The organism is Prosthecobacter sp. (assembly GCF_044232965.1).
In the GTDB taxonomy this organism is placed as follows: domain Bacteria; phylum Verrucomicrobiota; class Verrucomicrobiia; order Verrucomicrobiales; family Verrucomicrobiaceae; genus Prosthecobacter.
The window spans coordinates 1-52,551 of sequence record NZ_JBIIKX010000042.1; the positions used below are offsets into that span (position 1 = coordinate 1).

A 52,551-nucleotide genomic window follows, 5' to 3' on the forward strand; every position below is an offset into this window, starting at 1 on the left:
GGCTGGGTGCAGCATTCGCTCGATCTGCTCGCGGAGGCCAAATCCGGCGATCCGGGCCCCGTGACGATGCGCCGCCTCACGAATGCCGAGTATGACTACACCATTCGTGACCTCACAGGCCGCGATTATTCACTCGCGAAGGAATTTCAAACCGACGGCGGCGGCGGCGAGGGCTTCACCAATACCGGCGACGTGCTTTTCATGAGCCCGGCTGCCATCGACAAGTATTTCGCCGCAGCGCGAAAGCTCTCCGAGCATGCCACCATCATGCCGGGCACGGGCATCGTGTTTCATCCGCAGCGCATCGGCCTGCGCGGACCGGAGCAGGTCAAAGCGCAGGCGCAGCAGGGCCTGTATGTTTGGTATCAGCAGAAGGCCGCGCCGCACTTGCCGAAGGACTTCGATCCGATGCGTGAAGGCGATTACATGCTCGCGTGTTGGAAGCACAAGAACCAAAACGTGCCGCTCGACCAGCTCGCGAAGGACATGAAGCTCAGCATTCACTTCCTGAGCAACTGGTGGAACCTCGTGAACTCCACCGAGCCGAAAAGCCGCTACCTCGACCTCGTGCGCGTGCCTTGGCGCGAGCTGCCCGCCGATGAAAAAACTGCGCATGAGCGCATCAAGGCCATCGAGGCCGACATGCTGAGCTGGAACAACCCGAAGAAGCCCGGCAGCGGCGTGCAGCGCCAGCAGCAGGACAGCGACGGCATTCGTCCCTATGTGATGCAAGGTCCTGTGAATGGCAAAACGCATGTCCACCTCTGCTTTGGCGACACTGGCGATGGCAACAAAGGCGACATCGCCCTCGTGACGCAAATCGACTACCACATCGGCAAGCAGAAGCTCAATTACCTGACCTGGCTCGACAAGGCGCTCGCCGAAAAACGCCAGCAAGCCGCTGCGAACCCGCCGCCGCCGAATCTCGACGCCATCAAGGCCCGCCTCGCCGAATTGGAAAAGACGCGGGCGCTTTACGGCAAGCATCCGCAGCCCGGTCGCAGCATCGAGGCAAACGTCCTCGCCTTCGCTGCGCCGCAGGTCGTCACGCTGCCTTTGCCGGAAGGCGCGAACTGGCTCCTGGCTCACGCACGCCTCGATATGCAAAATCCCGAGGTCGATGAGGCCACCATGCAGTGGACGATGACCACCGAGACGCCACGCGACGTGACGAAGATCATCCCCGGCGTGCTCACCATCTGGAAACGCAGCACGAAGAAGTCCGGCGAGACGATGAACGACTTCAACAAGATGAAAGCCGCCTTTCCGGACATGTTTGAGCGACGCCTCGAAGAAGTCGCCAACAATCTCTACCGCGGCGGCAAGCCCAACTACACCGTTTACTACTTCAGTGATGATCAGCTCGGCTCACTCCTCGGCGAAAAGGATAAAAGGTTCCTCGACTACTTGAAGAAGGACTGGGGCTACACCGCCACCGGCGGCAAGCTCAACCCCCAGCAGCAACAAGAATACAACAGCCTGATGGTCGGCCACCTGCACTACTTCGCCAGCCTCGCCTGGCGTCGCCCGCTCACGGGTGAAGACAACAGCAAGCTCGACAGCCTCTACTACGCTGGCCTCAAGAAGGACCTCGACCGCGAGTCCGCTGCTCGTGAAGTCCTCGTCTTCATCCTCGTCTCGCCAAACTTCCTCTTCAAAGCCGAGACGCTGCCGCCCATCGCCGATGCGAAGACCACCGAGGTGCCGCTCAATGCCCACGAGCTTGCCTCACGCCTCAGCTACTTCCTCTGGGCCTCTTTGCCCGACTGGCAGCTCCGCAAAGCCGCCGATGACGGAAGCCTCCTGAAGCCCGAAGTGCTCGCCGCACACACTCAGCGCATGCTTCGCGATACGAAGGCCTCCGCACTCGCCAAAGAGTTCGCCGGGCAGTGGCTGAAGTTCAACGGCTTCGACGAAAAGAGCACTGTCGATGAGAAAAAGTTCCCGCAGTTCACCCCCGAGCTGCGAAACGACATGCTGCGCGAAGCCGTCGAGTTTTTCACCCATCTCGTCCGCGATGACCGCAACGTTTCCGACATCATCGGCGGCGACTACACCTTCCTCAACGAACGCCTCGCCAAGCACTACGGCATCCCCGGCGTCACTGGCGGCGACTTCCGCGAGGTCAAGGCCGCGCAGCAAAACCGCGGCGGCCTCCTCGGCATGGGTGCCATCTTGACGAAGACCTCCCGCCCCCACCGCACCAGCCCTGTTGTGCGCGGCGACTATCTGTATCAAGTCGTGCTCGGCTTCAGCAGCCCGCCACCGCCGCCAAACGTCCCCGAACTCAAAGAAACCAGCAAACCCTCCTCCCTGCGCGAGGCCCTCATGCAGCACCGCACCGACTCCGCCTGCGCCGTGTGCCACGAGCGCATCGACCCGCTCGGCTTCGCCCTCGAGAGCTACGACCCCATCGGCCGCTTCCGCCCCACCGACGAAGCCGGCGGCAAAATCGACGACACCGGCGAAATGATGGACGGCACCAAATTCCAAGGCCTCGCCGGCCTGCGCGACTACCTCAAAAAGAACGAGCCGCAATTTCTCACCCAATTCACCCGCAAACTCCTCGGCTACGCCCTCGGCCGCCAGACCTTGCCCAGCGACAAAAAGCTCCTCCAGCAGATGCAGGCCTCGTTGAAGGCCCAAAACGGCCATTTCTCCGCCGCCGTGCTCGAGATCGTGAAGAGCCGGCAGTTTCTGAATCGACGCGCTGAAGCAACCGTCGCCACCAATCCGTAATTCTTGAGAACCTTTCCCCCAAACATGATGAAAACCTCTCGTCGTCACTTCCTCCGTGGCACCGGCGTGGCCCTCGGCCTGCCGTGGCTGGAGTCGTTCTGCGCTTTCGGAGCTGAATCCGTCAAAAACAACACCGCGCCGCGTCGTCTCGCCGTGTGCTTCACCGGCAATGGCGTTAACCCGAATCACTGGGGTGCCGAAACCACGCCCGGCGGCATGGTTTTCAAAAAATCGCTCAGCCCGCTCGAAGGACTCAAGAAGCACGTGAACGTCTTCACCGGCCTGTGGAATCCCACCACCGTGGAAGGAGAAGGCGGCCACTACCCGAAGATGAACGTGCTTTGCGGCCTCAAGGTGAAAAAGACCACCACCGATGTCGAGGTCGGCACCACGATGGATCAGCTCATCGCGGCGCAAACGGGCAAATTCACGCCCGTTCCGAGCGTCGTGCTCGGCACCGAGCGCCCCAGCTACAGCACGGACAGCGGCTTCACCTCCATCTACTCCGCCTACATCTCCTGGAGCACGCCCACCACGCCCGCGCCGAAGGAAATCTTCCCCCAGCAGGCCTTTGACCAGCTCTTCGACGACGGCAGCAAGCGCAAGCGCGACAAAAGCATCCTCGACCTCGTGCTCGAAGACGCCAGCAGTCTCAAACCGAAGCTCAGCAGCCGCGACAAGCAGAAGCTCGACGAATACCTCACCTCCGTGCGCGAGATTGAGCAGCGCGTCGAACTCGCCGAAAAGATCAGTCAGGCCGAGACCAACGGCCAAGGCTGGCAGCCCAGCGTGAAAACCGTCACGCTCGGCCGACCCGCCGCTGGCATTCCCGCGAGCAGCGAGGACCACCTGCGCCTCATGTTCGACATCATGCTCCTCGCGTTCCAGATGGACCGCACGCGCGTCGCCACCTTCATGATGAACAACGACCTCTCGAACATGCGCTTCCCCAGCCTCGACGGCATCAGCGGCGGCATCCACGAGCTGTCGCATCACGCGGGCGATGAGCATCGCCTCAGCATGTATCAGCGCGTGAACGAGCATCAGGTCAAACTCTGGGCCGAGTTCCTCGCCAAGATGCAGGCCACGAACGAAGGCGAGCGCACGCTGCTCGAAAACAGCATGATCCTGCTCACCAGCAGCCTCATGGACGGCAACGCGCACGATTCGCGGCAGCTCCCCGTCGTCCTCGCCGGCGGTGGCGGCGGCACCATCCAAGGCGGCCGCTTCCACGACCTCAGCAAAGACGAAAACCGCAAACTCTGCCGCCTCCACATCGCCCTCATGGACCGCATGGGCGTGAAAACCAGCCACTTCGGCGACGCAGAGAACGCGCTGGCGATTTGAGACGGGACGACGTCTGAGTCCCCGCGAAAACAACAGGCATGGGTGTGTGATTCAAGCGTTAGAAGCAGTCTCTTCAGCGGGGGATCCGCCTATTCTGTTTATAGTAAATTCATGAAGTGATCACTTGCTCAAGCGGGCGAGATCATCAGAATGATCACTAGCCATGAGTGCTTCCGTGCGTGCTGAAGAAGCTCTTTTCCGGGCCGTTTTCAAACGCCCCATGGCTCAGCGCAATTCATACTTGAAGAGAGCATGTGGTGATGATCATGCCCTGCGGCGTCGCATTGAGGAGCGGCTTGCCGCCCGCGAGCAAAGCATGGCCTGCCAGGAAACGAGCACTGATGGCACCGAGGAGACCGTCAGCCTGAACGAAGAGGAAAAACAGCACGATCGCATCGACCGCTACAAGCTGCTGAAGGAGATCGGCGCGGGAGGTTTTGGCCAGGTGTGGCAGGCTGAGCAGGCAGGACCGATTCCACGACGCGTGGCGCTCAAGGTCGTGAAATTGGGGATGGACACTCGTGAAGTCATCGCGCAATTCGAGGCTGAGCGCCAACTGCTAGCCTTGATGGATCATCCTCATATCGCCAAGGTCTATGACGCGGGTGAGACGGGTGATGGTCTGCCATACTTCGTCATGGAACTGGTGGGAGGGGTTCCCATCACCCGCTTTTGTGAGGAGAACAGGCTTTCGACCGCAGAACGCCTGCTCCTTTTCATGGACGTGTGCAAAGCGCTGCAGCACGCTCACCAAAAGGGGGTCATTCATCGCGACATCAAGCCTAGCAACATTCTGGTTGGCAAGGCAGACGGCAAACCGCTGCCCAAGGTGATCGATTTTGGGATCGCCAGGGCCACACGGCCGATTCCAAACGGTGTCAAAGCACGGACGCTTTGCGAGCAGACCATCGGCACGCCAGTTTACATGAGCCCTGAGCAGGCGGCTGGCAGCATGGATGTGGACACGCGTTGTGATGTTTATGCGCTGGGCGTGCTCTTGTTTGAGCTGCTGACGGGACAAACGCCGTTCGACCAGGAAAAGCTGTGCTGCGATTCTCCCGAGGAGATGCGGCGCGTGATTTGCGAGGGAACTCACCCGAAGCCCTCCGAGGTGATCAGCAGGATGCCCAAGGAAGCAGCAGCGGAGCTGGCGCTGCGCCAGCAAAGCACGCCGACGGCCTTGATCTCAGCCCTGCGGGAGGATCTGGACTGGGTCGTCATGAAGGCCATGCAAAAAGATCGCAATCTGCGGTATGAAACAGCGAACGGCCTGGCCATGGACGTGAGGCGGTATCTGATGAGCGACCCGCTGGAGGCTCATCCCCGCAATCGAATCTACCGCCTGAGAAAGCTCGTGAACCGCAACCGGCTGGTTTACACGACCGGCACGCTGGTGGCCGTGGCGCTGCTCGTTGGCATCAGTGTCAGCGCCACACAGGCGTTTCGCGTCACGCATGCGGAACATGAGCAGGTGCGTCTGCGCCATCTTGCCGAACAAAGCGAGCAAAGGGCGCTGGGTGAAAAAGAGGCCACCAGGCGGGCGCTTGCCAGGGCCCAAATCGCCCTGGCGGACGCCGCCTACCGTGATCAGGATGCGAGCGCGATGCAGGCGGCCCTGCACGCAGTGCCGGCGGATTCGCGTGATTCAAACTGGCACTACTTGATGGAAAAATCCGACACTTCGCTGGCCACCATCGAAGTGCCGGGCGGTGCCACCATCGAACGTGTGCTCCCGCATCCAACCCAGCCAGGAGTGTTCATCATCGTCTCGGCGGACCATTGGGTGTCGATCACCCAACTCGGCGCGGAAACAACCCTGCGGCACTTTCAGCTCGACTTTGAAGATCGTTCCGCCTCCGAAGTTTGCCTCGCGGTGACACCGGATGGCGAGCGCCTCGCTGCGGCGAAGCCGGGTGGCGAGGGGATTGTCATTCATGACCTGCGGGATGGCAGTGTCGTCAGCCGCTGGGAAAGTTCCGGCGCCGAAGCGCTCCTTTACAGTCCTGATGGCCGCCGCCTGCTGGAAATCTCTCGCAACGGCCCTGCCCGCATGAGACGGGCGCTCACGGGCGAGGTGCTTTGGACTGCGGAAGGAACGGAATCGATTCTGCGCGCCGCCTTTGACCGCACCGGAAGGCAGATCATCTGCAACAAGCCGACGGGCGGCCAGCGACTCCAGATCATCAACGCTTTCACGGGAGACGTGCTTCGCGAGCTGAGCCCTCCGCGCACACGTCTCACCACACTGGTCATCAGCCCCGATGGCAGACAGGTTCTGACGGGCGATCAGCGGGGCTTTGTGCGCTGCATCGACGTGAAGACCGGCGGCATTCGCTATGAGTTTCACGCCAATGACCGCGCGGTGTCCGCCCTCGCCTATGCGCTGGATGGCAAGCGTTTCATCACCCTCTCCAATCTCTCGGGCGGTCGCCAGTCTGTTCAGGTCTGGGATGCGGCCACCGGCATTTTTCTGCAGCCGCTGCTCAATGCCGGCAGCACCGGGAGGTCGTTGTGCGTGCATCCACTTTCGGGAGAGATTCTCGCCACGGGCAGTGCCGCCAAGGCCTGGCGTCTGAAAGGCCTGAGTGAGGAATTTCGCCTGCCGGCGCGTGAGTTTGCCAACACGAGCTTCTGGATCAGCGACGATCTGATCTTTGCCCATGGCGTGAGCTCCGGTATTCATCTCCTCGAACTGGATGCCGGGGAGGCGCAGACCCGCCCTGTCTGGCAGGCATCCGACAAGGGGGCGCGTCTCGTCACTACCAGTGCGAATGGTGAGGCGGCGGCGGTGGCTTCCACCAGCAAGAGCGCGTCCGACATCCAGTTGTTGCGCCATGAAATGAATCGTGTGGTGGAGGGGCGGCGGCTCACTGCGCCAGGCGGACTGGTTTTCATGCGCTTCAATCCTTCGGGTGAGCGGCTTCTCGTTCGTGCCGCCAGCGCATTTTATGTGGTTGAAACGACGAGCGGGCAGAGCATCACGGCCTCATGGGACAAAGCCTATTCCATCCGCGAGGCGGAGTGGGTGGGGGCTTCGCCACGCATCATCGCCCTCCTTGCCGCCAAATCGGCCCGCGGCCTGCCCGGCTCGGAGGACCGGCTTTGGTTATACGATGCCTGCTCCGGGGAGTGCCTGCGTTCTGTCGCCCATGGCAGTGTCATCAATGCCATGGCGGTCTCTGCTGATGGAACGTTGCTCGCCGAAGGTGGCGCGGACCGCATGGTGCGGCTGCGTGACACGCAAAGCTTGGAAGTGAAACAAGAACTGCGCGCCCATGACAGCCCCATCATGGCGCTCGCCTTTCATCCGTCGCGCCTCATTCTTGCGAGCGCCTCCGAGGATCTCACCATCAAGCTTTGGAACTTGGCGGACGGCAAGCTCATGGAAGAACTGGGCGGCCCCGTTTGCCCGCCCAGGCAGCTTGTCTTCAGCCCGAACGGCCGACGTCTCGCGTGCCTGTCCGACGATCGCTCCATGCGCGTTTGGAATCTGGAGACCATCATCGCTCCCAGGCAGTCGGAGTGACGAGGCGGAGACTGGAGACGGCGGGAAAATCATCCGACGGTCAATAAAGGGAGCCACCCGGCGCGTCGTTCGTCAATATGACCGCAGATGAGCCTCTGCCTCATTCATGCACGCTGATTTGCCTCTGCGGGTCGGGCTTCGCGATGCCTTGCTTCTGCCAGATGACGCTTTGGTGAGTGGTGAGGATTTTGACTGCAAGATTCTGGGTGCGCTCGCCAAAGTCACCATCGGTGCGGTTCCAGAGCACGATGGATTCAATCGGCATGTCCTGCCCCAGATCGACCTGCCACCAGGGGTTGGTCTTGCGGCCGTCGGTATGGGTGACGCTGGCGGTTTTGGGCATGTCGCCATCGGTGTTTCCGTCAATGGCCAGCGCCGCGTCGCCTCCGGCTGAGGTGCTGCTCTGGCTGGCCTTGCCTTTGACGGCGATGTTGGCTCCCTCGCTGAAGACCTGTACCTCGGCGAGATTGAGCGCCGATTTGCCCGGCAGCTCGATGCGGACATAGCGCCCCTTCACGCCTGCGAGATCCGGTTTGGCGGGGGAGGCCAGGACGATGCTGGCGGGGAGGGATGCAGATGACGTGGTGGATGCCTCCTCACGCTTCAACCAGGATTTCCAATCCCATTCACGCATCACCGGCCAGGCCAAAACACCGAGGAGGGCGATGGCGATGCCATTGAGCGTCAGGGCGATGAAAATGCGCCCGGCGGATGATTTTTTCGCGGGAGGAGGTGCTTGCGGTGGCACCGTCGCTTTCGCGGCCTCGGCGGCGGCTTTGGAGACGATTGGTTTCGGCTTCGGCGCATTGGGATGCGCGGCAGAAGTCAGCGGCGTGGTCTGCGCGCCAGCGGCCATCTGCGGCGCTTGCTGCGGCAGGTAAATGAAACCGCTGTGCAGGGTGGGCATGAGCATTTCGAGCGCCTGGGCCACGGAATGCGGGCGCTGACTCGGATTAGGCCGCAGCAGCCAGATGAGCCAGTCGCGCAACGGCGGATCAAGGTCCGGCCGCAGATGCGCCAGCACGGGTCCGGCGTCAAAGGCCTGCCATTGCTGGATGAGATCGACCGCGTCTTCTCCCTGCGCGGGAGCGGAGTTCGTAGCGAGGCAGAATAGGCTTGCGGCGGCGGTGAAGAGATCGCTCTGGCTCGTCGGCGTGTTGCTGGCGTGCAGTTCCGGGGCGCGAAACCACAACGTTTCCGTGGGATGAAAGCTGCGGGCCAGCGAGAGGCCCCAGTCCTGCACCTGCATGAACAAACCGCCGCCGGGATGATCGGCGATGATAAGATTGCTCGGTTTTGGGTCGCCGTGCGGCTGGCGCAGTTGCTCGCCGACGAGCAGCGCGTGCATGAGTTGAACAGCGAGCGCTCGCAGATCGGCGGGGGTAATCCGGCGCTCATTGGCGAAGGCACTGACGTTCATGCCGGGCATGAAGTCGTAGATCAGCGCAAACTCATCCTCCGTGGGCAGCATGGTGATAAGTCCGGCGATCTGCGGATGCCGTACCTGCATCAGCGCGGGCGCGAGGAGCTGCAAACGTTCGCGGTCCAGCGCGTACGGCGTTTCATCCTCATGCAGCAGTGCCTTAAGCAGCACCTTGCGGCCGGTGGCCGTCTCGACACCGCGATACATCTTGGCCGAGGGGCCTCCGGCCAGGAGTTTTTCAGGATGAAAAGGGTCGTTGGGCATTTTTGGCCGGTGATTTAAGAAAGCATGGCAAAAATCCCGGGTGTTGTGCAAGGGAAGATTGACGTGCTTGCGCAATGCGATGTCCGCCCCACAGTCGCGGCATGTTGAAACTTGGACTCATCGGTTGTGGAAAAATGGGCGGCGCGTTACTGCGCGGCGTGGAGCAGGCGCTTGGCAAAGGCAGCCTCAATGTCGCGCTCAGTGATGTGATGCCCGAGGCGGTGAACGGCCTGCGCAAGTGCCTCACCTGCAAATCCATCACTGGCACGCCCGCTGAAGTCGCGGCGGCGTCGGACGTGATCATTCTGGCCGTGAAGCCGGCTGACATGAAGTCTCTGTGCGAGACGCTGGCCGAGGTCAAAGGCTCGCGGCTTTACCTCAGCATCGCGGCGGGCATTTCTCTCGCGCATTTGGAGACGTGGCTGGGGGGCAAACAGCGCGTCATCCGCAGCATGCCAAACACGCCCGCGCTCGTCGGTGTCGGCGCGGCGGCGTTTGCGCGTGGCAACAAGGCGAACGCGAAGGACGCCGCGCTCGCCACAAAAATACTCGGCGCGGTCGGCACGGCAGATGAGGTTTCCGAAAAACTGCTCGATGCCGTCACCGGCCTCTCCGGAAGCGGCCCGGCCTACATTTACACCGTGATCGAGGCGCTGGCCGATGGCGGCGTGCTCATGGGCCTGCCACGAGCCGCTGCTGTGCGTCTCGCCGCGCAAACCGTCGCCGGAGCCGCCGAAATGGTGCTCCTCAGCGGCAAGCATCCCGCCGCGTTGCGCGATGAAGTCACCAGCCCCGGTGGCACGACGATCGCGGGCCTTGAAAAGCTGGAGCAGCACGGTTTGCGCAATGCTTTGATCCAGGCTGTGCGTGCCGCCACGGAGAAGAGCAAGGTGCTCGGGGCGTGAGTTCCTCCTTTGGATGGAATCCGGAGTTGTGCCGCCGGGTTGTCGAAGACGCCGCTTTTTGGGAAAAGCCATCCACTCAGCCTCTCCTCTTTACAGTGCATCAATGATAAGCGTCCTCTTGGTCTTCAAGGGCTGACTCGCACCTTTATTCCCGAGTTTGGATTGATGTAATAACCCGGATTCCCGCCCACGCCGGGCACATAAACCGGCTGCTGCGAGGTGGGGGTGCCGTAATACGGCTGGTTAGGCATGTAACCCGGTACTGAAGCCCCCGGATACACTGGCACGCCACCGATGGTCTGATAGCTCTGCACGCCACCTGAGGATTGGATCACCGTGCTGCTGCTGCGGGAGCCAAACAGGCCGGACTCGTTGCGCTGATACATGAACTGGTCCGCCGATGGCATCGCCATGGGGCCTGAGCCGGGCGCGTAGCCGCCGCGTGGCACCGGAGTACTCCTGGCTGCGGACCGATTGCTCACGACCTCGCGCGGCGAGGCGGACTGCTGCGTCGAAGGGTAGTAATAACTCGAAGCGTCCTGCGCGGGCGGTGTTTCGCAGGCAACCAGCGACAGCGCGACCGCAGCGGAGAGACAAAACCTTGTTTTCATGCCGACAGCGTATCACGCGCGTCAATCCGGCGGTGGAAAACTTTGCCAGCGTGGCCAAGCACGCCACTGTGCGCAGCATGCAGCCCGTCGTCGTCCAGCATCCTCTGGCGCAGTGTCATCTTGCGGCCATTCGTGCGGTGGCCACGCCCTCGCATCAGTTTCGTCGGCACTTGAACCTGCTCGCGCGCATGCTCTTTCTTGAGGCCACGCGTGAACTGCCCCTGCAAGAGATCACGTTGCAGACCCCTCTCACACAGACCACCGGCTCAAGGCTGGCGCGGCCCATGGTCTTCGTGCCCATCCTACGCGCCGGACTGGGATTGCTGGATGGCATCCTGCCACTCGTGCCAGATGCCAGCGTCGCGCATGTGGGCATCAAACGGAATGAGGAGACCCCCTGCCACAGTCCTACTATGCCAATCTGCCTGCGAACCTCGCCAGTGCGGACGTGTTCCTGCTTGATCCCATGCTCGCCACCGGCGGCAGCGCCTGCGAGGGCCTGCGCCAGCTCAAGGAGGCGGGAGCCCTGCGCATCACGATGATCTGCGTGGTGAGCTGCCCGGAGGGACTAGCGGCCTTGGAACACGCGCATCCCGACGTGCCCGTTTTCACCGCCTCCATCGACGATGGTCTGAACGAAAAATGCTACATCGTCCCCGGCCTCGGCGATGCTGGTGACCGCTACTTTGGCACCTGAGCATTTCTGCCGCTTCGTCGCGCACGATTTCGCCCTGAACCTGCGTTTTGTTTTCCCCATGCCCATCACCCTGCCACCCCTGACACGCCGCGACTGGATCAAGCGCGGCACGGCCGCCGCTTTTGGAACCTTCGCCTCGCAAACTCCGGCGCTGGAGATTCCCGAGCAGGTCTGGGTGCTGTTTTCAGACACCCACATTGCCGCAGATGAAACGCTCAACGCGCGTGGCGTGTGCATGGCGGAAAACCTGCGCCGCTGCGCCAACCAGGTGCTCAAAATCGGCCAGAAGCCCTTCGGTCTCATCGTGAACGGCGACTGCGCCTACCTCGAAGGCGTCAGCGAGGACTACGTCACGTTTTTGCGCTGCATGCAGCCGCTGCGGGAGCAGTCCATCCAGGTGCATTGTACCCTCGGCAACCACGACCACCGCACCAACTTCCTCAACGCCGTCATCGGACCGCCGCCGCCCAACGCCGAGCGGATCATGAATGTGCCAGACAAGCACGTCGCCACCGTCACCAGTGCCCAGGTGAACTGGATCCTGCTCGACTCGCTCGACCTCGTGAACAAAACCCCCGGCATGCTCGGCCAGCCCCAGCTCACCTGGATCGAGCGCGAGCTGCGCAACTCGCCGGACAAGCCCACCTTCATCGTCGCCCATCACAACCCGATGCAGGCCAGCATGGACGAAAAGAAAAAGGGCTCCTGCCTGCAGGACAGCGACGCCTTGTTCGACCTCCTGGCCGCCTATCCGAAGGTGCAGGGCTTCATTTACGGACACACGCACACCTGGCTGAAGTCCAAACACGAGAAGACCGGCCTCCCGCTCATCAACCTGCCCCCCATCGCTTACACCTTCAATCCGCAGTCCCCCAGCGGCTGGGTCATCGTCCGCATCGACGCCGACCGCGCCGAGTTCGAGCTCCGCGCCCTCAACCCCGCCCACGATCAGCACGGCCAGAAACACGTCATCAAGTTCGTGTAAGCAAGAGGGCTGTTCAGTCCAGTTCTTGACGACGGAGTGTGCGTCCATTGCGGAGTATTCGCCTTGGATTGTCAGAACAGCCCATCATCGTAACACTGTGGTGTGCCCTGCGTAGTTCGTGTCTGAACCCACTGACACGAACATGAAAATGCATCCCTTGTGCTCCGGCAATCACAGCAACCTCTTCACGACCACCCAGGGCCGTCGTGATTTCCTTCAGGTGGGCGCCATGGCGGGCCTGGGCATCACGCTGCCGCAGTTGCTGAAGCTCCAGGCGGCGGATCTGGCCATGCCGGCGGTGGAGAGCTACAAGCCGGTCGCCACCTCGATCATCCACATCTACCTGCCCGGTGGGATGGCCCAGCATGAGTCGTGGGATCCGAAGCCCTTTGCCTCCCCGGACTACCGCGGGCCGTTCAGCCCGATCAAAGGCGTGACCGGAGAATATGTGGGCGAGAAGTTCGCCAACATCGCCAAGATCCTCGACAAGATCAGCATCATCCGCTCCGTGACGCACGGTGAGGCCGCCCATGAGCGTGGCACGCACAACATGTTCACTGGCTACCGCCCCAGCCCGGCGATCAAGTTTCCCAGCTTCGGTTCCATCATCTCGCACGAGCAGGGATCACGGAACAACCTGCCGCCCTACGTCGCGATTCCAGGTGTCATCGCCCCGGATCAAGGCAGCGGCTACATGAGCAGTGCTTTCGGCCCCTTCGCGCTCGGCAGCGATCCTGCCGACCCTGGCTTCACCGTGCGCGATCTCTCCTCGCCCAAGGACATTGATCAGAAGCGCTTTGACCGCCGCCGCAGCCTGCTAGGCGCGGTGGACGAGCATTTCCGCACCCACGAAAAGTCAGACGGCCTCAGTGCCATGGACAACTTCTACAACGCCGCCTACAAGCTCATCAGCTCCCAGCAGGCCCGTGAAGCCTTCAATCTGGCCGCCGAGCCCGCCAAACTACGCGATGAATACGGTCGCAACGCCGCCGGTCAGCGCTTCCTGCTAGCCCGCCGTCTCGTCGAGGCCGGCACCCGCATGGTTTCGGTCAATTTCGGCAGTTGGGACCACCACTCGAACATCAAAGGCGCGTTTGAAGGTCAGGCTGTGCAGTTTGACATGGCCTTCGCCCGTCTCATTCGCGATCTCGACGAGCGCGGCATGCTCGACACCACGCTCGTGCTCGTGAGCTCTGAATTCGGCCGCACGCCGAAGATCAACTCCACCAACGGTCGCGACCACTACCCGCGCGTCTTCTCGGTGGCGATGGCCGGCGGCGGTGTGAAGAAAGGCTTCGTTTACGGCAAGTCCGACGCCCTCGGTGGTGAGCCGGATGAGAATCCCGTCGGCCCTGAAGACCTCGCCCGCACCATGTACCGCCTGCTTGGCATCAACGCCTCCAAGCGCATCGTCGTCGAAAACGTTCGCCCGGTGGACATCGTCAACGGCGGCAGGCTGATCAACGAGCTGATCGCATGATCATTCACGGCGCACGGCGAGGTTCCCCTCACCTAACCTCTCCCCGCAACCGATGGCAGACCAAGCGCATGCACTGCGCGGGGAGAGGGACTTGCAGGCACGTCTTCTGGCCTGACAGTGCCTATGCCGCCACGTTTTAGTCCCTCTCCCCGCTGTGGAAGATCCCATGATCTGCAGCGGCGGCGCGGGGAGAGGTTAGGTGAGGGGTGCTTATGCAACATCCCTGTGACCCGGCAGAGACCGCGCTAATTTCCCGGATGAACCGTTTTTCTGACGATCCAAACGACCACCAGACCCAAAGTGAGGCCCACGCCTGCCAGCGCCAGCCATTCGAGCGTCGTCACATCTCCGAGAGCTTGCTGTTCCCGCGCATAGGTCACCATTCCCATCAAATGCTCGTGCTGGCGCGGGCTTGCGGCTTTCCACAAGGCGAGATCGGCATCCGTAAACTTTACGGGGTCGAAGTGTGTGCGCTGGAGGCTCTCCGGCAAAGCCCGGTTTGCCTCAGTCAGCACTAGCAGCGCGTCGCTGCCGACGGCCACGTCGTTCTCATAGCGATGAATCAGCACCAGCACCTTCTGCCCCGCACGAAGATGCCGATAGAGCCCCCAGTCCGGCTCAAGCTGCTGGTAGGTGTCGTGAATGTGATTCGCGACCAGTTTCGCCGTCGTGGCTCCTTGGAGTTCCGGGCTTGAGCCGATGATCTCGTCCACTCGGATGAGGCAGGACTCCTTCGGCAGTACCTGGGAGGGTGACTGCTCCACATGCGAGTCCACTTTCACCACCTCGCCCACCAAGGCGGCCTCGCTGGAGGTGACATGTCCCTCATACCAGGTGGAGCAGGGAATGATGACCTCCTTGGAGAGCGCTGTCATGGAGAAGGCAAACACAGCCAGGCACAGAATCGTCCAGCCTATGCCATCAGCCCTGCAAAGCTTTGCCTGATCATTCATGAGTCAGTCTATGCCCTCGGGTGAAACCGCCGATGCACGTCCTTCAGCCGTGCCTGGTCGACGTGCGTGTAAATCTGCGTCGTCGAGATGTCCGCGTGGCCGAGCATCTCCTGGATCACGCGCAGATCCGCGCCGTTGTTCAGCAGGTGCGTGGCAAAGCTGTGCCGCAGCAGGTGTGGGTGAATGCGCGCCGGATCGAGCCCGCACAGCGCGGCGCGTTCCTTCACGATCTGCTGGATGCGTGCCGTTGTCAGCCGCGTCCCGTTGCGCGTGATGAACACATGGCTCTGCGTTTTTGGCCCCACCAACTCCGGGCGGCCATGCTCCAGCCAGGCGGCGATGGATTCACGCGCCGCTCCGCCCACTGGGGACAGTCGCGTTTTTGATCCCTTGCCCGTCACGCGAATCCAGCCCTCCTCCAGGCTCAGATTTTCCAGCCGTGCGTCCGCCAGCTCGGACAAACGAATGCCGCTGGCATAAAACAGCTCCAGGATCGCCCGGTCGCGCCGGTCCAGCGGCGCGGTGCCGTTCACAGACTCGACGAGTTTTTGCGCATCCTGCTCATTCAGCGCGTCGGGCAGGTGTTTTTCCTGCCGGGGCGGCAGGATTGGGTCTGCCGGATCGGATGGGATGTGTTTCCGGGCCGTGAGCCAGCGGAAGAAGATTTTCACTGCGATCAGTTCAATCCGCGCCGAGGACGCAGCGATGCCGTCCTTCTTCCGCTGCGCCAAAAATCCGGCGATGTGCTCCGTGGTCACCGCGGCAGGCTTTTCGGACTGATGCTTTTCTTTGAACCACGACGCAAAAGCCTCCAGAAACCGGCGCACGAGCACCTGGTAGTTCACGGACAGGCCGCGCTCGGTCGCCAGATGAAGAATGAAGCCGTCGATGAGTTCCAGCACGCCGCCAGCATGGCACGGCATCGGATGATGACAAAAAGTCATTGCCGTCCGGCATCGGGGGCGGCAAAGATGCCGGATTATGGCCTCCTACAACAAAGTCATGCTCATGGGCAACCTCACCCGCGACCCGGAAGTGCGCTACACGCCCAAGGGCAGCGCCGTCTGCGACATCGGTCTCGCCGTGAACCGCGTTTACAGCTCTGAGAGCGGTGAAAAAGTGGAGGAAGTGACCTTTGTCGATGTGGTGCTCTGGGGCAAGACCGCCGAGCTGGCTGGCAAATACCTCCACAAAGGACGCCCCGTCTTCATTGAAGGCCGTCTTCAAATGGACTCCTGGGAGGACAAGGCCACCGGCCAGAAGCGCACCCGTCTGAAAGTGGTGGGAGAGCAGATGCAGTTCCTCGGCAGTCCGCAGGGCGGTGACCGTCCCGCCGGTGGCGGTGGTGGCGATGAAGAAGGCGGGGGCTACTCCGGTGGCGGTGGAGGAGGTGGCGGCGGTTACAACCGCCCTGCAGCCCGGCCCGCCCAGCGCCCCGCTCCGGCGCAGCAGCGCCCCGCCCAGCGTCCCGCCCCGGCCCAGCAGAATGACGACTTCGGCGACGGTCCGATCACGGACGGCATGGAAGACGATGACATTCCGTTTTGAGAAGTGAGGCCGGGCGTTTGCCCGGCTTGACTGGAAGAGAAACAGCCACGCAGCCGTTAATTGCGGCCTGTGTTTCGTTCTGCCTCCAGCTTTGTTTTTGCGCTCGGCTCTGCCGCCTTGTCGTCAGCGTTTTCCGCTGAACCTGTGTCGTTTCGCAATGACGTGATGGCGGCCATTTCGAAGGCGGGCTGCAATCTGGGCACCTGCCATGGCAATGCGACGGGCAAAGGCGGCTTCAAGCTCTCGCTGCGCGGTCAGGATGCCGATTTCGACTTCAAGGCGCTCGCCCGCGATGCCTCGGGGCGCCGTGTGAATGCCTTTGCCGCCGAAAAAAGCCTCCTGCTGGCCAAAGGTACGAATCAACTCGCCCACGAAGGCGGCAAGCGCATCGACCCGAAAGGATGGGAATACGCCGTGCTGCGCGATTGGATCGCCACCGGCATGCCGCGTGATGATTCAACCGCGCCGAAGGTCATGAAACTCGCCGTGACGCCCACTGAAGCCGTTTTGGACGAACCGGCGAGCACGGTGCAAATCCAAGTGCAGGCCACCTTTGCCGACGGCACGCAGCGCGATGTCACCGAACGCGCCATTTTCGAGCCACTGCAAAACGGCCTCGTCGAAGTGAGCAAGAGCGGCCTCGTGAAGCGTCTGCAATTTGGCGAGCCTTCGATCTTGGTGCGCTTCCTGAATCAATCCGTGCCCGTTCGGCTCACGTTTGTGAAGGCGAATCCCGCCTTCGCCTGGAGCCAGCCACGCCGCAACAGCAAGATCGACACGCATGTCTTCAACAAGCTCAAAACCCTGCGCATGAACCCCAGCGCCGTGTGCGGCGACGATGTTTTCATCCGCCGTGCCTGGCTTGATCTCTGCGGCATGATCCCGCCCGCCGATGTCGCTCGCGCCTTCGCCGCTGACAAGTCGCCGGACAAACGCGCTCGTTTGATCGACCAACTGCTCGTGCGGCCCGAGTTCGCCGACTTTTGGGCGCTGAAGTGGGCCGATGTGCTCAAGGTCGAAAGCCGTACGCTCGACAAGACCGGCATGCAGGCCTTCCACGACTGGATTCGCGACGCTATCGTGCAAAACCGGCCTGTGAACGAGCTCGTGCGCGACATGATCGCCTCACGCGGCAGCACCTACCACGAGCCTGCGTCGAACTTCTACCGCGCCAACCGCACGCCCGAGGCCCGCGCTGTCGCCGCCGCGCAGGTCTTCCTTGGAACGCGTTTGCAATGCGCCCAGTGCCACAACCATCCCTTCGACCGATGGACGCAGGACGACTACTACAACTGGTCCGCCGTCTTCGCCCGCGTGGACTATAAGATCCTCGGCGAAAACAAACGCCGCGATAAAAACGACAAGCACGAGTTCAACGGCGAGCAGGTCGTGTTCTTGAACGCCAAGCTCAGCGTCGAAAACCCGCGCACCGGCGAGACCGCGAAGGCCAAGTTCCTCGGGGGCGATCTCGCCAAGCCTGCGGAGAAGGAAGACGAGCTGCAAGCCGCCGCGAACTGGCTCACCAGCGCCGAGCATCCGCTCTTCGCCAAATCGCAGGTGAACCGCATCTGGTATCACCTCATGGGCCGCGGCCTCGTCGATCCCGTCGATGACATGCGCCTCACCAATCCTGCCAGCCATCCCAAACTGCTCGAAGAACTCGCGCAGGACTTCATCCGCAGCGGCTTCGACCTGCGCCATGTGATTCGCAGCATCATGCTGAGCAAAACCTACCAGCTTGAGGCCGCGCCGAATGACACCAACGCTGCCGACACAATCAACTACTCCCACCGCATCCCGCGCCGCCTCAGCGCCGAGCAATTGATCGACTCCCTGCACACCGCATTGCGCGTGAATCCCAACTTTGAAGGTTGGACTCCCGGCACCCGCGCCAGCCAGATGCCCGGCCCCATGAACGGCCGTGGCAGCCCCAATCCGATGTCTCCCGAAGCCTTCCTGGTGCAGTTCGGTCGTCCCAAACGCGAACTCACCTGCGAATGCGAACGCGGCGGCGACACCTCGCTCGGCCAGATCTTCCAGTTCATCGGCGGCCCCACCATCACCCGCGTCATCACCGACAAATACAACCGTCTCGGCTCCCTCGCGAAACAGCCCGACAACGGCGATGCGGTGCGTGATTTGTATTGGGCACTGCTCACCCGCGCTCCCACCCCTGACGAGGCAAAGGTGATGGAAGCCTTGCTCGCCAGCGCGAAAGACCGCCGCCTCGCCCTGGAGGACATCGCGTGGAGTTTAGTGAACGCGAAGGAGTTTTTGCTTTGTCGTTAGTAGTTCAGGCTTCAGCCCGTTCTGATAGGCTCTCACCGGCTAAAGCCCGAACTACGCACCATGAAACCAGCCATCCTCCTCGCCTTCTTTGTCAGCGCCTCGCTGTTCGCTCAAACCGCCGCGCCCAAGGCTCCGGTGAAACCCAAAGGCCCAAGCGTTCCCGCCGATGCGCAATGGCACGACGTGACGACCTGGGGTGTCGAAGGCCGTGGCTGGGGAGATCAGGAGCGGAAGCGCTGGTTTGACCGTTTCCCGGCGAAGGCGGAGAAGACGGTGACGCCCGCCGTCTGGGGGCTTAGTCGTGACAGCGCGGGCATGATGGTGCGCTTCAAGACGGACGCGAAGGCGATCTACTGCCGCTACGATCTCGCCAAGGCCAATCTGGCTCTGCCTGCGATGCCAGCGACGGGGGTGAGCGGTCTTGATTTGTATGCGCGTGATGACCAAGGCCAGTGGCGCTGGGTGGCTTGCCCGAAACCGGCGGCGCAGCATGTGGAGGCCGTTTTGATCAGCGATCTGGCTCCGGGCGAGCACGAATTCGCCGCCTACCTGCCGCTCTACAATGGCATCGAAAAACTGGAGATCGGCGTGCCAAAGGACGCGAAGTTTGAAGGCCAGGCTCCGCGCGAGAAGCCGATCGTTTTCTACGGCACTTCCATCACGCACGGCGCGAATGCATCGCGTCCTGGTATGGTGCACACGGCCATCTTGGGCCGTCGGTTGGATCGTCCCGTCATCAACATCGGCTTCTCCGGCAACGGTCGCATGGATGCCGCCGTGGGTGATCTGATCAACGAGCTCGATGCCTCTGCCATTGTCATCGACTGCCTGCCGAACATGCAACCGGCGGACGTCACGGCCAAATGCGTGCCGCTGGTGAAGCAACTGCGCTCCAAGCATGCCAAGACGCCGATCGTCCTTGTCGAGGATCGTCGCTTCACGAACTCCTGGATCACTCCGGCGAAGGCGAAGTTCCATGACGACAATCACGCCGCATTGAAAGCCGCTTACGAGCAGCTCAAGGCTGAAAAAGTGGCCAATCTCCACTACATCAGCGGAGACGCGCTCTACGGCACCGACGCCGAAGGCGCGAATGATGCATCCCACGCCACCGACCTTGGCTTCATGCGTCAGGCGGATGTGTTTGAGCCGGTGCTGCGTGAGGCGCTGAAGTAGGGATTCGAGTTCAGAGAAAAAACGACTTTCAGGGAAGTTTCCGTTTTCTGCGGAAAGCCACGCCTTCAAGCTTGAGTCTTCCGACCAACGTTCCATCAACGTCTTTGGATTGCACCTGTAGTGAGGCTTGGACACCAAGAATGCTGTTGTTGAGAATGCCTATGATCTCGGATCCGGAGGCATCTTTGTCATAAGGTGGTGTCAGGTCGGTGAATCGCACCTCAACGACATCTGCATAGTTTCTTTTGTTGTAGTTTCCGACAAACGCGATTTCAAAAAGCACTCTGTTGGGTGCGAGGATTTCAACAACCTGGCCTTTGATTCGGTCCATTCGGAAATTTGCTTCAAAGTTGGTTCACGTTTACTGCCCAATTTTGTACAGCGCCTTGTCTGTGCGAAGGAACAGGGCGCTGCCGTCGGCGATGGGGCTGGCCATGAGGGAGCCGTCGAGGGTGTTTTGGGAGAGAATTTTGAATTCCTTGGTGGCGGCGATGACGGTGACGACACCTTCACGGCTGCTGAAGTAAAGTTTGCCGTCGGCGAGGATCGGCGAAGCGCTGAATTTGCCGCCGATGCGTTCGCGATAGAAAGCTTCGCCGGTTTTCACGTCCACACAGCTCACGATGCCGCCGTCATCGACGTAGAAGAGCAGGCCGTCGTGCAATACGGGCGAGCACATCTTGGGAGCGTTCTTGTTGTTCCGCCAGGCGACCTCGGGCGTCTTCACACCGGCGTGTTTGAGCGCGATGACGGCTGATTTGCCAAAAGCGGTGCTGAAGTAGATCTGCTGATCATCGGCGACGGGTACGGTGGACATCGAGAAGCCGAGCTCGCCATAATGGATCTTCCACAGCTCTTTGCCGGTGTGCGGATCGTAGCCGTAGATGTTGTTGGCGGCGGAGCTGATGACTTGCGGCTGGCCGTTGATCGTGACGATGAGCGGCGTGCCATAGGCTTTGCGCTGCTGCGGACGCGGGTCCATTTCGCCACTGCGGGGCGTCTTCCACGCGAGCTTGCCGGTGTTCTTGTCGAAGGCGGCGATGAACTGCTGATCGCTGCCATCGAAGTGGGCGATCAAGCGATCCCCATGCAGCACGGCGGTGGAGCCGGGGCCGTTTTCGTGCATGACATGCAACTCTTCGTTCTTCCAGAGCACCTTCAGTGACTTCGTGTCGAGCGCCACGGTGCCAAACGAGCCGAAATGCGCGTAAAGACGGCCTTCTTCGAGCACGGGCGTGGGCGAGGCATAGCTGTTGAGCTGATGCGCCCACTGGGGGTCTTTGACGTTCAGCAGTTCGATGTCGTGGAGGATCTTGCCACTGTTTCGGTCCACGCAAACGGCTCGAAGGCTCACGGAGGAGAGGACGACGAGCGGTTGGTCGCCGGTGTTCGATTCGAGGCGGCGTTTTGCTTCATCGGGCGTGGCGACATTTTCAATCGGGGTGGTGAGCCAGATCTGATCGCCCCACATCACGGGGGTGGAGTGGCCTCGGCCCGGAAGCGGCGTCTTCCATGCGACGTTGCTCATCTCACTCCAGGTTTCAGGTAGGCCGGAGGCATTGGCCTGGCCTTGGGCTGAAGGGCCGCGCCATTCGGGCCAGTTGCCAGCGTAGGAGACGGAGGTCAGAACAAGAAGCGGAAGGAGAATGCGGTGGATCATGAGCGAGAAAAAACGTGACAAGCGGCGGCGAACTGTCTTTCACTGCGAATCATCATGCGCACGCTGTTTTTTCATCTGTTTGTGGCCGCCACGCTTCACGCGCAGACACCCGCGCTTGAACAACTCATCGAGGTGCGCTCCGGCACGCTGCCGATCATCCTCACGGTGCCGCACGGCGGTACGCTGAAGCCTGAGAACGTGCTGGCACGTCGCTACGGCGTCACGGGCATGGATGCTAACACCGCGCCGCTGTCCGAGATGATCATTGAGGAGCTGGAGTCACTCTACGGTGGCAAACCGCATGCGATTTTTGCCCGCTTGCACCGCTCACGGCTCGATCCCAACCGTGACATCAAAGAAGCCGCGCAGGGAGAGCCGACGGCGGAGGCGGCGTGGCATCGCTTTCATGAGAGTGCCCATAAAGCCTGTGAAACAGTCATGAAGAAGCACGGCTACGGCCTGCTGCTGGACATCCACGGTCACCGCCACATCGACCAGCGCGTGGAGCTGGGTTATTTGATCAAGGGCGAGCAACTCAAGGCCACCGACACCGAAATGAATGCGGATGCGGTGCTGATCGCCAGCACGAGCATCCGCGATCTGGACAAGCGTTCACCGCAGAGTTTTGCTGAGCTGGTGCGCGGCCCGCAGAGCCTCGGCGGCTTGCTGGAGTTTCGTGGTTTTCGCTGCCTGCCAAGCCCGACTAAGTCATTTCCTGGCGTTCTGGCAGGATACTTCAGCGGGGCCTACGACATCACCGCGCATGGTTCGCGCGACGGTGGCACGGTGAGCGCGATTCAGGTGGAATGCCCATGGAACAACGTGCGCGACCGCCCGGAGAACCAGCGCCGCTTTGCCAAGGCGCTGGCAGAATCACTCGGCGTGTATTTTGAGGCGCATTTCGGGCAGAAGCTGAAGTGACCGCTGCAGCTCACAAGCCGCATTTTGACCGCCGGGCCGGTTGACGCTCCGCCGCCCAGCGCGTAGCCATCGCGCCCATGAGCACCGCACGCACGCAGGGTATTTCTTTGGTGACCGCCACGGCGGTGGTGGTGGCGAACATGATTGGCACGGGTGTGTTTACCTCGCTGGGCTTTCAAGTGGGCGATCTGCCTTCCGGCTTCACCATTCTGATGCTCTGGCTGGTCGGCGGTGTGTGTGCGTTCTGCGGCGCGGTGTGCTACGGCGAGTTGGCGGCGGCGCTGCCACGCTCCGGCGGCGAGTATCATTTCCTCTCGCGCATTTTTCATCCGGTGGTCGGCTTTCTCTCTGGCTGGCTGTCAGTCACCGTGGGCTTTGCCGCTCCGATCGCACTGGCGGCGATGGCCTTTGGGAAGTACTTCTCCACCATCTTTCCACAAGCGCCGGCGACGACATGGTCGCTCGTGATGGTATGGGCCATCACGCTGGTGCATGTGGGCGGCATCCAAGTGGCCGCGAAGTTTCAAAATACGGCGACGTGGCTCAAGGTGACGCTGATTTGCGTGTTCATCGGCGCGGGTTATTGGCTGGCGACGGGGCAGGTGGTGCGGTTCACACCTGCGGCGGATGATTTGAAGCTCATCGCCAGCAGGCCTTTCGCGGTGAGCCTCGTTTATGTGATGTACTCCTACGCGGGATGGAATGCGGCCACCTACATCGTCGGCGAGATCCGCAATCCGCAGCGCAATGTCCCGAAGGCCATCGCGCTCGGAACGCTGCTCGTCACCGTGCTCTATCTGGCGCTGAACGCGACTTTCCTCAATGCCGCTCCGATGAGCGAATTGGCCGGGAAACTGGACGTGGGCCACGTCGCGGCGGAGCACATCTTTGGCATCACCGGTGGCAAGATCATGTCCGCGCTCATCTGCCTGGGCCTCGCCTCCAGCATCAGCGCTATGACGTGGCTGGGGCCGCGTGTGCTGAACACCATGGGCGAGGACATGAAAATCCTCGCGCCGCTGGCAGCGTGCGATGAGCGCGGCGTGCCTGTCACCGGATTGTTTGTGCAGCTTGCCATTGTCATCACTCTACTTCTCACGGCCAGCTTCAACACGGTGCTCACCGCGGTGCAGTTCAGCATCCAGCTCGGCTCGTTTGCCACGGTGGTGGGTCTCATCGTGCTGCGCATCAAGCAGCCTGACCTGCCGCGACCCTACCGCTGCTGGGGCTATCCGATCACCCCGCTGCTGTTCCTCGGCATCAGCCTGTGGATGATGGCATTCCTCATGCTGGACACAGTGACGCGGGAAGCCTCGCTTTATGGTCTGGGCCTGATTTTGCTCGGCTGGATCATTTACCTCATCTCGCCGCGTACTCCACGCACTGCATGAAAAACACCGCTGCTCTCCTGCTTCTTCTGGCCCAAACCGCGCTTTCGCAGACGCCTACACCGAATGATCAGGCACGGTTCCTCGCCGGCCTGCCGCAGGAAGGCTCACCGCTGGCGAAACTGGCCGCGCGGGGCGAGTTCAACTCGCACGCGAAGGAACTCGACGCCGCCTGGGCCGATGCCGAGGAGCGCCAGCTCCGACCGATCCGAGAATGGTCGCCACTCGGCCTGCCAGAAGCAGTGAGCGACACCTCGCCGCTGCTATACGTCTTCAGCGGGCCTGATTTCCTGCATGCGCACACGTTCTTCCCGAAAGCTTCCACCTATGTGCTGGCCGCCGTCGAACCCGTCGGCCTGCCGCCAGATGTGACGAAGCTCAGCGAAGGCGAGCTTGGTGCGTCGCTGCGCAACTTGCGCAACACCTTGAACGCCTCGCTCAGCTTCAGCTTCTTCATCACCGCCGACATGAAGAAGGACCTCCAGGCCACCAAGCTCACCGGCACGCTGCCCGTGCTCTACGTCTTCCTCGCCCGCTGCGGCTGCCACATCCAAAACGTCGAAAACGTGTGGCTCGATGCCGAGGGCAAGGTGCTCACCGACAAGGAAACCAAGACGCCTGGCGCGCGCATCACCTTCCTCGGTGCCAAAGGCCAGCATCAAACGCTTTATTACTTTGCCACGAACATCGCGAGCTGGGCGCTCAAACAGGACGGCTCGTTCCTGCGCTTCTGCGACACGCTCGGCGCGACCAACGGCTTCACGAAGTCAGCCTCGTATCTCATGCACATGTCGGAGTTCAGCACCATCCGCGACTACCTCCTCAACCACTGCCGCACCATCATCCAGGACGACTCCGGCATCCCTTGGCGTGATTTCCCACGCGACCGCTGGGACGTGCAGGCCTTCGGCTGGTATCCGGGGCCGATTGACCTGTTCAAGCAGCACTTCCAATCCGATCTCGCCGAATACTATCGCAACAACGAAGTCCCCATGATCCCCTTCGGCATCGGCTACCAGTGGCGGCCCAAGCAGAGCACGCTGATCTACGGCGTGTCGAAGACGGTCATCCGAAAAGCGATTCCGGTGGTGGAGGATGGGACTCCTTCGCGCTGAGGAAAATCCGCCCACGCTCATCAATCTGGCGGACGGAAAAGAGTGTTTACAGTCAGAAATGAACGCGTTAAAACCGCCGCAGTGTGACTCAGGCGCAGATTCAACTCATCCTCCGGCTGATGCGCCGCCATCCCAGGGCCGCGCTGCTCATCTTCATCGTGTTCGTGGTCGTCGTAGGGCTGGAGTGCTACTACGCCACCTCGCCGCCTCACCGGATCGCCTCTCTCATCAATCCGGCAAAACTTGCCACACTCGGAGAGCGTGCGGCCAATCCGCGCGTGCAAAAGTACGTCGCGATTTTGGAGGAGGCGCAGCGCTCAGGCAAAGACCCTGCCGTCGTCGCTTCCGAGGCGGTGGCCATCGCGGGCCTGCGTGGCGAACTGGCCATACTGACCAGCGAGGCCATGCTGCGCAATCGGGTCATCGCGGAGCGCCTGGGATGTCTGAACGTCGCAGGAATTGAGGAAATGCGTCAGGGACGGGCACCTACCGTGACCAAAGGTCCGTATCGAGGCGACCCATTGAGCGTCGATCACATCATTCCACTCTCCGTCATGCCCGAGTTCGACAAGGTCATCGCCAATCTTGAGCTCATGCCACTGCGGGTGAACATGAAAAAGAGAGCCGGCATGGGCGAGCGGCAGCAGGACTTGCTGAAAAAGCTGCGTGCGGCGGGCTTGTGAGGCAGTCGGAGGTCGCAATGCATCGGGCCTGTTTTATGGGGTGTTCGCAAACAACAACCGCAGCATCTGCGCGTCATTCGGCTTCGAGTCCTTCGCCAGTCGCACGATGACGAGTTTCTGCGAGGGCACGAGGTAAAGGCGCTGGCCGTAGGAGCCGATGCAGGCGATGAGATCGGCGGGGGCGGAGCGGCAGAGGCAGGCATTGCCCCAGGATTGCGCGTGCCATTTTTTGTCGAGTGTGTCCTCCACATCGACTTCGCGAGCGGATTTGGATGTGGCGGCGTGGTTGTTCCAGAAGCCGAAGCCGAAGGCGCGGTTGGTGTCACTGGTTGTGAGCGCGGATCGAGTGTCCTCGTGCTTCAGCAGCCAGGAGCCGAGTTCGGACCACTGCCGGGCGGTTTGCATGAAACCAGCGGCGAGCAGCGGCACGCCTTTTGCATCGGCAAGGTAACGCTGCGGGCCGAGATCGAGCGAGCCGAGCACCTTGCGTTCCAGATAGCGGGTGGGCGTCTGCTCTTTCTCCCGCAGCTTTCGTTTGAGCAGCTCGTGATACACCTGGAGTGACGCAGGGCCGTAAATGAACGATTTGCCGGTGGTCCCGACGAGTGGGGCCTTCAAAGCGGCGGCGGTGCGGTCTTTGAAGTCGTTCTGATGCAGGCCGAACAGCGGCTCCAGGCCGCTGGTGAAGTCGAGAAGCTGCCTGATGGTGATCTTGCTGCGGCGTTGGTCACTTTGCCATTCGGTGATCGTGTCAGCCACATGGTCGTCCAGCTTGAAAAGTCCCTCTTTCTCCGCCGCGAAGGACGTGAGGCACCAGAAGGCCTTCGTGCCGCTGTAGATGCGATGCGGCTCGTTTTTGGTGTGTCCGTTGGTGTAGGACTCGTGGAGCGTTTTGCCGTTCTGCCGGATCAGCAGCGCATGACCGCCGTGAGCGTTTGAATAGGCTGCCAGCGCCTGAATGCGCTCCGGGAGCGGCGCATCGAGAGCCAAAGCTGCCGCTGTCATGAAAAGGAATGCCGATGCACGAACCATGCGAGCCACCATAGGCCGCGATGTGCCGGTGGACAATCCGCCTTTGCATCCCATCATCCGCCGCATGCGCATCCTGCTTCTCGAAGACCAGTCCAAGCTGCTTTCCTTTGCCAAAAAGGGGCTGGAGGAGCAGGGCATCCAGGTGGACGCCGTCAGCGATGGCGACGAGGCCTGGGAAATGGCGACGACCGTGCCTTACGACGCGCTGGTGCTCGACATCATGGTGCCGGGCCGCGACGGCCTAAGCCTGCTGCGCGGATTGCGGGAAAAGCGCAACAGCGTGCCGGTCATCCTGCTCACCGCCCGCTCCACGCTGCCGGAAAAAATCGAGGGTCTGAACCTCGGCGCGGATGATTACATGACGAAGCCGTTCTTCGTGGAGGAACTGGCCGCGCGTCTGCGCACCGTCGTGCGCCGCAAAGCGGGCGACTCCAGCCACCTGCTGCGCGTGGACGATCTCAGCATGAACCTCATCGAGCGCAAAGTCAGCCGTGATGGCGAGGACATCGAGCTGAGCGCCCGCGAGTTTGAGCTGCTGGAGCACCTGATGCGCAGCCCTGGCCGCGTGTTTGGCCGCATGCAGATCTATGAGCACGTCTGGGGCTACAACATGGACCCCGAGACGAACCTCGTGGAGGTGTACATCCAGCGCCTGCGCTCGAAGATCGACAAGGATCACGACAAGAAGCTCATCCGCACCGTGCGCGGAGTGGGTTATGCGCTGGGCGGGGCTTGAGCGAGCTGACAACTTCGCGAGAAGCCCTCACCATGACTTGCGCTTGCCTCAAAGCTGAACGTCACCTGCTCACGCTCCTGCCAGAGCACAGTCATTGAGAGTCAACTCAGGCACTTTCCAGTGATTCTCCCTGGTGGTTCATCATATCAAGAATCACTCGCCTTCGGCGAAGTAGTCCGAATCGATGCGCTTCACCTCATAGACTTGAGCGACCGAGACGCCGACGTTGTGGGCGATCATGAGTTCGGCCAGTTCGTCGCCGTCGATGAGGACAATCTTGCTGTTGCTGACGCTCTTGGCGAATTCAACGGACTCTTTGGTAAAGGTGGAGGTCGTGATGAAGATGCTTTTGGTGGCTTTGTTGCCAGCGAGAGCCCCGGCGAACTGCTGCATATCTGTTTAACCGACGGTGAACTCAAGATTCTTCACCAAGTAGTTTTCCACTGGAAACGCGTAGAAATGGCCGTCGATCTCGACGTAGATCTTGCCGTTTCCGATACCACGAATCTTGCCCTCATGATTGACAGGGCTGCCAAACACCGGACGGGATGGCGGCCAGAAGTATTTGGCGCCCCATTTGCCTCCTGCGGCCTGCTCGAAAAGAATGTATCGCTTCGTGGACCAACATAGGTCATCGAACACCAGAAGGCTGTTGCTCGCAGGATTGTAGATGAAGCGGTTCGATGTTATTTCGTCGCCCACAGCACTTGAGATGCTAAACAAGCTTTCTGCTTCGGCCCGCTGCTTTCCATTCACGAAGATGTGGTAACGTGACTTGGTTCGCATGGGGCCAAATTCTTCGCCGTTCACCCGAATCAATCCACCGAGCTGAAGTTTCAGCACCAAATTCTCACCGAACTGCATGGAACGAAAGTTCCTGCCTGGGCCAGTTGCCTCTTGAATCTCAGGAACCTCGCTTTCCTCACAACGATACCGATGATGAGTGCTGGCAAAGTCGGCCTTGCGCTTTTCTTCTTCTGTCCGCTGATTTTGCAAACGCTGGTTCATCTGATCGAGTGTTTCGATCGAAGAATTTGTCGACTGGGTCTCACTTGAAGTACTCTTGGACTGGCAAGATACCAACAAGAGCATCAATACATGCGTGAATGGGCGCAGCATGGCGGTGACTGGTCATTTTCCCAACACCTTCTCCAACTCCTCCACGCTCGTCACCGGAGCCTGGCAGGTGAAGTTTTGGCAGACGTAAGCGGCGGGTTTGTCGCCGACGGGTTTCATGCCAGCGATGGCTTCGTTATGCTGGCCGAGCCATGTCTGGCCTGCGCCGCCGTCGGCGTGGAGGAGGGCGGCGGTGGGCATGAACTTGCGATGGAGATGATTGGCGAGGGCTTTGAACTCGGGCGTGGTGGCATCGCCAGCGAGGACGATTTGCTGTTTGCCGCGATGGTGCAGATCGAAGGCGATGGCCATGACGGGCACGGAGGACGGGCTGCTTTGCAGCGTGGAGCCAAAGAGGGCGAAGATTTTTTCGGCCTGTTGCTTCCAGGTGTCCTTGGCGAGCAGCGCGCTGAGGCGCAAGAGGTTGAGGGAGGCGAGGGAATTGGGTGAAGGCTCGGCGCCGTCATAGTCTTCCTTGATGCGGAGGACGCTGTTGGGCATGTCGGTGTGGACGCTGTAGTAGCCACCGTTTTTCGTGTCGAGGAACAGGCCGTCCATCTCGCTTTGCAACTCGACGGCCCACTGGAGCCATTTCACATCGAAGGAGGCTTGGTAGAGGTCGAGCAGGCCGTGGATGAGGCAGGCGTAGTCAATGGCGAATGCCTTGGGGCCGCGTTCGCCTTCGCGCCAGGAGCGGTGCAGGCCTTTGCCGGGCGTGGTGCAGAGCTGATCGTGGATGAACTGTGCGGCTCCGGCGGCGAGCGTGATTGTTTCAGCATCGCCAAACGCGGCTCCGGCGCGAGCGAGTCCGGCGATGGCGAGTCCGTTCCAAGCGGCGATGATTTTGTCATCGAGATGCGGGCGCGGACGTTTGGTGCGGGCTTCAAACAGTTTCACCAAGCCTTCGTCGATGATGGTCTTGATCTCCTCGGCGGATTTTTTGAAGAACTCGCCGGTCTTCTTGAAGGAGACGGCGCGGTAGAGGGTGTTCAGGCCTTTGAGTTCGCCCTGCGGATCGCTTTCGGGACGCGCATTGCCATCACGGCGGGCACCGTATGCGTAGCGGAAGATGCTGCCGTTTTCCTTGCCGAGGATCTCGTCGATCTCGGCGGCTTTCCAAACGTAGAACGCGCCTTCGGTTTTGTGCGCGGCATCCTCGGCGGCGAGACTGTCAGCATCCTCGGCGGAGAAGAAGCCGCCGTCTTTGTGGCGAAGGTCGCGCTTGAGATAGGCGACGGTGTTGCGCGTGATGGCTTCAAAGAGCGCGGTCTGGGTGATCTGCCAGCCTTCGACGTAGGCCGTCAGAAGCTGCGCCTGATCGTAGAGCATCTTTTCGTAATGCGGGATGTGCCAGTAAGCATCGACGCTGTAGCGATGGAAGCCGCCGCCGATGTGGTCGCGCATGCCACCATTCGCCATGCCGCGCAGCGTTTTGACGGTCATCTCCATGGCCCAGTTGCTCTCGGATTCGCGATCCTTGTCCTTTCGCTCGGCGAGGATGCGATGGATGCGCATGAGCAGGTTCAGCGTGGTGGGCCGTGGGAACTTCGGCGCGCCGCCGAAGCCACCTTCATGGTAATCGAAGGAGCCGGAAAGGTCGTCGTAGGCCTTCTGCACGAGCGTGTCGTGACTGATGTCGGCAAGGGCCGTGTTCTCGTTGTCGAGATGCTCCTGCAGCTTCTCCACGGAGCGCGCGGCACGCTCGTCGATGCCTTTGCGGTCTTCCGTCCACACCTTGTGCAGTTCGTTGAGCAGGTTCTTGAAGCCGATGCGCCCCGGCGTGTTCTCCGGCGGGTAATAAGTGCCGCCGTAAAACGGCTTCAGCTCCGGCGTGAGAAAGACGCTCATTGGCCAGCCGCCGTGGCCGCTGGCGGCCTGGACGTAGGTCATGTAAGTGAGATCGACGTCAGGTCGTTCCTCGCGATCGACTTTGATGGGAATGAAGTTCTCGTTGATGAGTTTCGCGACTTCCTCGTTCTCAAACGACTCGCGCTCCATGACGTGGCACCAGTGGCAGGTCGAGTAGCCGGAGGAGAGAAAGATCGGTTTGTCCTCAGCCTTGGCCTTAGCAAATGCCTCATCACCCCACGGCAGCCAGTTCACGGGATTGTGCGCGTGCTGAAGCAGGTAGGGCGAACGCTCCTTGGCGAGGGCGTTGGTGAATTTGTGGGGCTGGCCGGAATCACTCATTGGGGGTAATGAGTTAACGTCCGCACACAGAGCGGGGTTGCAAGCGGTCAAGAGCTGCGCGTCAAGAGTGTCAAGGTGGTCAAGACGGTTGCTGGCACGATGCTTGACGACCTTGACACTCTTGACCGGCGAAGCCTTGACTTGGCTACTTTTCCACCTGCTTCGGCAGCATCTTTGCCACGATCCACAGCAGCGCACCGACCACCAAGGCCAGTGCGGCCCAGAGCCACGGCGAGCCTTTGCCGCTGGTGAGGGGATCCGCTTCGTAACCGGGGAGTTTTTCTTCATCGCCGAGCGTGGCGGCGACTTTGGTGGCGGTTTCGAATTCGCGGCGCACGAGCTGGAGGTCGTAGCGGGTGCGGGGGGCGCGTCGGTTGCCGTAGCAGAGGTGAAGCGGCTTGGTGTCGGGAACGCGGAACAGCAGACGCACCACGGGATAGACGACGCGCACGCTGGTGAGTTGCAGCGGCGCGTTGTCGCCGTTGTCGGTGCTGAGACGAATCGTTTCGGCCCGTGGGGCGGTGTACAGGGGAAGGTGGAAAGTGTTGGGCGTCTGCCCCGGCGTGCGCTGCCAGTTCGCGGTGCCGAGGATGCGCTCGAAGCGGCCCTGCTCGTTGCGGATCTCTTCGGTGACGCTCAGGGTGCGCCGGAACAAGGGCGTGGGTGAGTCGAGCAGCAGGGTGCTGCCTGGGAAATTGGCAAAGGGCATCGTGATGTCCCACTTGGACCAGCTTGGAGCCTTCGGGTCGGTGACTTCGACGAAAGGCACGGCTCGTTCGCGCTCAAGGCCCGGTTTGATGGCGAGGAAGGGAACCTGACGGCCCTCACGAACGATCCGCACATCATTGAGATCATTCTCACAGCGGGCGAGAACAGCGGGATCGAGTTCGAGCTCAATGACCCCGGCTTCGCTAAACTGAATCGCCCGCTGGAACGACCACGCGGAGACATCGATGGCCGCGCCTGTTTCGCCGACTTCGGGTGCGGTTGCGGTCTTGCGAAATTCAGCGTTTGCTTCGACGGCGCTGGCCGTGGCGCTGCGGGCGCGCGCAGCCCGCAGTTTGTCGCTGAGCGCGGCGATGTCGTAGCGTGGCTCGGGAGCCTGCGCGTTGCCGATGTAGAGCTGCCAGTCGCCAGCGGTGTCAGCTTGAAATACGAGGGGCACCAGATGACGCGTGACCTCGACGCGGTCGAGGCGCAACGGCGGGCTGTCGCCATTGTGAATGACGAGTTCGACCTCACGTTTGGCGGCGAGCTGATGCGCGGAGACTTCGAGGTCTTCAGCCGTGAATCCTTCGTGCTGGATGCGGAACAGCGTGTGCGTCGTGTTCAAGAGCGTGGACACTCGCTGGAACACCAGCTCGGGCGTGTGAACGCGCACGGTCCCGAGCAGCACATTCGCCGTGCCGAGATCGAGCGTGAGGCGCGTGGAGCCCTTTTCTTCGGTGCGGGATCGAATCGTCGCTGAATGCGGAACGGTGCGCAGCTCCGGCAGTTCACGCACGATCTGAGCGCCGGTGAATGCGACGGGGCTGGTGCGTGTGTCGTCAATGGTGATGCGGAAATGCGTCCACACCGCCGCCGCGATCGGTAGCCGCAAACGTTCCGTGCCGTTCTGGCGGCAGAGCACTTCTCCGCTGCTGAGTGTCTGCCATGTCGTGCCGTTACTGCTGGCTTCGAGCGTGGCGGCCTTGATGAAGTTTTCGCCGTTGGTCTTCAGCACCAGTTCCTGGATCGTGAAGGCGTCAGGCGGCTGAAATTCGAGCACGGTGGTGGTCGGATTCAGCGTGGCCTTGAAGCCGACGGCTCCGACGCTCGCCGGACGCATGGTGCTCGGCAAAGCGATGATGTAGGGCGTCTCGACTCCGGCGGGACTGATGACACGCAGATCGTGAAACGGCGCTCCACCGGTCGTGCGCGAGGCATCAAGCAGCGCAGGTTCGAGTTCGAGGCGGGTGAGGCCGGGCTGTGTAATGCGCAAAGTCTGGCGATGCGTCCACGCAGCGAAATCGGCAGCACTGGCGGCCGAGGAGATGCACAATGCGATGAGCAGGAGATGGGTCTTCATGATTTGTCGTCGGTAAGGAAACGCTGATAAAGAAACGAGGCGACGAGAGCGATGATGGCAACGGCGATCAAGGCACCGATGCGGTAGCCGCTGTCGATGTTCGCGAGATCGTGCAGGAAGAGTTTTAGCAGTGTGACCGCGAGCAGGCCGATGCCGGCGTAGCGGGTCGGTGCGTTGCGCTTCCAGATGCCGAGCACAAGCAGCGTGAGCGCAAACAAGGCCCACGAGATCGTGTAAGTCATGTCGCGGGCCAGATTGCCGCTGAAGTCGAAGGTGATCGAGCGCTGGCCCGCAGGCGTGAAGGCATCGGCGATCTCGATGTTGAGCAGCAGGAAGAGCAAAATGCCGCCGAGCGAGCCGAACAGGCTGCGCAGATTCAATTTGTCCCAGCAATGATGCGGTGGCGTGAGCCACGCTGCGGCAAAGAACATCGCCAACGCTGAGAGACTGTAGGCGTAGAGCTGCCAGTTGAGGATCGGTGTCTCGCCACGGATTTGATACTCTAGCACGGCGGGATTGAGCGCGAGACGGACGAACGAGGCGACGAGCAGCACGGTGCCGGTGCCACGCAGGCCGGGATGCGACACACGGCGGAAGAGCCAGCACAGGGCGGCACCTTCCAAGGCCCAGCCAATCGTGATCCACTGCTTCTCAAACTGGATCGGGAAGATGAGCGTGATGAAAAACAGCGCCACACCGCCGAACCACGCGAGTTGGGTGAGACGCGCCGGATTTTCCGTGCTGTGTTGTTTCAAAATGAAGACGAGGTTGAGCAGGGGAGCGATGGCGAAGGCGACGGGCAGCAGGCCCATCGAGTCATTCGGCCAAGCCTGGCCGACGAGACGATACACAAGGCTGAAGGTGCCGATGCCAGCCGCTGCAGAGGCGATCCACGGCAGTTTGCGCGTGGCGAACTGCTTCTGAAACACGAGCGGGAACGCGGTGAAGATGGCGTAGAAGCCGAGATACCAGAACAGCGGCGTGGTGGCCTGTTCCACGCTGAAACTCTGCTGATGCCAGGCCCATTCGAGGGCGAGCACGCAGCCCAATGCCGTTGGCGCGAGCGCGGTGATGCCGCTGATGCGCACCAAGCCGAGCAGGAACACGGTGAGCAGCAGCGCAAGACCGAAGACCGGTGATGGATTCGCGATTTGCAGCCGCAGTGTGGCAAGGATGAGCAGCAAAAACGGCAACACGGCCGAACTCACCGGTAGCAGCGCGGAGAACGCGACTTTCGGCAGTTTGCGCGAGAGGAAGCTGCTGGCGATGCCAAACAGCACGGCGAAACCGCCGATCACAAAGAGGAAGGGCAGCAGCGTGAAGCTGATCTCTCGCGGCCAGCGGAACAGCCACGCGCCTGCGGTGATCAAAGTGAGCACCAGGGCCGCCAGCACCGGCATGAGCCTGCCAGTCATCACAGCGAGGCCGATGATGAGCAGATCGACGAGCAGAATCACCGGCCAGATCGAGAGGCTGATCGCATCCAGGCAAAGCACGGGCATAAGCAGCAGGATGAGCGTGATGACGGGCACCCAGCCGGCGAAGGGCACCTGATTTGGCGCCTTGCGCTCCATCAGCACGGCAAATGCGGTGTGGAACAGGCCGAAGGCGAGGAAAATGCCCAGCGCATGCGGCAGCAACTCGGGGGTGAGCCTGTTAGCCGTCCAGATCGAGAGGTGTAGGAAGGTGAGCGTGCCGATGATGCTCTGCGCGATGCCGACGCGTGATTGATGCCACACGATTCGCAAGGCGATGACGTTGATGCCAAGCACGAAGGTGTAGAGCAGCACAGGACGCTCCGTGATGGCGCCGAAGCCAAGAAACACGAACGCTGTGAATAGCGCGCTGCCACACAGCGCCAAGGCGGAGGCAGCCGGGAAGAGATCTTCGGCGTCCTGTTGCTTCGACCACCATGCGGCAAGCGAGAACAGTGCTGCGAAGCCGAGAAACACGATCACGGGAGTCCAGGTGGCCGAACCGATGGCGTATTGCGAGGAGTGGAAGAATTTCACCAGCCAGCCGGCCTGCATGAAGATCGTACCGATGGCCGCCAAGGCCGTGAGATGCAGCCAGCGTTTGTTTTTGGCGACGGCGAGCACGCCGATGTCGAGCAGCGCGATGTAGCTGAAGAGGCCGAACGGTTGATCACGACCGGTGGAGCAGAGGATTGGCGTCAAAAAGCCGCCCAGCATGCCGAGCACAGCTACGACCTGCGCATTGAGCCGCACGGCGAGCAAAAACGCCGCGCCGGTGATGAGCGTCATGAGCAGGAAAGCAACGAGTGGCTGATCGAGCGGTGGAATGCGCCAGATCGAGTGCGCGGCGAAGGTTACGCCGTAGAGCATGACGATGCCCGTGGCGCAGAGGGTGTTCGCGAGCGTGACGTAGCGTTCGCGGCGATGCATGACCACACCGCCGCCGACCAGACCGATGCCGATGACAAAACCAATGGCCGTGCGCAGCTCAGGCGAAATCCAGCCGCGCTCGATGCTGAGCTTCACGAAGAAGATGACGCCGAGGAACAAGGCGAGACCGCCGACCCACGCGAACAGCTTCGCGCCCATGAATTGTTCGAGATTGAGGCTGGGAGCCGGGATTGGGCGTGGTTTGGCTTCCACGGACGGGCTGAAACCTGAACTGCGAACCGGGGCGGGTGTTTTCGTGATCGTCGGCTCAGGCTGAGGAAGCGGCGGAGGCGTAAATGCCTGGAAAACGGGTTCAGAGACGAGCTTCGGAGCAGGCGCTGAAATGAAATCTGCCTTCGCCGCAGGAGGTGGCGCGTATTTGGCCTGCGACTCCACAGTGGCGGCAGTCTCCTCCTGTGTGTGTGGCATCTTGTTGACGGTTTCCAGCAGCTCGATGCGCTGGATAAGCCGTGCCTCGCGTTCGATGGTGCGGGCCTGCTGCTCACGCAGAAAGCTGACTTGCTTGCCGAGCTCGTCGGCCTGGCGGCGGGCCTTGCGGGCAAAAACGAGCGCGGTGATGGGCAGGATGAGAACCAGGCCGCCAATCACCAGCAGAAAGAGAATGATGAGTTCTTCCATAATGCCGCACAGTGTCTCAGGATCGGCGGGAGATGGAAATTGATATTTCCAGGTGGCATCATTGATAAAACGCATAGCCTTCCGCCCAGTCATGAACGTCCATCACCTTGAACTTTTTTACTATGTGGCGCGGCACGGCGGCGTGAGCGCAGCGGCGCGGGCCATGCCGTATGGCATCCAGCAGCCGGCCATCAGCGCGCAGATTCTGCAGCTCGAGGACGCGCTCGGTGTCACGTTGTATCAGCGGCGACCGTTTCAACTAACGCGCGAGGGTCAGGCGCTCTACGATTTTGCCATGCCGTTTTTCAGCGGTCTCGCGGAAATGGCTGATCGCCTGCGAGGCGGTGGTGAGACGCGGTTGCGCATCTCGGCAGCCGAGATTGTGCAGCGGGATTACCTGCCGGAGTTGCTGGCCCGAATGCGACGGCGGGTGAAGGGCTTTCATTTCACCCTCACGCATGGTCGGCAGCAGGAGATCGAGGCGCTGCTGGCCGCGCAAGAGATCGATATCGGCCTCAGCACGCTGATGGACAAGACGGCTGCGAACATCGAGGCGCGCGAACTGCTGCGCCTGCCGATGGTGCTGCTCGTGACAAAGCAGAGCGGCGTCGCGCAGGCTTCGCAGATCTTTGAGAAGGACCGCATCGACCTGCCGCTGGTGACGTTGGAGGCGAATGACGTGCTGTCGCGCTCGTTCCAGGCCGCACTGCGTCAGCGTGGCTTGGAATGGCTGCCCAGCCTCGAAGTCGGCAGCCTCGATCTCGTGCTGCGTTATGTCGCCGAAGGTTTCGGCGCCGGACTGGCCCTGCGTCATCCCCGGGTCGAACTGCCCGCCGGTGTCAAAGCCCTCGCACTCGATGATTTCCCGCCGCTGAGCTTCGGCGCGCTGTGGACCGGGCGGCTCTCGCCGCTGGGAGAGGTCTTTCTCGCTGAGGCGACGGCGGTGGCGGGGGAATTAACGTAGCGGCCAGAACATCGGCACCATCGCCAGCACGACGAGGAGCATGACGAAGGTGAGGCCGCCGCCGACTTTGATGAAGTCGGCGAAGCGGTATTTGCCGGGGCCATAGACGAGAATGCAGCTCGGCTCGAAGGGTGTGAGCACGGAGGCGGAGGCACTGAGCATGACGCCGATGGCGAAGGCACGCTGATTGGCCCCCATGGACGCGGCGGCCTGCATGGCGACAGGCAGCACGACGAGCGCGGCGGCGGCGTTCGACATGGGCTGTGTGAGCAGGATGGTCAGCACGCAGAAGCCGGCGAAAACGGCAAACACGCCCCAGGGTTGCAGCCAGCCCGTGATGGCGGCGGCGACCATGTCGGCGGCACCGGAGCTTTGCATGGCCTGGCCGAAGGCCATCATGCCGCCGATGAGGATGAGCAGCCGCCAGTCGATGTTGGCGTAGGCGTTCTCCAGCTTGATGCAACGCGTGAAGACGGCCAGCATGGCGACCATGACAAAGGCGATGGTGTCCGGCACCCAGCCGACACTGCTGGCGAGCACAGCGAGCGCAAACGCGCCGAGCAGCCTGAAGCCGCGCCGCCGTGCCTCGGCGCTGAACTGATGCTGGGTAAGCACGACGATGTCGCCACCTTCCTCAATGGAGTGGAAGCGTTCGTTCGGCCCCTGGAGCAGGAGCACGTCGCCCGCGTGCAATTTTTCATCCGCCATGTGATGGAGCAGGGAGCGGTCTCCGCGCATGAGGGCGAGGACGGAGAGTCCGGTGCGCTGGCGGAAGTTGTTTTCCCGCAAGGAGTGCCCGACCATGCCGGAACGTGGCGAAAGGACGACCTCGGCGACTTGCGCGTCGCGCATGTCGATGCCGGAGCTGCGCAGCGTGACGTCCTCCAGGATGTCGAGCCCCTCGATCTTCTTTACCTTGATGAGATTTTCCACCTTCCCGGCAACGAGCACGACATCTCCCTCCTCAAAGCGGAGATTCGGCCCCGCGTCGAGCGGCAGGTCGTCGCGGCGGATTTTGAGAACCTGAAATTCGAGCGCGGAAAAGTCGGAATCGAAGGCCTCCTGGCCGATGAGCGGTGAATTCGGCAGGACGACGACCTCGGCGAGGTACTCCCGCATGGCATCGCCCGCAGCCACGGAGGCACTGTCCCGCTCTGGCACCATGCGGGTGCCGATGAAGATCATGTAGAGGATGCCGGTGATCATGAGTACCACGCCGACGAGGGTGAACTCGAACATCTGGAACGGCTCCAATCCCAGTTTGGTGATGGCGCCGCTCACGGCGACGTTTGTGGAGGTGCCGATCAGCGTGCAGGTGCCGCCCATGAGCGAGGCAAAGGCCAGCGGCATGAGCAAACGCGAGGGGGGGATGCGCAGCCGACGGGAAAGCCCGATGACCGGGCCGACAAACACGGCGGTGACGGTGGTGTTGTTCATGAAGGCGGAAACACCGCCCACCACGGCCATCATGAAGCCCATCAGCCGCTTGGGCTGCGTGCCAAAGGTCTGTGCCAGCATGCCACCCATCATGTCCAGCACACCCGTTTCACGCAAAGCCGCGCCGATGACGAAAATCGCGGCCAGCAGGATGATCACGCGGTCACCAAAACCGGCAAAGGCCTGGTCCGGCTTCAAAATGCCGCACAGCACGAGCACGCAGAGCATCGCCAGCGTGACCAGGTCCACGGAGATTTTCTCCGTGGCGAAGGCGATGACGGCAATGATGAGCAGTGAGATGACGATCCAGGCTTCCATGAACGGCGACATCCTTGGCGCAGGGTGCGAGGCCGCTCAAGGCGCAAGCGCTGCAACAACAACGCCGCAATGTTTTGGAAGCAATGCGCCCCATGTGGCGTTATTCCGCGCTCTCATTGTCATGCGTTTCACCACCTGCCTCATTTCATCCGTCCTGGCTCTTGCCTTCACCGCCAACGCCGCGCCGCGTGCCGAGCATGTGTTTATTGTCAGCATCGACGGAGCCAAGCCGGCGGTCGTGGCGGAGGCGGAGACGCCCACGCTGAAGAAAATCGCCGCCGAAGGCGCGGTAACCTGGCAGGCGAGCACGATTTTTCCCTCGTTCACGCTGCCCTCGCACACCTCGATGCTCACGGGCGTGGGACCGGACAAGCATCAGGTCCTGTGGAACGCCTTCACGCCGATCCGGGGCCCGGTGAAGGTGCCCACGGTGTTTTCCTTGCTGAAAGCCAGCGATCCCAAGGCGGTGACCGCGATGTTTGTGGGCAAGATCAAGTTCCGCCACCTGTGGCTGAAGGACTCGGTGGACCTCTTTGACTTCGGCGGGCCGCAGACAACGGCCCCGGTGGCCGGCTCGCCCGAGATCGAGAAGGACAAAAAGCCCTCCCAGATGGTCGCCAAACAGGCCGCGCCGTGGATCAAGGAGCACAAGCCACGGCTCTGTTTCATCCACTTTCCCGACCCGGACACCGCCGGGCACAAAGACGGCTGGGGTTCGCCGCAGCAAAAAGAGGCACTCAAAGTCACCGATCAGGCGCTCTGGCAGGTCTGGCAGGCCATCAAAGACGCAGGCATCGCCGATTCCAGCGTGGTGCTCATCAGCGCCGACCACGGCGGACATGACAAAACACACGGCCTGAACATTCCTGATGACATGCTCATCCCCTGGGTGGCCTGGGGCAAGGGCGTGAAGAAAAACTTCACCATCACCGATCCTGTGACGACCTACGACACCGCCGCGACGGCGCTGTGGCTGCTGGATGTGCCGCTGCCCGCCGAATTTGACGGCAAGCCGGTGACGAGCGCGTTTGAGTGAGCCGCAGCCTCAAACCAAGTCGATTAACTCACGAGCGGGTGCCCAAGTCATCGAGCTGTCTTTGTCGTAGAACGCACCTTCGAGCAGTTCGTCGTCAAAGTGGAAGCCAGTGGCGGTTTTCTTGAGCTTGGCGGCGATCTCCGCATCGGCCACTCCTCTTTTGAGCAGATACACCCGCACCGGGATGCACCAACGCTCGCCGACGAAGCGCCACTCGGTGCTTTTCAGTGTCACGTCGAGCGTCGGCTTCGCATGCGCGGTGTCATCCGCCGCAGCATCAGCTTTGGCGACGAGGTCGAGCACCCATTCTTTTTCCACCTTCCTGCCTGGGCAGGTCTTCGAGGTCTTGGGGTCGTCCCGATGGAACAGCACGGTGCTGGCGTTGGGGGGGAGTCCCAGCCAGGCGAGTAGCACCTTCGTGGCAGCGGCGGCCGTCTTCCAGCAGTCGAGACCGCGCCCGGTCTTCGCGCTTTCACTGTCGTAGTCTCCCAGCACCTCGATGCCGATGGAGCGCTTGTTGAAGCTGACGGCGTGGATGCCCTTGCGGCGGAAGTCGCACATGCCCCAGAGCTGGTCGTCATCCACGAACAAATGCGGCCCGGAGGACCAGCCGAGCTCGTTTTGGTAGAAGCTTTGGATGTTTTTGATGTGCTGGGCGTTGAAGCCGTCCGGCCGCTGTGCCAGCGAGGGCGCGGCGGTGTGGTGCAGCGTGATGGAATCACACCAATCCGGCTTGGTAAGCGTGCCGAGAAGTTCCTGAAGACCCTGCGGGGTCCAGACTTTGCCAACGTTTTCGAATCCCATGATGAGTGGCTGGTGGAGTTAAGCAGACACGGCATTTCATCAACGCGGGCGAGGAATGTCGAGGAAAAAACGCCCCGTGAAGACACCGCGCTTGCCAAAGAGAAGCGCAGTCCCTAACCTCCCGCCCTCTATGAGCGAAAAATCATCTGTGAATTGGGAACAACTGGAGGCGAAGCCGGAGTTTCGCGCGCTGCTGGCGAAAAAGAAGGCGTTCATCGTTCCCGCTTTTGTGTTCGGCATGCTGTACTATCTCGCCTTGCCGGTGCTCGTGGGCTACTTCCCGGAAATGATGAAAACGAAGGTCTGGGGTGAGGTTAACGTGGCCTACGTCTTCGCATTGTCACAGTTCATCATGGCCTGGGTCATGGCCTTCCTTTATGTGCGCGTCGCGACACAATGGGACAAGGCCGCCGCCGCTGTCATTCACGGCCAGGGCTGATTCCGCCCCCTTGGCTTCCGTCATTCTGCATTCGTCATTTACCTCCTATGTCCGCCCCTCTCATCATGTTCCTGGCCTTCGTCGGCCTCACGCTGCTCATCACCTTCTGGGCCGCGAAGAAAAACACGGGCGCTAGCGCCTACTTCGCCGCCGGGCGCAGCATCACCGGCTGGCAGAACGGTCTTGCCGTCGCCGGTGACTACATGAGCGCCGCCAGTTTCCTGGGCATCTCGGGCATGATTTATGTGGCCGGCTATGACGGTTTCATGTATTCCGTGGGCTTCCTCGTCGCCTACATCACCGTGCTGCTCATCGTCGCCGAGCCGCTGCGGAACGCGGGGAAATACACGATGGCCGACTTGCTCGCGTATCGTCTCAAACCACGGCCCGTGCGCGCGCTCGCATCCCTCAGCACGCTGGTGGTCTCCACCTTCTATATGATCGCGCAGATGGTCGGCGCGGGCGCGATCATCAAGCAGCTCATCGGCATCAACTTCGAGCCCGCAGTGATCGGCGTGGGCGTGCTGATGCTCGTCTATGTCGTCTTCGGCGGCATGCTCGCCACGACCTGGGTGCAGATCATCAAGGCGCTGCTGCTCATGGTTGGCGCGCTGCTGCTCAGCTATCTCGTCCTCCAGTTCCACGACTTCAGCTTCACCAAGTTCTTCGATGCCGTGGCCCACGCCGATTATGGTGGCAGTGCGGCGCCGAAGAACCTCATGGAGCCGGGCTTGAAGTTCGGCGTCGCGGTCGCCGGACCATGGGGGCCCATTGACCTCATTTCGCTGTGCATCGGCCTTGTTCTTGGCACTGCGGGTCTGCCGCACATCCTCGTGCGCTTTTACACCGTGCCGGACGCCAAAACCGCCCGCTCCAGCGTCGTGTGGGCCATGGCCATCATCGGGCTGTTTTACATCATGACGACGCTGTTCGGGTTCGGCGCGGCGACGATCATCGACAAAGCGACCCTGACCACCGCCGGCAAACTCGACGTCAATATGGTCGCGCCCGTTCTCGCCCAAGTGCTCGGCGGGGAGTTGTTCTTCGCCTTCATCAGCGCCGTGGCCTTCGCCACCATCCTCGCGGTCGTCGCCGGTCTCACGATGAGCGCCAGCGCCAGCTTCGCGCATGATTTTTACTCGAACGTCATTCATCACGGCAAAGAAAACCGTCCGGGCCAGGAAATCCGCGTCGCGCGCATCACCGCCTTCTGCGTCGGCGCTGCCAGCATTGCGTTTGCCATTTATTTGGGGCCGACCGTGAACGCCGCCTTCCTCGTCGGCCTCGCCTTCTCCGTCGCCGCGTCCGCCAACCTGCCGGTCATTGTGCTGAGCGTGTTCTGGAAGCGCTTCAACACTTCCGGAGCCGTCGCCGGCCTGGCCGTCGGATTGGTGGCGTCCATCGTGCTCATCCTGCTCAGCCCCAGCGGCATTTATGGCAAAGACGCCCCCTTCCCGCTGAGCAATCCTGGCATCGTCAGCATCCCCATCGGTTTCCTCGCCGCGTGGCTTGGAACGATCTTCACCGCCCGCGATCCTGAGGCCGAGGCCAAATTCGCCGAACTCACCGTCCGCGCCCACACCGGCCTCGGCTCCGAGAAGGCCACGGCGCATTGAGATCCCCCGGAAAAACACCGGGAAAGCCAATATTCAGGTGTCGGCATGGTGATTTGCCTTCACGCCACATCATGCCATGATGGGCGGCGATGGATGCCAACGGATTGCTGACCCTGCCGGGTCGCGTGTTTTTTCATTTTCTGAGTTACCTCGGCCAACTCGCCGCGCTGGCTGGTGAACTCATGATCGCACTGCGTTCCGGGGTGTGGAGGCTGAAACTGGTGGCACAGCAAATCGTGGCCATCGGCTACGGCTCCCAAGGCGTGGTGATCGTGACCGGGGCCTTCACGGGCGCGGTGTTCACCTTTCAGAGCTACGCGAAGTTCAAGGAGTTTGGTTTTGAGACGACGGTGGGCGCGGTGGTTTCCGTGGCGCTGTGCCGTGAGCTGGGGCCGGTGCTGGCCGGATTGATGGTGGCGGGCCGCGTCGGCGCGGCGATGGCGGCGGACATTGGCACCATGAAAGTCACCGAGCAGGTGGATGCGCTGCGCGTCATGGGCGTGCATCCGGTCGATTATCTCGTGCTGCCGCGCTTCCTGGCCATGATGATCTCCATGCCATTCCTCGTGGCGGAGAGCATCTCCTTCGGCCTGATCGCCTCCTACATGGTGACGAGCTTCGGCTACGACATGCCCTCCGCTTGGTATCTCACGCACATGATCGACCACACGAACATGGAGGATTTGAGCATCGGCATGATCAAGGGCTTCGTTTTTGGCATGATCATCACGCTGATCTCCTGCCACCAGGGCCTGGCGGCGGAGAACGGAGCCGTGGGCGTGGGCACGGGCACCACGAACGCGGTGGTCATCTCCTCACTGGTGCTGCTGATCGTGAATTTCTTCCTCTCCATTCTGTTGAACTACGTCTTCCCCATCGGCTCCGTCTGACCATGGCCGCCCCCGCTCCCAGCCCCGCCGCAAGCAACGACGCCGATGTCTTCATCGAGCTGCGGGGCATTCACAAGCGCTTCGGCAAGCAGGAGATTCTCAGCGGCATCGACCTCACGTTGAAGCACGGCGAGACGCTCTGCATCATCGGCCCCAGCGGCGAGGGCAAGACGGTGACGATGAAGCACATCATCGGTCTCATCCGACCAGACAGCGGCGATGTCTTCGTGGGCGGCATGCACGTCAACAAGCTCAAGGAGCGCGAGATGGCCCCGATCCGCCAGAAAGTCAGCATGTTGTTTCAAGGTGCCGCGCTGTTTGATCGTATGACCGTGGAGGAAAATGTGGCCTTCCCGTTGATCGAAAGCGGCGTGCGCGACAAGGCGGAGGTCAAACGCCGTGTGCTGGAGGCGCTGGAGGCCGTCGATCTCGCCGAGCATCTGGACAAATACCCCACCGCCCTCTCCGGCGGCATGCGCAAGCGCACCGGCATCGCCCGCGCCATCATCTGCCACAGCGAGTGCATCCTTTACGACGAGCCGAACTCCGGCCTCGACCCCATCGGCTCCGACATCATCGACCAGATGATCCTGCGCATGCAAAAGCGCTTCGGCGTGACCTCCATCATCGTCACGCATGATATGCGCAGCATTTTCAAAATCGCCAACCGTGTGGCTATGCTCTATCGCGGCAAAATACATTTCCTCGGCACGCCGGACGAACTGCGCGCCTCGCCTGACCCCATCGTGCAAGATTTCATCAACGGTCGTTCCGATGTGACCTGCTGACCTCCTCCTTACCCTCAAAACCTCCCTTCCTATGATCGACAGCGACAAAAAAACCGAAATGCTCGTCGGACTGTTCTTGTTCGTCGGGCTGCTGCTGCTCGGCGGCCTCATTTTGCAGTTTGGGCGCGTGCGCGAGGTGTTCAAGGACACCTATGAGCTTCGTGTGGCCTTTCCAAACGCTTCCGGCATCAAGGAAGGCTCCCCCGTTTTTCTTGGCGGCTCCCGCGTGGGCAAGGTGAAGCGCAAGCCCGAGCTCAATGCCACCTTCTCCGGTGTCATCATCGACTTGGAGTTGTTCAAGGATGTGATGATCCCCGCCGACGCCACCTTTGCCGTCGGTTCCGCCGGCTTGATGGGGGACGCTTTGATCGAAATCAAGCCCAGCGGCAAGGTGACCGATGTCTTCCTGCCGCATGACTACGACCAGATCATTGAGGGCGAAAAAGCTGGCGGCCTCTCCGATTTGCAAAGCACTGCCAAAAACGTCGGCGACAAGGTCGATGTGGTGCTCGACGAGGTAAAAATCGCCCTCCAGGATATCAAGGGAGCCATGAGCAAGGTTAACAAAGGCGCGCTCTCCGACACCACCATCCAGAACTTCAAGGAAGGCATGGAACACCTCAACAACACGCTCAAACGCGTCGATGAAAAAGTGCTCGGGGACGAAAACGCGCAGAATCTCAAAATCGCGCTCACCGATTTGAAGGACGCCGCTGCCAGCTTCAAAAGCGCCGCTAAAAACGTCGAGGACTCCAGCAAGAAACTCGGGCCCATGTTTGACAAGCTCGACCCCGCCATCGCCAAGGCAGACAAGGTCATGGCCAAGGCGGACGAATCCCTGCAATCCATCAAAAAAGCCGCCGACAGCTTCTCCGCTGCCGCCGCAAACATCTCCTCCGGCAAGGGACTGCTCGGAGCCCTCATGAACGATCAGCGCCTCATGGCCGACTTCCGCGACCTGATCTACAACTTCAAGGTCAACGGTCCGCTCTGGTACAAAGACACCGCCGAAAAAGTTCGCAGCGGGGAGCAGAAGAAACAGACCGAGGAGCAGCCGAAACGCGGCATCTTCCGCTAAGGCTCACTCGATCGGGGGCGGCAAGTCGAAGATCAACTGCATGATGCGGCGGCTGGGATTGCCGCTGGTGAGCGGATCACGCGCGCGCATGGTCTGCACCGGCCCGTCGCTGACAAGCTCAAGCGTCAGCGCGTCCCAGCCGTCGAAATTGTCCGTCGATTGAGCGCCGTAAGTGACATCCGGCATGTCCTTGGGTCGTGTGAAGGTGAGGGTCAGGCCGTTGGCATCACGCACAGGCAGCAAGGCCGGGTTGCGGCTCGTAGGATTCATGCCGAGAGCGTATTCGGCGAGGTTTTTCCATCCGTCGCCATCAGGATCGGCGTCATCGGCGGCAAGACCGGCGGTGATCTGCTCCGGGCTGAAATGCTGGGCGCGCCAGCCGGCGATGGACTGGCCTTGAATGATCAGCGCGCTGGAGTTCGAGCCGTTGTAATTGGCGTCATTGACGGTGGCGGCGACAGCGTAGCTGCCATGGCTGCTCGGCGCGGTGCTGGAGCCGTTGTAGGTGAGGCTGACGGAGAGTCCTGCCGGGCTGGTGCTGGCGGAAGCCGCTTTGGGGTTGCCGTCATAAGTCTGTGTCAGATTTCCCAGTGTCACGCCGGCTGTGGCTTTGGCGATGACCAGGGTGCCGGGGGGCGACGCACCGGCATAGTTGGTGTCGTTGATGGTGCCGATCACGGCGTAACTGCCTGCATTCGTCGGTGCTGCGGCCGATCCGTCGTAGGTGAAGTTCACCGTGAGGCCTGTCGGCGATGTTGTCGCGGTGGCCGCTTTGGCGCTGCCATCATAGGTTTGTGCGAGACTGCCGAGACTTACCGTGGCAGCCGCTTTGGCGATGACGAGGGTGCCACTGTCTGAGCCGGAGTAGTTGGTATCACTGATGGTGCCAACCACCGCATAACTGCCTGCGTTTGTCGGTGCCGTGGCCGAACCGTTGTAGGTGAAGGTCACCGTGAGACCGGCGGGCGTGGTCGTGGCTGAAATGGCTTTTGCACTGCCATCGAACGTTTGTGCCAGACCGCCGAGGGTTAACGTCGCCGCAGCTTTCGCGATCACTAGCGTGCCGCTGGCGGTGCCGGTATGATTCGGCTCATTGATGGTGGCCACGACCGCGTAGCTGCCAGCATTGGTCGGCGTCGTGCTGGAGCCGTCATAAGTGTAGGTGACGTTGAGGTTCGATGGAGTGGTCGTGCTCGTGGCTGCCAGCGGACTGCCGGTGTATGTTTGCGCCAGACTTCCGAGCGCCACGGTGGCTGCTGCCTTCTGGATGGTGATGCTGAAGGCCTGCGGGTGGGTGCCTGCGCTGCTTGAGGCGGTGACGGTTCCGGTGAATATGCCCGCGGTGGTCGGTGTGCCGGAAATAACGCCGGCGCTGCTCACAGTGAGGCCACCTGGCAGCGCACCTGCGGTGAGGCTGTAAGTCGGCGCAGGAGAACCAGTCGCTGCGTACGTGTGAGTATATGCAGTGCCAACGACACCCGCTGCTGGCGCGGCGCTGGTGATCGCGGGCGCTTGATCGACTGTGATGCTAATCGTTTGCGTGGGTGCAGCGCCCACACCGTTGCTCGCTGTCACCACGATGTCGGAGTAAGTGCCCGCAGTCGTCGGTGTGCCGCTGATGACGCCCGTGCTGCTCAGGGTCAGGCCAGGTGGCAGCGTTCCCGTGTGTGAAAAGGCAGGCACAGGAAAACCGGACGCGCTATAGGCGAAGTTATAGGCCGTGCCCACGAGTGCAGGGCTGGGCGGCGGGCCGTTGGTGAAGACTGGTGCCTGACCCGCTGTCACGGTAAATGTCTGGGAAACCGTATTCCCATCCAGATCCGTCGCAGTCACCGTCACGTCGCTCTGCCCGATGGAGCCACCATTGATCTGCAGGCTGCTGCTGCTGATACCGCTGCCGTCCACCGTCGTGCTAATGCTTGCGCTTACAGCGGTGGAATTGGTGTTGCCGGTGATGGCGTAGGTCATCACAGGCACGTTCTTGATGGCCGAAGTGATGGAGACCACCTTGGTCGTATCCATGGCAGAGCTGCTACTGGTGAGCGGCCAGTCGGTCAGGGAGGCGTTGGAGACACCTGCGAAGTTGACCAGGGAATCCACGGTTGGCAGCGCAGCGATGGCATCTGCCACAGCCATGCCATTGCCAGCGACGCGGGCGAAGGCGGTGAAGCCACCGTTCTGGCCGTCAAGAATGGCGCTGTTATCAGCGAGGTTGACGAAGAACTGATTGGTCGCGCTGCTGGCATTGCCGCTGAGTTTGGCCATGGCCACCGTGCCACGGGAATTGGAGTTGACCGGTTCGTTGGTGGGTGATGGCGAGGTGGTGATGGCGGAGAAGTTATTCGGCGACGATTGGACCTTGAAGGCACCGCCTTGGACGATAAAGCCTGGAATGGATCGGTGGAAGACGGCTCCGTCGTATTTGTTGGTCGTGTCTGAGACGCCGAAATTGCGAATGTAACCGAGGAAGTTGCTCACTGTCAGCGGTGTCGCGTTCTGGGTCGATGTAGTCGTGTCATAGAGGATGAAGTCCATGGTGCCTTGGTTGGTGACCAGCCGCGCGGCAGACGTGGTATCGGGGTCGGAGAACTTGTCTGCCAGAGGAATAGAGGCATTGCCACCGATGGTGAAGGTTTGAGCCGGTATGGGCGTCGCAGCAATCGGTGGCAGCACCACGCGCAGTGTCAGGGTGGTGCTGGCCGTGGCACCGCTGGCGAACGTCGCGGTCATGGGGCAGTTAAAAACCCCGGTTACCGTCGGGGTGCCGGTGATCTGACCGGTGGTGCTGTTGAAAGTGAGTCCCGTGGGCAGTCCAGTGATGTTCCAGGAACTGCGAGAGGAAAGGGCGGTGACGACCGCCTGGTAAGTGAAAGACTGGTTGTGGGGGATCTGCTTGTAGGTGGCGCTGGTGAAACCGTCCTTGGTGGACCTGGTTACAACCGATGAGAAGGCCGAGCTGCTGACATCGATGCCGTTGTTAAAAATGGCGCGCACTTTGAAATCATAGGACTGGCCGGGGCTGAGGCTGGACTGCCCCGGACTGAGGCCGCCCAAGGTGATGCTGGTGGCATTGGCGTTGGCCGTACCGAGCTTCTTGAAATTGTTCGCTGAGGCGATGCTGTATTGGATTTCATAACCCGTCTCTGCACTGGAATTGTCTGCCCAGGTGAAGAGCACCGTGGAGTCGTTTTGCACCGTGGCCGTGAAACCCGTGGGAGCGTTGAATGGCGTGCTGATGGCGTAGGCATTTGAGTAGCTGGGTGTGAGGCTCGTGGGACTGCCGGCAGTGCCTTTGAAACCACGAATGCGAAACTCATAGGAGGAGCCTGGCGCGAGACCGGAGAAGGGCACATTGGACACGCTGGGCCCGGTATTGCCGCCCGAGGCAAATGCCGCAGGCGGGACTCGATACTCATAAAAATACCCAGCCTCCCCAGAGGCGTTGTCCACAATGGCTAGCCTCACGGCTGTCTCATTGGTGTTGGTCACCAGGGCGATGGCCGGAGTATTGAAATCGGCATTCGTGATGGTGATGGAATTGGTGTAGGCCGAGATGTTTCCGACGGTACCAGCATATGAGGCTACCTGTAGGGTTACGGGACTGTTTGCTGGGAGAGTGAGAGCGACGAGCACATTCCCCGTCCCGGTAGTGGTTGCATTGGTGTTGCCAGCACCTGAGAGCACCTGGAGATGCTGATTGCTAGCCGGGACGTAAATGTCCCAGCCCGTTTCATCGGTGGAGTTGTCATCGAACGAAAGATAAACGGTCGAGGTATCGATGATGGCCCCGCCCAGCGCCGTAGGCGCGTTTGGAGCTGCCAAGCTGGTGCCTGCAAAGGTCAGCAGGCCGATGAGGCAGAGAAGGAGTGCAGAGAAACGAGGCCGCATGGTGGGGTGGGAAGAGGGGCGAGTTTTAGCAGAGGACGACTACTGACGTCAATCAACCAACTCTCGTTCAACCAACTGGCCCGGTTCGAGGGCGGCCGTCCTCGCCACTTTCTCAAGCTAGCGCGGCGTGAAGCATGTGGCAGGCATTCTCACTGGGGTCGGTGTGGGCTTCCTCACAAAGCAGGGCACGCAGCCGCCGTCTGGCGCGGTGCAGGGCTGTCCGCAGAGCGCCACTGCGGGGACGCTCGGCGTGGCCGCAGTGGTCAAAGTTCGCCTCCAGGCAGCCCCACACATCACTGCGTCCCTGCGCTTGCAGTTCCAGGCTGATGCAGTTCAAAGCACGATCGATCACGCTTCTGGCCCAGTTGCGGTCGAGTTCGAGATCCGGTGACGCATGTGAATCCGCCACGTCGATGTTCTCACCATTCTCATCGCTCAGTGAGAAGCAAACTACGCCGCCGCCACGCCGCAGGCGTGTGCGGTGCCGCCAGCGCTTGATCAAATGCGTGCGCAGCCGTGCCAGCAGGAAGGCGGCCTGTTCATCAGGGTCGGCGATAGCCGCCGCCCGCTCATGCTGGCCCTGGGCCACGAGCCGGGCAAAAAGTTCCTGCACCGCGTCCTCGGCATCATGGGTTTCACAGCCCTTCGCCCGCGCGTAGGCGCACATGGCGGGCCAGTGGCGGCGGTAGAGCGCGGCGGTGTCGTGAAGAGAGGCGGCGGGGCTGACTGCGGGGTTCATGCAGGCATTGGAGCCACGGCGCATGACAGCACCCGCCGTGTGAACATTAAAAGGAATTTATCTGCATGCGCGGCGCTGTTACGCGCATGAAACTCACGTTGTCACACCCGCGCCATGAGCATCTCCTCGAACACCCACAGCTTCCGCCTTCGTCTGGTCTTGCAGACGATGCTCGTGGCCGGCCTGCTCGTGGCCTCCTTTGGCGCGGCGGCGTGGTGGTATGCGGGCCGCGTGCTGGAGCGCAGCGTGGACGACCGCATCACCGCCCCGGCCCAGCGGGTGTGGAGCCGGATCGACCCGCGCACGTCGGATGAGGAGTTCAAACTCATCGCCGATCTTGTTTTCGGCACCTCTCCCGCGCAAAACGCCACCGCTGTCCTGCTCGTGAAAGAGCACCAGCGCGGCAAGACTCTTTTCGCCACGCCAAACGCCCCCAAAGATCTTGAGGAACAGTTCCGCGCTCAATTTCCCACCCAGGAGGAGATCAGGCGCGCGCCGCCAGACGATGCCCCCGGACGCCAGCCACCCGGGGCACGAAAACACCCCCAGCAGCCGCAGTTTGACCCAGAGTTCGGTGAAATCCTCGGACTGCCACCCGACTTCCGCCCACGCGGACCCCAAGGAGGCCCTCCGCAGGGCCGTGCCCCGTCTTTTCGCCCGCAGATGCCCATGGTGCGCGAGCCCGGAATGTTCACCGCAAGCTCCGGCGGCATCGACTGGCGCTTCGGCGCTTTCAGCAGCCCGGAGTACACTCTGTTCATCGGGCTTTCGCTCACCGATTATTACGCCGAGCTGCATCGCATGGCCCGCTGGTTCGCTGGCATGGGTGTGCTGGCGCTCGCCCTAGCCGGTCTCGGCGCGTGGTGGACCTCCAAACGTGCCATGCGCCCGCTCGAACGCGTCGTCACCACGGCTCAGCGGCTCAATGCCAGCGATCTCGCCGAGCGCATCCCTTTGCAGCGCGATGACGACCGCGAGTTCGCCCAACTCATTGATGTGCTCAACGGCATGATGGAGCGTCTGCAAGGCAGCTTCCAGCAGGCCGCACGATTTACCGCCGACGCCTCCCACGAGCTCAAAACACCGCTTGCCGTCATGCTCGCCACGCTGGATGACGCCGTGCGCCATGCCACGCCCGGCAGCGCGGAGCACGAGCGCTTCGTTTCATTGTTTGAAGAGGCGAACCGGCTCAAAAACATCACCCAGAGCCTCCTGTTGCTCTCCCAGGCCGACGCGGGCCGTCTGCCCATCAATCCAGCCACCTACGATCTCAGCACCGACCTCTCCCGCCTCATTGAGGACGCGGAAATCCTCTGCGAGCAGGCCGGACTCGTGCTGGAGCATCAAATTGAGCCCGGCATCGCCGTTCATGCGGACCGCTCGCTCATGCGCCAGATCTTCCAGAACCTCCTCAGCAACGCCATCAAATACAACCGCCCGCAGGGCCGCGTCACGCTTCGTCTGGCCTCTCAGGACACGCAGGCTGTCTTCACCGTCACCAATACCGGCCCGGCCATCCCGGCCGAAAACCAGTCACGCCTCTTCGAACGCTTCTTCCGCGGCGATGCCGCTCACAATCGCCAAACCGACGGCTTCGGCCTCGGCCTCAACATCGCCACCGAACTCGCCCGCGCCAACGGGGCCGAACTCCGGCTGGTCAGCTCCCAGGAGGATGAGACCGTCTTTGCGGTGAGGATGAACGCTGTGAAGCCGAATTAAGCAGGCTTTGCTTCTTTATTGCACCACCAGCTCCACCGGGCAGTGATCACTGCCATGCACGTCGTCACGAATGGTGCATGACTTGAGCGCGGGGCGCATTTTTTCGGAGGCGAGCCAGTAATCGAGACGCCAGCCGATATTCTTGGCACGGGCGTCCGGCGTGCGTTGCGTCCACCAGGTGTAGCGGCCGGGATTGGGATCGAACTGGCGGAAGACATCGAGAAAACCGGCGTCGAGATGCTGCGTGAAGCTGGCGCGTTCCTCGTCGCTGAAGCCGGGATTCATGCGGTTCGATTTCGGATTGGCGAGGTCGATCTCCAAATGCGCGCAGTTGAGATCACCGCAGGCGATGACGGGCTTTTTCTTCTCCAGCTTCTTCAAATGCGCGCGATAGGCCGCGTCCCAGGTGAGGCGGTAGCCAAGACGCGCGAGTTCAGCTTGCGAATTCGGTGTGTAAACGTTCACGACATAAAAATCCGGGAACTCGGCGGTGATGAGGCGGCCCTCGCGATCATGCTCGGAGATGCCGAGGCCCAGCGTGGTCGTTTGGAAGGGCACACGGCTGAGAATGAGCGTGCCGGAGTAGCCTTTTTTCTCCGCGCTGCTCCAGACGGCGTCATAACCGGCGAACCAGGACAGATCGACCTGCTCCTGCTGCGCCTTGGTTTCCTGGAGGCAGATGACATCGGCATCGCTTGAGACGAGGTATTCACGAAGGCCTTTGTTGAGCGAGGCGCGGATGCCGTTGACGTTCCAGGTGGTGAGTTTCATGCGGAGGCGGATTGAAGCCCAAAACGGCGAATGGGAAAGAAGGGAATCGGCAAGGTTGCGGACAACGGTCGTTCCGGCTTTGACTAAGGCATGAGTTTCGACCTGCTGGCCCCGCATTACCGCTGGATGGAGCTGCTGTGCGCTGGAGAGAAGCTGCAACGCTGCCGC

At 61.4% G+C, this 52,551-nt stretch carries 41 protein-coding genes; 24 read left to right on the forward strand and 17 right to left on the reverse strand.

What is annotated here, in order from left to right; translation table 11 throughout:
• The 3 genes from ACILSI_RS16705 to ACILSI_RS16715 all read left to right on the forward strand — a co-directional run.
• A partial coding sequence (locus tag ACILSI_RS16705) for a DUF1592 domain-containing protein (RefSeq protein WP_395723038.1) occupies positions 1 to 2,739 on the forward strand: 2,739 nt, incomplete at its 5' end.
• Positions 2,740 to 2,763: 24 nt separating this feature from the next.
• A complete protein-coding gene (locus tag ACILSI_RS16710; RefSeq protein ID WP_395723039.1) occupies positions 2,764 to 4,086 on the forward strand; it encodes a DUF1552 domain-containing protein in 1,323 nt (440 codons plus the stop codon).
• Positions 4,087 to 4,402: 316 nt separating this feature from the next.
• The gene (locus tag ACILSI_RS16715) at positions 4,403 to 7,612 is read left to right on the forward strand and encodes a protein kinase domain-containing protein (protein WP_395723040.1); all 3,210 of its coding nucleotides are present in this window, start codon (positions 4,403 to 4,405) and stop codon (positions 7,610 to 7,612) included.
• A gap of 100 nt (positions 7,613 to 7,712) precedes the next feature.
• Here ACILSI_RS16715 and ACILSI_RS16720 read toward each other — a convergent pair whose 3' ends face one another.
• Entirely contained in the window at positions 7,713 to 9,299 is a 1,587-nt protein-coding gene (locus ACILSI_RS16720; protein ID WP_395723041.1) for a protein kinase domain-containing protein, read from the reverse strand.
• A 101-nt stretch (positions 9,300 to 9,400) separates the two neighbouring features.
• Here ACILSI_RS16720 and proC point away from each other — a divergent pair, with 101 nt between their 5' ends.
• Positions 9,401 to 10,204 carry a pyrroline-5-carboxylate reductase gene (proC, locus tag ACILSI_RS16725; protein WP_395723042.1) on the forward strand — a complete coding sequence of 268 codons (804 nt, stop codon included), beginning with the start codon at positions 9,401 to 9,403 and terminating at the stop codon, positions 10,202 to 10,204.
• Between the two features lie 125 nt (positions 10,205 to 10,329).
• On the opposite strand, the gene ACILSI_RS16730 is transcribed toward proC, so the two are convergent.
• Positions 10,330 to 10,815 carry a hypothetical protein gene (locus ACILSI_RS16730; RefSeq protein ID WP_395723043.1) on the reverse strand — a complete coding sequence of 162 codons (486 nt, stop codon included), beginning with the start codon at positions 10,813 to 10,815 and terminating at the stop codon, positions 10,330 to 10,332.
• Between the two features lie 77 nt (positions 10,816 to 10,892).
• Here ACILSI_RS16730 and ACILSI_RS16735 point away from each other — a divergent pair, with 77 nt between their 5' ends.
• The 4 genes from ACILSI_RS16735 (at position 10,893) to ACILSI_RS16750 (ending at position 13,977) form a co-directional block, all read left to right on the forward strand.
• Positions 10,893 to 11,357, forward strand: coding sequence for a uracil phosphoribosyltransferase (locus ACILSI_RS16735; protein ID WP_395723078.1), 465 nt, complete (start codon positions 10,893 to 10,895; stop codon positions 11,355 to 11,357).
• On the forward strand, positions 11,264 to 11,512 hold the full coding sequence (gene upp, locus ACILSI_RS16740; protein WP_395723044.1) for a uracil phosphoribosyltransferase: 249 nt from the start codon (positions 11,264 to 11,266) through the stop codon (positions 11,510 to 11,512). Before ACILSI_RS16735 ends, upp begins: the two co-directional genes overlap by 94 nt.
• A gap of 58 nt (positions 11,513 to 11,570) precedes the next feature.
• On the forward strand, positions 11,571 to 12,497 hold the full coding sequence (locus ACILSI_RS16745) for a metallophosphoesterase family protein (RefSeq protein ID WP_395723045.1): 927 nt from the start codon (positions 11,571 to 11,573) through the stop codon (positions 12,495 to 12,497).
• Between the two features lie 142 nt (positions 12,498 to 12,639).
• Positions 12,640 to 13,977, forward strand: coding sequence for a DUF1501 domain-containing protein (locus tag ACILSI_RS16750; RefSeq protein WP_395723046.1), 1,338 nt, complete (start codon positions 12,640 to 12,642; stop codon positions 13,975 to 13,977).
• A 245-nt stretch (positions 13,978 to 14,222) separates the two neighbouring features.
• Here the strand turns inward: ACILSI_RS16750 and ACILSI_RS16755 are convergent, their stop codons facing one another.
• On the reverse strand, positions 14,223 to 14,852 hold the full coding sequence (locus ACILSI_RS16755) for a hypothetical protein (RefSeq protein ID WP_395723047.1): 630 nt from the start codon (positions 14,850 to 14,852) through the stop codon (positions 14,223 to 14,225).
• 86 nt (positions 14,853 to 14,938) lie between these two features.
• The gene (locus ACILSI_RS16760; protein WP_395723048.1) at positions 14,939 to 15,853 is read right to left on the reverse strand and encodes a tyrosine recombinase; all 915 of its coding nucleotides are present in this window, start codon (positions 15,851 to 15,853) and stop codon (positions 14,939 to 14,941) included.
• 58 nt (positions 15,854 to 15,911) lie between these two features.
• Between ACILSI_RS16760 and ACILSI_RS16765 the strand changes: the two genes are divergently transcribed.
• The 3 genes from ACILSI_RS16765 to ACILSI_RS16775 all read left to right on the forward strand — a co-directional run bounded on the left by ACILSI_RS16765 (position 15,912) and on the right by ACILSI_RS16775 (position 19,943).
• On the forward strand, positions 15,912 to 16,478 hold the full coding sequence (locus ACILSI_RS16765; protein ID WP_395723049.1) for a single-stranded DNA-binding protein: 567 nt from the start codon (positions 15,912 to 15,914) through the stop codon (positions 16,476 to 16,478).
• A 69-nt stretch (positions 16,479 to 16,547) separates the two neighbouring features.
• On the forward strand, positions 16,548 to 18,767 hold the full coding sequence (locus tag ACILSI_RS16770; RefSeq protein ID WP_395723050.1) for a DUF1549 domain-containing protein: 2,220 nt from the start codon (positions 16,548 to 16,550) through the stop codon (positions 18,765 to 18,767).
• A gap of 60 nt (positions 18,768 to 18,827) precedes the next feature.
• Positions 18,828 to 19,943, forward strand: a complete 1,116-nt coding sequence (locus ACILSI_RS16775) for an SGNH/GDSL hydrolase family protein (protein ID WP_395723051.1) — start codon at positions 18,828 to 18,830, stop codon at positions 19,941 to 19,943.
• Between the two features lie 28 nt (positions 19,944 to 19,971).
• On the opposite strand, the gene ACILSI_RS16780 is transcribed toward ACILSI_RS16775, so the two are convergent.
• Together ACILSI_RS16780 and ACILSI_RS16785 are read right to left on the reverse strand one after the other, a co-directional pair.
• Positions 19,972 to 20,274, reverse strand: a complete 303-nt coding sequence (locus ACILSI_RS16780) for a hypothetical protein (RefSeq protein ID WP_395723052.1) — start codon at positions 20,272 to 20,274, stop codon at positions 19,972 to 19,974.
• Positions 20,275 to 20,304: 30 nt separating this feature from the next.
• On the reverse strand, positions 20,305 to 21,624 hold the full coding sequence (locus tag ACILSI_RS16785) for a PQQ-binding-like beta-propeller repeat protein (protein WP_395723053.1): 1,320 nt from the start codon (positions 21,622 to 21,624) through the stop codon (positions 20,305 to 20,307).
• A gap of 33 nt (positions 21,625 to 21,657) precedes the next feature.
• Here ACILSI_RS16785 and ACILSI_RS16790 point away from each other — a divergent pair, with 33 nt between their 5' ends.
• From ACILSI_RS16790 to ACILSI_RS16805, 4 genes are all read left to right on the forward strand, one after another.
• Positions 21,658 to 22,524 (forward strand): hypothetical protein, encoded by an 867-nt coding sequence (locus tag ACILSI_RS16790; protein ID WP_395723054.1) that lies wholly within the window; start codon positions 21,658 to 21,660, stop codon positions 22,522 to 22,524.
• A gap of 77 nt (positions 22,525 to 22,601) precedes the next feature.
• Positions 22,602 to 23,915: an APC family permease gene (locus ACILSI_RS16795; protein WP_395723055.1), complete on the forward strand. Its 1,314-nt coding sequence runs from the start codon at positions 22,602 to 22,604 to the stop codon at positions 23,913 to 23,915.
• Positions 23,912 to 25,027: a hypothetical protein gene (locus tag ACILSI_RS16800; RefSeq protein WP_395723056.1), complete on the forward strand. Its 1,116-nt coding sequence runs from the start codon at positions 23,912 to 23,914 to the stop codon at positions 25,025 to 25,027. The genes ACILSI_RS16795 and ACILSI_RS16800 overlap by 4 nt, the downstream gene beginning before the upstream one ends.
• Positions 25,028 to 25,146: 119 nt before the next feature.
• Positions 25,147 to 25,710, forward strand: coding sequence for a hypothetical protein (locus tag ACILSI_RS16805; RefSeq protein ID WP_395723057.1), 564 nt, complete (start codon positions 25,147 to 25,149; stop codon positions 25,708 to 25,710).
• Between the two features lie 33 nt (positions 25,711 to 25,743).
• Here the strand turns inward: ACILSI_RS16805 and ACILSI_RS16810 are convergent, their stop codons facing one another.
• Positions 25,744 to 26,715, reverse strand: a complete 972-nt coding sequence (locus ACILSI_RS16810) for a serine hydrolase domain-containing protein (RefSeq protein WP_395723058.1) — start codon at positions 26,713 to 26,715, stop codon at positions 25,744 to 25,746.
• A 25-nt stretch (positions 26,716 to 26,740) separates the two neighbouring features.
• On the opposite strand from ACILSI_RS16810, the gene ACILSI_RS16815 reads away from it, so the two are divergent.
• On the forward strand, positions 26,741 to 27,478 hold the full coding sequence (locus tag ACILSI_RS16815) for a response regulator transcription factor (RefSeq protein ID WP_395723059.1): 738 nt from the start codon (positions 26,741 to 26,743) through the stop codon (positions 27,476 to 27,478).
• A gap of 153 nt (positions 27,479 to 27,631) precedes the next feature.
• Here the strand turns inward: ACILSI_RS16815 and ACILSI_RS16820 are convergent, their stop codons facing one another.
• The 5 genes from ACILSI_RS16820 to ACILSI_RS16840 all read right to left on the reverse strand — a co-directional run bounded on the left by ACILSI_RS16820 (position 27,632) and on the right by ACILSI_RS16840 (position 35,971).
• Positions 27,632 to 27,871, reverse strand: coding sequence for a restriction endonuclease (locus tag ACILSI_RS16820; RefSeq protein ID WP_395723060.1), 240 nt, complete (start codon positions 27,869 to 27,871; stop codon positions 27,632 to 27,634).
• A gap of 6 nt (positions 27,872 to 27,877) precedes the next feature.
• Positions 27,878 to 28,597, reverse strand: coding sequence for a hypothetical protein (locus tag ACILSI_RS16825; RefSeq protein WP_395723061.1), 720 nt, complete (start codon positions 28,595 to 28,597; stop codon positions 27,878 to 27,880).
• Between the two features lie 12 nt (positions 28,598 to 28,609).
• The gene (locus ACILSI_RS16830; protein ID WP_395723062.1) at positions 28,610 to 30,784 is read right to left on the reverse strand and encodes a thioredoxin domain-containing protein; all 2,175 of its coding nucleotides are present in this window, start codon (positions 30,782 to 30,784) and stop codon (positions 28,610 to 28,612) included.
• Between the two features lie 145 nt (positions 30,785 to 30,929).
• On the reverse strand, positions 30,930 to 32,852 hold the full coding sequence (locus ACILSI_RS16835; protein WP_395723063.1) for a hypothetical protein: 1,923 nt from the start codon (positions 32,850 to 32,852) through the stop codon (positions 30,930 to 30,932).
• On the reverse strand, positions 32,849 to 35,971 hold the full coding sequence (locus ACILSI_RS16840) for a DUF2339 domain-containing protein (RefSeq protein ID WP_395723064.1): 3,123 nt from the start codon (positions 35,969 to 35,971) through the stop codon (positions 32,849 to 32,851). The genes ACILSI_RS16835 and ACILSI_RS16840 overlap by 4 nt, the downstream gene beginning before the upstream one ends.
• A gap of 16 nt (positions 35,972 to 35,987) precedes the next feature.
• Between ACILSI_RS16840 and ACILSI_RS16845 the strand changes: the two genes are divergently transcribed.
• On the forward strand, positions 35,988 to 36,860 hold the full coding sequence (locus tag ACILSI_RS16845; RefSeq protein ID WP_395723065.1) for a LysR family transcriptional regulator: 873 nt from the start codon (positions 35,988 to 35,990) through the stop codon (positions 36,858 to 36,860).
• Here the strand turns inward: ACILSI_RS16845 and ACILSI_RS16850 are convergent.
• Complete coding sequence (locus ACILSI_RS16850; protein ID WP_395723066.1) at positions 36,852 to 38,615, reverse strand: SLC13 family permease; 1,764 nt, start codon at positions 38,613 to 38,615, stop codon at positions 36,852 to 36,854. The genes ACILSI_RS16845 and ACILSI_RS16850 overlap by 9 nt on opposite strands.
• Positions 38,616 to 38,736: 121 nt before the next feature.
• Here ACILSI_RS16850 and ACILSI_RS16855 point away from each other — a divergent pair, with 121 nt between their 5' ends.
• Positions 38,737 to 39,651, forward strand: coding sequence for an alkaline phosphatase family protein (locus tag ACILSI_RS16855; protein ID WP_395723067.1), 915 nt, complete (start codon positions 38,737 to 38,739; stop codon positions 39,649 to 39,651).
• A gap of 9 nt (positions 39,652 to 39,660) precedes the next feature.
• Here the strand turns inward: ACILSI_RS16855 and ACILSI_RS16860 are convergent, their stop codons facing one another.
• A complete protein-coding gene (locus tag ACILSI_RS16860) occupies positions 39,661 to 40,455 on the reverse strand; it encodes a peptidoglycan recognition family protein (RefSeq protein ID WP_395723068.1) in 795 nt (264 codons plus the stop codon).
• A 148-nt stretch (positions 40,456 to 40,603) separates the two neighbouring features.
• Here ACILSI_RS16860 and ACILSI_RS16865 point away from each other — a divergent pair, with 148 nt between their 5' ends.
• From ACILSI_RS16865 to ACILSI_RS16885, 5 genes are all read left to right on the forward strand, one after another.
• Positions 40,604 to 40,894, forward strand: a complete 291-nt coding sequence (locus ACILSI_RS16865) for a DUF485 domain-containing protein (RefSeq protein WP_395723069.1) — start codon at positions 40,604 to 40,606, stop codon at positions 40,892 to 40,894.
• 47 nt (positions 40,895 to 40,941) lie between these two features.
• On the forward strand, positions 40,942 to 42,510 hold the full coding sequence (locus ACILSI_RS16870; RefSeq protein WP_395723070.1) for a cation acetate symporter: 1,569 nt from the start codon (positions 40,942 to 40,944) through the stop codon (positions 42,508 to 42,510).
• An 89-nt stretch (positions 42,511 to 42,599) separates the two neighbouring features.
• The gene (locus ACILSI_RS16875) at positions 42,600 to 43,400 is read left to right on the forward strand and encodes an MlaE family ABC transporter permease (RefSeq protein WP_395723071.1); all 801 of its coding nucleotides are present in this window, start codon (positions 42,600 to 42,602) and stop codon (positions 43,398 to 43,400) included.
• A 2-nt stretch (positions 43,401 to 43,402) separates the two neighbouring features.
• A complete protein-coding gene (locus ACILSI_RS16880) occupies positions 43,403 to 44,188 on the forward strand; it encodes an ABC transporter ATP-binding protein (protein WP_395723072.1) in 786 nt (261 codons plus the stop codon).
• A gap of 31 nt (positions 44,189 to 44,219) precedes the next feature.
• Positions 44,220 to 45,266, forward strand: coding sequence for an MlaD family protein (locus tag ACILSI_RS16885; protein WP_395723073.1), 1,047 nt, complete (start codon positions 44,220 to 44,222; stop codon positions 45,264 to 45,266).
• A 3-nt stretch (positions 45,267 to 45,269) separates the two neighbouring features.
• On the opposite strand, the gene ACILSI_RS16890 is transcribed toward ACILSI_RS16885, so the two are convergent.
• Together ACILSI_RS16890 and ACILSI_RS16895 are read right to left on the reverse strand one after the other, a co-directional pair.
• On the reverse strand, positions 45,270 to 49,154 hold the full coding sequence (locus ACILSI_RS16890) for an MBG domain-containing protein (protein WP_395723074.1): 3,885 nt from the start codon (positions 49,152 to 49,154) through the stop codon (positions 45,270 to 45,272).
• A gap of 112 nt (positions 49,155 to 49,266) precedes the next feature.
• Positions 49,267 to 49,893 carry an RNA polymerase sigma factor gene (locus ACILSI_RS16895; protein ID WP_395723075.1) on the reverse strand — a complete coding sequence of 209 codons (627 nt, stop codon included), beginning with the start codon at positions 49,891 to 49,893 and terminating at the stop codon, positions 49,267 to 49,269.
• Between the two features lie 114 nt (positions 49,894 to 50,007).
• On the opposite strand from ACILSI_RS16895, the gene ACILSI_RS16900 reads away from it, so the two are divergent.
• Positions 50,008 to 51,612 carry an ATP-binding protein gene (locus ACILSI_RS16900; RefSeq protein ID WP_395723076.1) on the forward strand — a complete coding sequence of 535 codons (1,605 nt, stop codon included), beginning with the start codon at positions 50,008 to 50,010 and terminating at the stop codon, positions 51,610 to 51,612.
• Between the two features lie 15 nt (positions 51,613 to 51,627).
• Here ACILSI_RS16900 and ACILSI_RS16905 read toward each other — a convergent pair whose 3' ends face one another.
• Positions 51,628 to 52,383 carry an exodeoxyribonuclease III gene (locus ACILSI_RS16905; protein ID WP_395723077.1) on the reverse strand — a complete coding sequence of 252 codons (756 nt, stop codon included), beginning with the start codon at positions 52,381 to 52,383 and terminating at the stop codon, positions 51,628 to 51,630.
• Positions 52,384 to 52,551: the final 168 nt, after the last annotated feature.

Bases quoted from the DNA above. Each gene is read 5' to 3' on its own strand.
- ACILSI_RS16710 (WP_395723039.1), top strand. From the start codon at position 2,764: ATGATGAAAACCTCTCGTCGTCACTTCCTCCGTGGCACCGGCGTGGCC.
- ACILSI_RS16715 (WP_395723040.1), top strand. From the start codon at position 4,403: ATGGCCTGCCAGGAAACGAGCACTGATGGCACCGAGGAGACCGTCAGC.
- ACILSI_RS16720 (WP_395723041.1), bottom strand. From the start codon at position 9,299: ATGCCCAACGACCCTTTTCATCCTGAAAAACTCCTGGCCGGAGGCCCC.
- proC (WP_395723042.1), top strand. From the start codon at position 9,401: ATGTTGAAACTTGGACTCATCGGTTGTGGAAAAATGGGCGGCGCGTTA.
- ACILSI_RS16730 (WP_395723043.1), bottom strand. From the start codon at position 10,815: ATGAAAACAAGGTTTTGTCTCTCCGCTGCGGTCGCGCTGTCGCTGGTT.
- ACILSI_RS16735 (WP_395723078.1), top strand. From the start codon at position 10,893: ATGCAGCCCGTCGTCGTCCAGCATCCTCTGGCGCAGTGTCATCTTGCG.
- ACILSI_RS16745 (WP_395723045.1), top strand. From the start codon at position 11,571: ATGCCCATCACCCTGCCACCCCTGACACGCCGCGACTGGATCAAGCGC.
- ACILSI_RS16750 (WP_395723046.1), top strand. From the start codon at position 12,640: ATGAAAATGCATCCCTTGTGCTCCGGCAATCACAGCAACCTCTTCACG.
- ACILSI_RS16755 (WP_395723047.1), bottom strand. From the start codon at position 14,852: ATGACAGCGCTCTCCAAGGAGGTCATCATTCCCTGCTCCACCTGGTAT.
- ACILSI_RS16760 (WP_395723048.1), bottom strand. From the start codon at position 15,853: ATGCCGTGCCATGCTGGCGGCGTGCTGGAACTCATCGACGGCTTCATT.
- ACILSI_RS16765 (WP_395723049.1), top strand. From the start codon at position 15,912: ATGGCCTCCTACAACAAAGTCATGCTCATGGGCAACCTCACCCGCGAC.
- ACILSI_RS16775 (WP_395723051.1), top strand. From the start codon at position 18,828: ATGAAACCAGCCATCCTCCTCGCCTTCTTTGTCAGCGCCTCGCTGTTC.
- ACILSI_RS16780 (WP_395723052.1), bottom strand. From the start codon at position 20,274: ATGGACCGAATCAAAGGCCAGGTTGTTGAAATCCTCGCACCCAACAGA.
- ACILSI_RS16790 (WP_395723054.1), top strand. From the start codon at position 21,658: ATGCGCACGCTGTTTTTTCATCTGTTTGTGGCCGCCACGCTTCACGCG.
- ACILSI_RS16795 (WP_395723055.1), top strand. From the start codon at position 22,602: ATGAGCACCGCACGCACGCAGGGTATTTCTTTGGTGACCGCCACGGCG.
- ACILSI_RS16800 (WP_395723056.1), top strand. From the start codon at position 23,912: ATGAAAAACACCGCTGCTCTCCTGCTTCTTCTGGCCCAAACCGCGCTT.
- ACILSI_RS16805 (WP_395723057.1), top strand. From the start codon at position 25,147: ATGCGCCGCCATCCCAGGGCCGCGCTGCTCATCTTCATCGTGTTCGTG.
- ACILSI_RS16810 (WP_395723058.1), bottom strand. From the start codon at position 26,715: ATGACAGCGGCAGCTTTGGCTCTCGATGCGCCGCTCCCGGAGCGCATT.
- ACILSI_RS16815 (WP_395723059.1), top strand. From the start codon at position 26,741: ATGCGAGCCACCATAGGCCGCGATGTGCCGGTGGACAATCCGCCTTTG.
- ACILSI_RS16820 (WP_395723060.1), bottom strand. From the start codon at position 27,871: ATGCAGCAGTTCGCCGGGGCTCTCGCTGGCAACAAAGCCACCAAAAGC.
- ACILSI_RS16825 (WP_395723061.1), bottom strand. From the start codon at position 28,597: ATGCTGCGCCCATTCACGCATGTATTGATGCTCTTGTTGGTATCTTGC.
- ACILSI_RS16830 (WP_395723062.1), bottom strand. From the start codon at position 30,784: ATGAGTGATTCCGGCCAGCCCCACAAATTCACCAACGCCCTCGCCAAG.
- ACILSI_RS16835 (WP_395723063.1), bottom strand. From the start codon at position 32,852: ATGAAGACCCATCTCCTGCTCATCGCATTGTGCATCTCCTCGGCCGCC.
- ACILSI_RS16840 (WP_395723064.1), bottom strand. From the start codon at position 35,971: ATGCGTTTTATCAATGATGCCACCTGGAAATATCAATTTCCATCTCCC.
- ACILSI_RS16845 (WP_395723065.1), top strand. From the start codon at position 35,988: ATGAACGTCCATCACCTTGAACTTTTTTACTATGTGGCGCGGCACGGC.
- ACILSI_RS16850 (WP_395723066.1), bottom strand. From the start codon at position 38,615: ATGGAAGCCTGGATCGTCATCTCACTGCTCATCATTGCCGTCATCGCC.
- ACILSI_RS16855 (WP_395723067.1), top strand. From the start codon at position 38,737: ATGCGTTTCACCACCTGCCTCATTTCATCCGTCCTGGCTCTTGCCTTC.
- ACILSI_RS16860 (WP_395723068.1), bottom strand. From the start codon at position 40,455: ATGGGATTCGAAAACGTTGGCAAAGTCTGGACCCCGCAGGGTCTTCAG.
- ACILSI_RS16870 (WP_395723070.1), top strand. From the start codon at position 40,942: ATGTCCGCCCCTCTCATCATGTTCCTGGCCTTCGTCGGCCTCACGCTG.
- ACILSI_RS16875 (WP_395723071.1), top strand. From the start codon at position 42,600: ATGGATGCCAACGGATTGCTGACCCTGCCGGGTCGCGTGTTTTTTCAT.
- ACILSI_RS16880 (WP_395723072.1), top strand. From the start codon at position 43,403: ATGGCCGCCCCCGCTCCCAGCCCCGCCGCAAGCAACGACGCCGATGTC.
- ACILSI_RS16885 (WP_395723073.1), top strand. From the start codon at position 44,220: ATGATCGACAGCGACAAAAAAACCGAAATGCTCGTCGGACTGTTCTTG.
- ACILSI_RS16890 (WP_395723074.1), bottom strand. From the start codon at position 49,154: ATGCGGCCTCGTTTCTCTGCACTCCTTCTCTGCCTCATCGGCCTGCTG.
- ACILSI_RS16895 (WP_395723075.1), bottom strand. From the start codon at position 49,893: ATGAACCCCGCAGTCAGCCCCGCCGCCTCTCTTCACGACACCGCCGCG.
- ACILSI_RS16900 (WP_395723076.1), top strand. From the start codon at position 50,008: ATGAGCATCTCCTCGAACACCCACAGCTTCCGCCTTCGTCTGGTCTTG.
- ACILSI_RS16905 (WP_395723077.1), bottom strand. From the start codon at position 52,383: ATGAAACTCACCACCTGGAACGTCAACGGCATCCGCGCCTCGCTCAAC.